Raw genomic sequence first — 57,671 nt, forward strand, 5'->3', positions numbered from 1 at the left:
CGCCCGCCGAGGAGGGGACGGAGTGAACACGTGCCATAACAGGCTGTTCGGCGAGGCTGCCCGTCTCGCCGATTCGGCACATATCCATCGTGACTGGGAGGTTTTCGCGGGCCTGGAAATGGATACCCGACGTAGGGCGCGTGCTAGGCGTCGGCTGAGCCAAGGGAGGTAGCGGCTTGAAGGGGCAGGGATGGGACGACCGGCGAGACGATGATCGGGGTGCGGTCGAGCCAGCACATTCCGAACCGATGTCGCCGGTGCGCCCCTACGCCATGACAAGGGGACGTACGGCACCGCGTATCGATTTGGCGGTCGAAGCACTGGTGTCTTCGGCTACGGTGCAGAATTCCGATGCCTCCCTCTACACCCCGGAATATCAGGCGATCAGCGTGTTGTGCCGACAGGTCCGGTCGGTGGCGGAGATCTCGGCTCTGCTCCGCATTCCCCTCGGCGTCATCCGGGTCGTGATCGCGGACATGGCCGAGGAGGGGCTTGTCATCCTGCACCAACCGCAACTCAACGCGGGCACACCTGAGCTGGGGCTCTTGGAACGCGTCCTGATCGGGCTCCGCCGGTTGTAACACCTCGTACTCTGGCCACTTCGCTCTCCCCACGCCTCACATGGCGAGGCTCCCACCTGGGGTGGGTGGTGTGGTTTGCTTGATGTGCCTGTTTCCCCCCTCGGTGCCTTCTGAGGCTTGTGCCGTGCTCCTGTGGGCGTTGTGCCTCGCGCTCCCGTCCCCTCGCTGCCTTTGGCCCCGTCCCCTCAGGGCTCCGATGGCCGACCGGAATCCGCGAGAAACCCCGGCGACGCCGTGAGCGGATAGGCTGGGAGGCCAAGTCGCAGACCAACCAGGATCTTTTCGCTTCGAGGACTGGCCAATCACGTGTTCGAGACGCTTTCCGACCGGCTGACATCGGTCTTCTCCTCCCTTCGTGCCAAAGGACGGCTGTCCGACGCCGACATCGACGCCACCTGCCGCGAGATTCGCATCGCCCTGCTTGAGGCCGACGTCGCGCTTCCCGTGGTGAAGGCGTTCGTCGCCCAGGTCAAGGAGCGTGCCCGCGGCGTCGAGGTGTCCCAGGCACTCAACCCCGCGCAGCAAGTCGTCAAGATCGTCAACGAAGAGCTGATCCAGATCCTGGGCGGTGAGACCCGGCGGCTCCGCTACGCCAAGAACCCGCCCTCGGTGATCATGCTCGCAGGTCTGCAGGGTGCCGGTAAGACGACCCTCGCCGGCAAACTCGCCCGCTGGTTGCGCGAGCAGGGCCACGTGCCCCTGCTGGTCGCCTGTGACCTGCAGCGCCCCAACGCGGTCCAGCAGCTTCAGGTCATGGCCGAGCGCGCCGAGGTCGCGGTCTACGCCCCCGAGCCCGGCAACGGCGTCGGCGACCCCATCGCGGTCGCCCGCCAGTCGCTTGAGCACGCCACCCGCCAGCAGCACGACATCGTGGTCATCGACACCGCCGGACGCCTCGGCATCGACCAGGAGATGATGCAGCAGGCCGCAGACATCCGCGCCGCGGTCAACCCCGACGAGGTCCTCTTCGTCGTCGACGCCATGATCGGTCAGGACGCGGTCACCACCGCCCAGGCGTTCATGGACGGCGTGGGCTTCGACGGCGTCGTGCTCACCAAGCTCGACGGCGACGCCCGCGGCGGTGCCGCGCTCTCCGTGCGCCACATCACCGGCAAGCCCATCATGTTCGCCTCCACAGGCGAAAAGCTCGATGATTTTGACGTCTTCCACCCCGACCGGATGGCATCCCGCATCCTGGACATGGGTGACGTCCTCACCCTCATCGAGCAGGCTCAGCGCACGTTCGACGAGCAGGAGGCGGCCAAGGTCGCCGGCAAGCTCGCCTCCGGCGACAACTTCACGCTTGAGGACTTCCTTGAGCAGATGATGATGGTGCGCCGGATGGGCCCCATCAAGAACCTCCTCGGCATGATGCCCGGCATGGGGCAGATGCGCGATCAGCTCAACGAGATCGACGATCGCCACCTCGACCGCATCGCCGCGATCATCCGTTCCATGACCCCCGGCGAGCGGGCCGACCCCAAGATGATCAACGGCTCCCGCCGGGCCCGCATCGCCAAGGGGTCCGGCGTCACCGTGACCGAGGTCGGCAACCTCGTCATCCGCTTCTTCGAGGCCCAGAAGATGATGAAGCGCGTGGCCGGCGGCATCGGCCTCCCCGGCATGCCGGGCGGGCGCAAGGGCAAGGCCGCCGCCCAGCAGAAGAAGGGCAAGAAGGGGCGCAGGGTCAGCGGCGACCCCCGCAAGGCCGCCCTCGGCAAGGCCGGGGCGGGCTCCTCCGCCGACGGCGGCGCCCAGCCCAAGCAGCCGGGCCTCGGCGCGCTGGGCAACCTCGGCGGCAAGCTGCCTCCGGGGCTCGAGCTTCCTCCGGGCTTTGATCCGTCTAAGTTCAAGTTCCCGGGTCAGAAGTAGGCCGGAGAGATCTGATAAGCGTTCGGCCCCGCGGGTGTCGCGGGGCCGAACGCTTTTCTTCGTCATTCAGGGGAGTCCGGCTTGAGGGCGTTAGTCGGCGGCGGCGTTCCATCGCCATCCAGTCAAGATCGCATAAGCGGGTACGGCAGGAGCCCGATGGAGGTGTGCCGAGTGGGGCCGCCTGGGGGCGCTTCTCTCACGCGGCACAGTGCTTGCGGTTCTGACGGCGGGGGCCCTTGTGCACCGCCGGGGCTTCCCCAAGGGCTTTGCGCGGCTTTTCGCCCACCCGTGTCCGGTGTAGCCGGGTCACCTGTCCGGCTCTGATGTGGCCGACGCGCTGGGGTTGGCCGAAGGCGCGGATCTCCGTTTCCTCCGGCTTCCGCCGTACAGTGCCGCTGCCCCCAGGCCGAGGGCGGCCACTCCAAACGCACCCGTGACGCCGATTTGTGCGCCTGTGAAGGGAAGCTCCGGACCGTGCAGGTCATATGGGCCGTAGACCCGGCCGGCACTGTAGGTGTGCACCTTGTCTTCCTCGTCGACGTGTCCGGTGCCGCAGTCGTCGTCGCGATCGTCGCGGCATTCGTGATGTGATGGCCGGTGCTTGCTGGGGATCGGGTTAGGCGTGCGGATATGCGGCGGTTCGGGGGTGGGGGCCGGGGGAGTGGGGGTAGGGCTTGGGCTCGGCTCGGTGCCGCAGGTCGCCCGCGCGTCGCCCAGCGAGACCGAGACGAGTGGGCCGTCGTGGACGACCCTTCCCTCCACGTTCAGCAGCCGGCCCGCGACCGAGATCGTCGTGCGTGCCGAGGCGGTGAGGGGCGTCGCGGCCTCTTGGAACCGGTTCAGCGTGGCGGTCGGCGTGCCGGTGGCGACGCTGGGATAGCCGATTTGAGAGCCGGTGACCGGAATGCTGCTCTCGCCGTCCCCGATGAGGACATTCGCGACCATCGGCACATTGACCGCGGCCTGCACCGTCGAGGCACCCGGCGGAGCGCATCGGGCGGACGTGTGCAGGGACGCGACACTGATCAAATCCGGCCCACCTGGCTTGAGCCGTACGCTCGTCACATTGTGGGTGTTCTCCGCGCTCCATCGGCTCGTCGCCGGGTCGCCCATGGTTGTCGTGTTCGTGGCGGCGATGCTCACCAGGCTTCGCACATTGTCCGGATCGACGGAGAGATCGGCCGTGGTGACGCCCCCGCCGGCACCCGTCGCGACAGCACCCCATGTGCCGTCGAATCCCGGCTGCGGCAGGGCGGGCACACCCTCCATGTGCAGTCGCACGGCAGTGGCGTCCGACGAATCCCCGTCCGCGTGCACCGGCCCAAGGCCGATCAAGGTGGAGAGCACGGCTATCGCCGCGGCCCCCAGCGTGGCACCGGACGCCCAGGTGAACGGGGGTGCGGACGTGCTGCTCATGCGTGATCTCCCATGGTCTTGCATTAAAGGGAGGGAGCGGGGAACGTTATGCGGGGCGACACGCGGTGGGCAGGGGAATTACCGACCTGAGGGAAAACGAGGGGAAAGCCTTTTCGGCGCGGTGTGTTCCGTCCCGCCGGGGGGCAGGGTTCTGATGATCGGCGTGGTGAGTGTACGGTCGCACCCCTGTTCGTCTGGCACAATGGTGCGTTGGAACATCGTGGCCATGCGGGTGCCCTCTCACCCCCGCTGGATCGCGCCTGTCCCTCGGGCGGTCTCGCGTCGTGCCCCACTCGATGAGATGCCGTTCACTCACGCTTAAAGTCCAGGAGAGACCACACCCGTGGCAGTCAAGATCAAGCTCAAGCGGCTCGGCATGATCCGCAACCCGCAGTACCGCATCGTCATCGCCGACAGCCGCACCAAGCGCGACGGTCGGGCGATCGAGGAGATCGGTCTTTACCACCCGAAGGAGACCCCCTCGCGCATCGAGGTCGACTCCGAGCGGGCGCAATACTGGCTGGGTGTCGGCGCGCAGCCGACCGAGCCCGTGCTCAAGATCTTCAAGCTCACCGGCGACTGGCAGAAGTTCAAGGGCCTGCCCGCCCCCGAGCCGCTGAAGGTGGCCGAGCCCAAGGCCGACCGCCACGCGGTTTACGAGGCGGCCGCCAAGGAGGCCCTCGGCGGTGACACCGGTGCGCCGGCCACCACCCCGAAGAAGACCAAGAAGACCGTCAAGGCCGACGAGCCCGCGGCCGAGACCCCGGCCGCTGAGCCGGCGGCAGAGACCAAGCCGGAAGGCGAGGCCTGAGGTGATCGAGGAGGCCCTCGAGCACCTGGTTAAGGGCATCGTCGAGCATTCCGACGACGTCCGGGTCCGCGCACGCCGCATTCGCAGCGGGCGCGTGCTTGAGGTCCGGGTCCACCCTGAGGACCTCGGCAAGGTCATCGGACGTGGCGGTCGCACGGCCAAGGCCCTGCGCACCGTGGTCAACGCGCTGGCGGAGGGCAAATACGTCCGGGTCGACCTGCTCGACCTCCACGAGGTCCGCTAGGTCGTCCGCAAGGCATGTCAGGAGCGGCCCACGACTTCGGTCGTGGGCCGCTCAGCCGTTGCACACCCCTCGCTCGGACCGGACATCCGGCTCGGAGAGGATGGAAACGGCGCCTCTGTTATCCGCTATTGATCGCATAAGGACAGTTTTCACGTGCAGCTTGTCGTGGGCCGCATCGGCCGACCACACGGACTCCGCGGCGAGGTGACCGTCGAGGTGCGCACCGACGACCCCGGCCTGCGCTTCGCCATCGGCACCGCCATCGCCACCCAGCCCGCCGAGACCGGCCCCCTCGTCGTCGAGACCACACGGTGGCACCAGAGCACGCTGCTCGTGCGCTTCGAGGGCGTGGGCGACCGCGACGGCGCCGAGAGCCTCCGCGGCACCATGCTCGTGATCGACTCCGCGGACATCCCGCTCAGCGACGACCCCGACGAGTTCCACGACCACCAGTTGATCGGCCTGGCCGTCGAGACCGTCGAGGGGGAGGCCGTCGGCGAGGTGGCCGATGTGCTCCACCACGGCCAAGATCTCCTCGTGGTGCGCAAGAAGCAGGGCGGCGACGCCTACATCCCCTTTGTGAAGGCCCTGGTGCCCGTCATAGACGTCGAAGCCGGCCGCCTGGTCGTCGACGCCCCGCCCGGCCTTCTGGACGCGAACGAGACCGACTGATCCCGTGCGCATCGACATCATCTCCATCTTCCCCGAATACTTCGCCCCGCTCGACGTCTCCCTGATCGGCAAGGCGCGCGAACGCGGCACTCTGGACGTCCGCCTGCACCAGTTGCGCGACTGGACCCACGACATCCACCGCACTGTGGACGACACCCCCTACGGCGGCGGTCCCGGCATGGTGATGAAACCCGAACCCTGGGGTGAGGCGATCGACGCCGTCCTCGCAGGCGAGGCCGAGGGCCCGCGACTGATCGTGCCGACCCCCAGCGGCCGCCCCTTCACCCAGGGCCTCGCCCTCGACCTCGCCGCCGAACCCTGGCTGCTGTTCGCCTGCGGGCGCTACGAGGGCATCGACTCCCGCGTCATGGCGGAATACGGCTCCCGCCTGCGTGTCGACGAGGTCAGCATCGGCGACTATGTCCTGGCCGGCGGTGAAGTGGCCGTGCTCGTGATGGTCGAGGCGATCGGCCGGCTCCTGCCCGGAGTGCTGGGAAACGCCCAATCGGTCTCGGACGACTCCTTCGCCCCCGGCACCATGGCCAACCTCCTGGAAGGGCCGGTCTTCACCAAACCCCCCGTCTGGCGCGGCCGCGAGGTGCCCCCCATCCTCCTGTCCGGCCACCACGGCAAGATCGCCAGATGGCGGCGGGACGAGGCGCTGCGCCGCACCGCCGCCAACCGCCCCGAGCTGCTGGCCGGGCTCGGCCCGGAAACCCTCGACAAACACGACCGAGCGGTGCTCGCGGAGCTTGACTTCCCGGGCTGATTTCAGGTCTGGGTGGAAAATATGGCAGACTGAAGCGCTGCTGTCGGCCTTGGTGCCGACGTGGCATGGCCGGCCGGTTTCAGGTTCGGCCCGATGACTTAATCGCCCAGCGCGTGTGTCCCCTTCGTCGCGGTGCTCCGCACAGCCGAGTGGACCTCCGCGCGCTCACGTAATGAGGGACCGCTGTCATGCACACGCAGATCCAGGAGATCGAGAAGGCCTCGATGCGCAGCGACATTCCGGCCTTTCGCCCGGGTGACACGCTGGAGGTCCACGTTCGAGTCGTCGAGGGCAACCGGTCGCGCATCCAGGTTTTCAAGGGCTTCGTGCTGCGCCGCCAGGGCGGCGGCATCCGTGAGACCTTCACCGTGCGCAAGGTGAGCTACGGCGTCGGCGTCGAGCGGACCTTCCCGGTGCACAGCCCCGTCATCGAGAAGATCGACCTCGTGACCCGCGGTGACGTCCGCCGCGCCAAGCTTTACTACATGCGCGACCTGCGCGGCAAGGCCGCCCGCATCCGCGAGAAGCGGGACGCGGTGCCTGCCAAGTAAGGCATCTCACCTTCCGGTCGACTCGGCCCGCCTGCCCTTGGGGCGCGGGCCGTTTCGCGTTCCCTCTTCACGGACCTTTCGGGGGCCTTACGGGGGTCTGGTGGGGCATGCTCGCTGGGGTTCCTGCTTCGCCCTGCCCGTTACCTTTCTGATCCTCCCCGTGGACCGCTGATCCTCCCCGTGGACCGCTGACCGTCCCCGTGGACCGCTGTCGCCGCGGGGCGTCAGGCGTGCCCGCCGACCGTCACTTCGCCGACAGCCGGCGCCGGCACACCCTCCAGTACCTCGCCGACCCGCTCGGCCGCCCGCCGCAATCCGGTCGACCGCGAGGCGTCCAGCCGTACCAGGGGCTCCACCGTGACGGCGATCCTCCGGCCCCGGCCGGCACGCTCTCAGCACCTCGGCCACCCGCTCAATTGCCCACAGCGGTAATGCGGAGGATGTGAAATCTGAGCCCTGTGAGGCTTATCGCGTGGTTTCGCAAAGCCTGCGGGTTATGCCAGGCCGCATGGCGGGGGAGCGTGCGACTGGGCTTCGCCGTACCGGCTCTTAAAGTCGGAGGGACAATCCTCACTAAGCGGAGAACCTTTCCGACATTCGTGATGGATGCCGTACGGCACGGCCGTGAGGACGGCACTCGGCACCATATCGAGTTGGTCATCATCTAGGCTCGTCAGAGATGGCAGCAGGATCCGGGGTGCACCGCGGCAGCGGGTGGCCCTGCCGAGGACGAGGTGGACGTGGTCGCCGAAGACACCCAGAAGCCGGCTAAGCGTGGCGGCAAGGCGAAGAAGGGCTCGTTCTGGAGAGAACTGCCGGTTCTTGTCGTCGTCGCACTTGTGCTCGCTCTGTTGATCAAGACGTTTGTGGTTCAGGCGTTCTACATCCCGTCCGAGTCGATGGAGAACACCCTCCTCACCAACGACCGGGTGCTGGTCAACAAGCTCGTCTACCACACCCGCGACATCGAGCGCGGAGACGTGGTCGTCTTCTCCGGAGTGGACTCCTGGGACAGCGAGGTCAAGCTTGAGGAGCCGTCCAACCCCTTCGCGGCATTCTTCCGGTGGGTCGGCACGGCCTTCGGTGTGGTGCCCGGGGAGAAGGACTACATCAAGCGAGTCATCGGCGTCGGCGGTGACACCGTCAAATGTTGCGACGACAAGCGACGTGTGACGGTCAACGGCGTCCCGCTCGACGAGCAGAGCTACCTCTATCCCGGCGATGTTCCGTCCACCACCCCCTTCGAGGTGAAGGTCGAGAAGGGGCGCCTCTGGGTGATGGGCGACCACCGGTCGGTGTCGCTCGACTCCCGCACGCACATCGGTGACCCCGGCGGCGGCACCATCCCCGTGGACAAGGTCGTCGGCCGCGCCTTCGTGATCGTCTGGCCGTTCTCGCGGGCTGCGGTCCTGCCGATCCCCGAGACCTTCGCCCAGCCCGCCCTCAACGCCGCGGCGGGCGCGGCCCCGCTACTCGTAGGGTTCGCGGGTGCGGTCCCTCTGATGCTCCTGCGCCGGCGCCGGCTGCTTAAGCGCTGACAGCTTCCCGCAGCGGCCGAATCATCCCCTCGTCGACCGGTAGCCTCAATGCCATGACCGCCACTGAGAACATCGGACCGGATGAACCCGCCTCACCCCAGCGGGGCGCCGGATCCGCTGAGACCCCGGAGTCGGCCGAGAAGGCCGACTCCGACGCACAGGAGAGCGCGGAGCCGCCGAAGAAGAAGCGCGGCAAACGTGGCGCCGTGGTGGAGTTGCTGGCCTTGGTCGTCGTCGGCGTCGTTACAGCGATGCTCCTCCAGGCCTTTGTGGTCAAGCCCTTCTGGATCCCCTCAGAGTCGATGGAGAACACCCTGCTCGTGAGCGACCGCGTGCTGGTCAACCGGCTCGACGGCACCACTGAGCGCGGGGACATCGTGGTGTTCAAGGGGTGGGACGGTCTCGACACCATCAAACGTGTGATCGGCGTCGGCGGCGACACCATCAAGTGTTGTGATGACAAACAGCGGATCACGGTGAACGGTCACCCTCTGGAGGAGAAGTCCTACATCCACCCCGATGACTTCCCAAGTGACCCCTTCGAGGTGAAGGTGCCGCAGGGGCGGTTGTGGCTGATGGGTGATCATCGTTCCCGGTCGGTCGACTCCCGCAGCCATCAGGAGGCCAAGGGAGACGGCACGATCTCCGAGGACGACGTGATCGGCCACGCCTTCGCGATCTACTGGCCGCTGTCCCGTGCCAAGTTCCTCTCAACGCCCGACAGTTTTAGCAAGCTGCCATAAGTGTCGATTCAGGCGTACCCTGTCTTCATGCTCGTGGTGCTCATGGTCTTGCTCGCATGGGTCCACATCGGCCGGGCCACTCGTGCCGCCGATGCCCTCCACGTGAGGGGTCTCCCCAGGGAGGTCCGTCGCGCCGGAGGGTTCTGGGCGGCGGTCCCGTGCGCAAGTCCCCTTCCACACCGCGTGGTGCCATGAGCGTGACCTTCCGCCCCCGCCCCAGCGTCGTCAGGCGCGACGCGGGCCTCTACGGCTATGAGCGGGCCCTGGCCCGGCGAGGACTGGGCCCCATCGCCGGCGTGGACGAAGCAGGCCGGGGTGCGTGCGCCGGCCCCCTCGTGGTCGCCGCCGTGGTGCTGGGCCGCCCGATCGACGGCCTCGGCGACTCCAAACTGCTCACCGCCGCCACGCGGGAGCGCCTCTTCGACCGGATCACCGCGACCGCCAAGGACATCGGCGTCGTGGTCGTGCCCCCCGGCGAGATCGACGCCCGCGGCCTCCACAAGTGCAACGTCGAAGGCATGAGGCGAGCCGTGGCCAGGCTATCCTGTGACCTTGGCTATGTGCTTACCGACGGGTTCCCGGTGCCCGGCATGCCGGCGCCCTCCCTGGCGGTCTGGAAGGGCGACCAGGTCGCGGCTTGCGTGGCGGCCGCCTCGATCGTGGCCAAGGTCACCAGGGACCGGATGATGTCCGACCTGGACCAGCGTTATCCCCAATACGGCTTTGCCGTACACAAGGGTTATGTCACCCCCGGTCATCGCCGCGCACTCAGCGCCCACGGCCCCTGCCAGGACCACCGCTTCTCCTTCGTAACGGTGGCGCGAGCAGGGCGGGGCGGTGAGATGGGTGAGAATGAAGTGGGGGCTGGTGTCGCCTGATTCGGGTGGCACTGAGCGAGGTGCGACAGGAGGATCCGCATGAGCGCAGAGGATCTCGAAAAATACGAGACCGAGATGGAGCTGCAGCTCTACCGCGAATATCGCGATGTCGTCAGCCTGTTTACCTATGTCGTCGAGACTGAACGGCGCTTTTACCTGACCAATTCCGTGGATCTCGACGTGCGTACGGCCGAGAACGGCGACGTGTTCTTCGACGTGAAGATGCACGATGCGTGGGTATGGGATATGTACCGCCCAGCCCGCTTCGTCAAGAACGTCCGCGTCGTCACGTTCAAGGACGTCAACGTGGAAGAACTCGCCAAGCCCGACCTGGAGATGCCTAAGGAAGGCTTCTCAGGCTGACCCTCGCCGGGCTGGCCCTGCACCGGTTCTGGCGAACGCACCTCCGCGTTCGCCTCGGTGTGCTTCAGCCATCCCTCGTGGCTATAGTCGGCTATCCGGCCTGGTTTTAGGACGATCTTCTCGGGGCCTGTTTGGTCTGTTTTGCCTCTCATGGCCGCCGGATTCGGTTTTGCGGTCGTCTATGGGCTGTAGGGGCCTGGCGTCGCAGGGCGTACTCGGCCGATCATGATGGCCTTCATCCACGCCGCCGCCCTCCTCCTCAACTGGCCGGCCTCCTTGGCTACCTCTGTCCTCCTCGTAACTCTGGACAAACCGGTGACTCTGGTGGGTGGAACCTCCTGATCACCTAAGTCGCGATGTAGTGCGGACTTGTCATGAACCCACAGGTGGAGGCGCCTGGTTCAGGCGAGTTATCCACAGGAAACCCCTCCCAAATCGACCCCCGAAAAGGTTGTCCCCAGAATGCGGCTGGACGGCCCGGCGATCTCTGGTTTTAGGCCAAGCTCTGTGGCCGAGGGGGTGGTCCCATGGTCGCCAAGCACGAGCTGGGACGCAGTGGAGAACAGATGGCCGTCGACTATCTGGTGGCCCGGGGCATGCAGATACTCGACCGCAACTGGCGGTGTCGTTACGGCGAGCTCGACGTGGTCGCGCGTGACCGCAGCGAGCTGGTCGTGATCGAGGTCAAGACAAGATCTGGGCGCAGACACGGCTCGGCCTTCGAGTCCGTGACGACCGACAAGCTGCGACGAATCCGGGCGCTGGCGGCCCGCTGGGCACAGGCACAACGGCTGGCGGCAGGTCCAGGAAACTGCATCGCCTTTAGCGCGATCCGCGTGGATGTCGTCGCCCTTGAACGCATCGGTGCCACTTACACCATTCGGCATGACCGGGGGGTGGCCTAAATGGCAGTCGCGCGCACCCATTGCGTGGCGATCGTCGGAGTCGGCGGGCACACCGTCGAGGTCGAGGCCGACATCGGCAACGGACTGGCCGGCATGCACCTCATCGGCCTGCCCGACACCGCTCTCAGCGAAGCCCGCGACCGCGTCAGGTCGGCCTTGGTCAACAGCCGTTTCCCATGGCCCGACACCCGCATCACCGTAAGCCTGTTCCCCGCGACCCTGCCCAAGCGGGGCAGCCAATTCGACCTCGCGGTAGCCGTGGCCATACTGGGCGCGGCCGGCGTCGTGCCCGTCGACCGCGTGGCCGAGCACTACTTCCTCGGCGAGCTTGGCCTCGACGGCCGGCTGAGGCCCGTCCGCGGCCTGCTCCCGGCAGTGCTAGCGGCGGCCGAAGCCGGCTGCCCCACGGTCGTGGTGCCCGCGGCCAACGCGGCTGAGGCGTCCTTGGTGCCCGACATCACGATCGTCCCCATGAACGACCTGCGCTCCCTCGTGGACTGGCTCCAGAAGGACGATCCCATTTCCGATATGCCGGTGGTGATCCGTCAACCAGGGGAGTCCAGCGACGGAGACACCACCGCGGACCTCTGCGAAGTGGTCGGTCAACCTATAGGACGTCGAGCCCTTGAAGTCTGCGCCGCCGGAGGCCACAACCTTTGGATGCTGGGCCCACCCGGCACCGGCAAGACCATGCTCGCCGAACGCATGCCCACACTGCTCCCACCCCTGGAGCGCGATCACGCCCTGGAGGTCACAGCCATCCACTCCGTCGCCGGAGTGCTTCCTCCCGACTGCCCTTTGCTCACCCGCGCGCCCTTCATCAGTCCCCACCACACCGCGACCGTGGCCTCCGTGGTCGGCGGAGGCACCGGCATGATCAGGCCAGGAGCCGTCTCCCTCGCCCACAGAGGAATCCTGTTCCTAGACGAGGCCCCCGAGTTCCCAAGAAGCGTCCTAGATTCCCTACGCCAACCCCTGGAGTCCGGCTTCGTCACAGTGTCGAGAGCCTCCGGCACCGTGACCTTCCCCGCCCGCTTCACCCTGATCCTCGCCGCCAACCCCTGCCCATGCACCCAGGCATCCGAACAGGGCGAGGCCTGCCGCTGCACCCCAACCGTCCGCCGCCGATACCTAGGCCGCCTATCCGGCCCCCTCCTAGACCGCATCGACGTCAAGATCACAGTAGCCCGCTCCTCCCGCAGCGAACTCCTGGCCGATCGAAGCTTCGTAGAGTCCAGCAAAACCGTGGCAGAACGCGTCCTCCTGGCCCGCAGGAGAAGTGCCCGCCGCCTAGCCTCCACCCCGTGGAGAACCAACGCCGAGATCCCCTCCAGCGCCCTCCACTCCGACTTCCGCCCCCCAGACGAAGCCATGAAGCCCCTAACCGCCTGCCTGGACAACGGCTCCCTCAGCGCCCGAGGCCTAGACCGAGTAGTACGCGTCGCGTGGAGCATGAGCGACCTGTCCGGAAAGCGTTGCCCAGGCCCGGAGGAGACCGCCGGCGCCCTTGCACTTTGGCTGGGGATGGACCTGTGACCGCGATCGTGTGCCGGACCAAGCACCGGACGTGGCTGAAGCGGACCTCTGACCGGCCGATTACGTGCCGGTCTCTGGTGGATGGAGCGGATCAACGGTGACCTCGCCAATGCTTCGAGAAACAGCCCACGCCTTCGACGGTGTGGGCGGTCGGCCCAACCAGGAGGAAGGGGAAGCCGCAGTCCATCACAGGGCAACCGCACGGACACTCCACCGCCTCGGCGACCTCACTTATGGCGAGCGGACACTACATGGCGATAGCCGAGAGAGAACACCATGCGTTCTGGTGTCCCACCAACACAAGGGACCAGACCACAGAAAGGTCGAGCCAGATGACTTTGCCATGGAGAAGGCCGCCCCTGTCACCGCGGAAAGCGGGCCAGCGAGAGGAGAGCACTACTGGGGTCATCCAGGCGATGAGGGCTGGTTCGAGATAGAGAAGGCTCCTCAGCTGGGGCTGGACGACCCATATGTCTGGGGGATTCATGGTGGAGAGAAGTCGGATGTGTCGGGGGTTGCTCATCGATGGGATTCGAGCGACGCATTCCCCTGGAGCACTCCCGGTGAAGAGGGGCAGCCAGGAGTGGAAGGTCTTGCTCCATCAGGTCCAGTGACTTCTTCCCCCGCGGGAGTTCCTGAAAGCGAAAGTCGAGTCGGACCAGAGAGCGCCCCTCAGGTGGGCTCAGGTGGCATGCAACACCAGAGCAATCACGGTGCAGAGAGCCAGCCGGAAGAAGTTCGTCATCTGGGTACGGGTAAAGATGAGTCTGTCCTAGTCATGGGCGCGGGTTTCGCCTCCCCGCCGGTCGATAGACCAGTGTCCGATTCGGCCGTAGGCCATGACCCCCTGCCGGCCTCAGATCCATGCGTCGAGCCGGGAGGCTCAAGCGCCGACCGTGCCTCGCCTTCCAATACGGATCCCGTTTCCGGCGGCTTCTTGCCGACTTCCGATCCCAGGGCCGACTTCAAACCGATTGGTGCCTTGGGTACCGGTTGCACGTCGGGTGCTGATCCCGGGCAGGTGTCAGGTCCCGGTTTCACGACGGACTCTGGTGCGGATGCTAGCTCTGTGCCCGTTTCGGTGTTGGGCTCTGGCTGTGCGGCGGATTCTCCTTGTCTGTCGGCGTTCGATCCAGACACTGGGGATTCCAGCTGTGCCTCGGGTTCGGGTTCACGTTCGGACTCTGGCTGTGCTCAGGTTTCTAGTTCGGAAACTGACGTGGGTGTCGCCTCAGGCGTTGGTTCCGCATCAGTCTCCGAACTGAACCCTGGCCGTGACCGTGCCTCGGGTTCCGACTTTCGGCAACTCTCCGTTCAGGGCTCTAGCCGTCCCCAACCTTCACATCTGGGCCTTGCCTCGGGGAACATCGCGAATCTGGAGGATGCCTTGGCTATCCCGGACGTCGATTGCTCACATCCGGGCCTTGCTTTGGGGGAAGTCGCGGATGGTGGCGGCGATGGCCATGCCTGCCCAACCAGCACGTCCACTGCGAGCCCTCGTCCCCAATCGGCTCGCGGTGATGCTGGTGCCGTACCGAACTCCGATTCGGCTTTCGAGTGTGATCAGAGCCTTGACCACGTATCGGGATCTGATTCTGCATCGGGTTCTGAGCTTGAGCTCATACGGGGTTCTGAGCCTGAGATTGAGGCTGGGAGTGGGATCGGTCCCGAAGTCGGCGGTCTGCAGTCGGCCGGCGATCAGTCCCGTGAGCTAGGGGATCGAACTGACAGGGCGGCTTCTGAAAGGAGCGCCGATCCCATGCCTTCGGCTGCTCCTGGTGGAGGAAAGAGCAGTCACCGGCGGGAGGCGGTCGCTCGGGCCGCGCTCATGAGGATGTGTGAAGCGGGCGATCAGGTGATGGGGCGACTGGTTGAAGCCCAAGGCGCGGTCGATGCCTTCGATCGCATTCGTCTGCATGAACTGCCGTCTGAGTTCGTCGATGAGGAGATGGCACGGGCGCGAAAGCAGAGACGTACGTTCGACGCGGCCAAGCTGATCAGTGCGTGGACGAATCGGCTCGACAGTGCTGACCCGCTCACGGATCTTCGGATAGGGGAGGAACAGGGAGGAAGGCTTGTCGTGCCTGGGGATGTCGAATGGCCGACACAGCTCGATGATCTTGAGACTGGCCAACCCTTGGGACTGTGGCTTCACGGTTCTGCGGATCTGCGATTCTCCTGTCTACGTTCGGTGGGGGTCGTAGGGGCGCGGGCAGCGACGCCCTACGGAACCCACGTCGCCACCGAGATCGCCGCCGGTCTGAGCAGTGCGGGGTGGGGAGTTGTCTCGGGTGGCGCATATGGGATCGACGGGGCAGCACATCGTGGGGCGCTGGCCGGAGCGACCCCGACGGTGGCTGTGCTCGCCTGCGGGGCTGACGTCTGCTACCCAAGCGGACACCAGGACCTGTTCGCAGCGATCCGAAAATCCGGCCTGATCGTGAGTGAATGCCCTCCAGGAGTTCGCCCGACGAGAGCACGTTTCCTAGTGCGCAACCGTCTGATCGCCGCCCTCTCACGAGGCACACTCGTTGTGGAGGCCGCCCTGCGCAGTGGAGCTCTCAACACCGCCGCACATGCGTTGGCACTCAAGCGCCACCTCGGTGCCGTGCCGGGTCCAATCACCTCTCTCAACTCAGCCGGCTGCCACCGACTGATTCGAGATGCGAAAGCCACATGTGTCACCTCATGCGAGGAGATGATCGACCTGGTAGGAGTGCTTGGCGAGGAGGCCGCAGTCGAACAGGGCGGCCCAGTGGTGCCCCATGACGTTCTGTCTCCCAACACGCGCCTGGTCTTGGACGCCGTCCCAGCCCGTAGGGGCGCAGGCCCGGCAACTATCGCCACTACCGCCGGAGTCGACCTACCTACCGCGCTGAGTTCTCTCGGCAGCCTGGCCGCTGCAGGATATGTCGAGCGCGTGCCACAGGGGTGGCGCCTACGCCACACCCGGAACACACGGCATTCGCCAAGCTCGTCTGCGTCGGGTTGAGTGGTGGTTGCGTGGGTCTGGCTCTGCGCACTTCCTGGGGCGCCTGGTTTGCGCTGGTTACTCCGCCGTGATGGTAGTTGTGATCAATCTGTCTACCAGGGGCTTTTCTCTGCTCGGGGATTTGCGGGCTTGCTCTGTTCGGTTATCTGTTGGCCTTGGGGAAAGTGCTCGCGGGGGAAATAGTGGCTTGTTGTTCTGGGGATTGACTTATATGGCTAGTTTCATTGGGTTGTTGTGGAATTACGCAATCTAAACGTGGGGTATATGTCTGGAGGCTTGTACGTGGGGGTGGGGGGCGATATGGCACATTGTCGATCTTGTTGGCTTGCTGGTGGGTATGTGTTCGTTGGTGTTGGGGTGTTGGGGTGTTGGGTTTGGGTAAGGCGGCCCTGAATCTAGTGGGACCTGTATTTCTGGTCGTGTATCGGTGACGCTTGGCTGCACCTGGGGGGTTACGGAGAGGGCGCTGTCCTTGACGGAACGCCGTGGTGGGTGGTGGTTTGGGGTGGGTTGGGGTTCCTGCTGGGCTTGTCGGTCGTGGAGGCTGGGGGTGGCGGGTTCCGGTGGGATGTCGAGGGTTTTCTCGTATATTGCCGTGTATTGCGTGGAAAAACGCCGAAAGTTGGAGAGGGGCGTTAGGTCTGTTTGAGTAGCATGGCGATCATCGCAACCACCGGTGTGAGGTGCTTGTGAGAGTGTGCTAGTCGAACAGAGTCGCGTGGAGGGAAAATGGCTGCTGAGGGGAGGTTTAGGGGCGGGACTCAAATGGATGGGAGTAGTGAGTCTCCGGGATTCGAGCAGGTCGCGGGGGAGTTTCGGCGACACCTAGAGCTCGAGCGGAATCTCTCGTTTAACACCATTCGGGGCTATATGTCGGATCTAGCGGGATTTGTGGCCCACATTCGTTCCGAGGGTGAGGTGACGCTCCCCTCTATCGACGTTCACGTGATGCGTGAGTGGCTGGCCCTGCAGCACGATGCCGGCAGGTCGCGTGCGACCCTTGCGCGGCGGACCGCATTCCTGCGCACCTTCACCGCTTTTGCTCACCGCCGCGGCTGGCTGCGTCGGGATCCTGGGCTTCTCCTCGGTACGGCGAAGGCCACCAGGGCGTTGCCCGAAGTCCTCAACCGGTACGAGGCGAAGGCTGTGCTCGATCGTGGGCTTGTCGGGGTCGCCAAGGACGTGAAGGCGCTCAGGGATCAGGCGATCATGGAAGTGCTTTATGCCACCGGGCTGCGAGTTGGGGAGCTCTGCGGGCTTGATGTGGATGACGTCGATCGCGAGCGGTATGTCGTGCGCGTGGTTGGCAAGGGAGGTAAGGAGCGTTCCGTTCCCTTTGGTCGGCCGGCTCTTCGAGCTCTCGACGCGTGGACTGTGCGGGGGCGTGCACTCTGGGTGCGAGATTGCAGCGGGCCTGCCTTGTTGCTGGGCGTGCGAGGTGGGCGGATAGATCCCACGGCGGTGCGCCGGGTCGTTCATGCACGGCTGGGGCAGGTCGACGGTGTGCCTGACATGGGGCCGCATGGACTTCGTCACTCGGCTGCCACCCACCTTCTGGAGGGGGGAGCGGATCTGCGCAGTGTTCAGGAGTTGCTTGGGCACACTTCGCTCAACACCACACAGATCTACACGCACATCTCGATTGACCGCCTACACGCCGCCTACCGTCAGGCTCATCCACGAGCCTAGGGCGCCGTCCAATCTCCCCTATTTCCGAGTGCCCTTTCCACCTCCAGGTAGGTGGCCCCATTCCTATGTGCGCAGTCCCATCCGTCCAGCTGACGGCTCCCGGGTCCAGGCGAGGCTGGTTCGGCATATCTTCCTGAGGGCGGCCAGGCCTTCGTGTTGCGCGGGGCGTCGTGCTTGTAGGAAACGACGTCGTCGGCTACGTGCACCATCAGGCCGTCGAGGTCCTCGGCCGGGGTTCACGAACATGGTTTCTCGCCTCCGCTCTCTGCCGTGCGGCTGCTCTCAGCGCTTCTGTCTAACGGCGCGTCGTCAGGCGTGGGGTGGCCCAGGTTGGGGGAAGGCGACCGGGGCCGGCGGAGATTGAGGCTGCTCCTCTGGGAGCTGTTGGCATGCGTTGCTTCTGGTCTGGTGTCGGGATCAGCCGGCCCACATGGCTCCGCCGCAATTGGGTGGCGGGGCGGGGTGGGGGTGTTTGGCGCTGGCTTCTGTTTTCACGTGGTGTCGGCTTGTGGCGTGTTGTGTGTCTCAGCGGAGACGGCGTCGTGGGGAAACGTTCTTTGGAGGCGGTGAGTTTGAGGCTGCTCCTCTGAGAGCTGCTGGTGGTGTCTTGGTTCCTCAGAACGCGTCTGATCAGGCTTCGATTGACCTCAGTCGAGGCTCTGGTGTCCATTTCGGGGTTGAATAGACGGGGTGGGGGTTGAATGGATGAGGTGGGGGCTTGAATGGATGGGGTGGGGGCTTGAGTAGACGGGGTGGGCCCGGCTTTGGCGTCTTCTCGTGGGGTCAGCTCGTGGTGGGTTGTGGGTCCCAGCGCGGCAGTAGTCGTACCTGGGGTGGTCTGACAAGCAGGAGTGGGTTGAGATAGGTGCCGTCCCTGAGGAGACCCCAGTGAAGGCATGCCCTGGTGCAGTGACCGGCCGACTCCGTCACCACGCCTATGGGGTCGCCTGGTGAAACGGCTTGGCCTCGCCGTACCGACGCTCTTGCGGGGAGGTAGGTCGTGCGCAGGCCGTTGGGGTGCATTAGGGAGATCACTGCTCGTCCGCCGGCCTGGCCGGCGAAGTGCACGGTGCCCGTGCCTGCGGCTAGGACGGTCTGGCCTTCAGCCGCAGTCAGGTCCACTCCTCGGTGGCCGGCGAGCCAGGGGGCGGCGGGCGGTTGGAAGGCGCGGAGCACTTGAGGGCTGCCTTCCAAAGGCCATCGCCACTCGGGGCGTGCGTTGGTGCGGGGTGACGCTTCGTCAGGGTTGGGCGGGTGATGTCGGGGGATGCGACTTGCTTGGGGCCTGACGGGGGAGGGGGTGATCTGGGGTTTGGGGGGAGGTTGGCGCTGCTGCCAGGATGCAGTGATCTTGGGAGTAGTGGCTCTATTGGTCAATTTTGAGGGCTGGGGGTGCTGTGTGGGGATGGCGAGGGTTGCGTAGAGCAATCCGGTGGTGAGGAGAGCGGGCAGGACGGGCCTGGTGGGCGGACGGTGCCTCCTTGTGGCGGCGGCATCGCTGTTTCCACTGGTTGTCGTCGGGTGGGGAGGGAGGGTGCGGGTGGGATCCATGCCAGCACGATGACGGATCGCGAGGCTGTCTGTCGGGGGCGGCGGGGAATCTGTGGACAACGGTGACTGCGCAGGTTGAGCTGTGGATAACGGCGCGTCGATGAATGGCGGAGCGCCTGGGGCAACGCAAGGTAGGGGCGTTGAAACGGGGACGAGGGGTTCCTTGGGAGCCTGGTCTGCCGTTAATGGGGACCGGTGTGCCGCCAATTCGGAATGGCGCAGGCCCGGGGGGCCCAGTTCGTGGATCTGGAGGAGCCGGTCTGAGCGACCAGGGTTGGTTGAGCCGGCCTGGTTGAGCCGATCTGGGCAGTCGGGACTGGTTGAGTGGGGTTGGTCGAGGCAGTCTGGTTGAGTGGAGCTGCTTGAGCGGGTCCGGAAAGGCCGGTCCGATCAAGCCGGTCTGGATAAGCCAGTCCGATCAAGCCAGTCTGATCAAGCCAGTCTGATCAAGCCGGTCTGGATAAGCGCGTCTCGATGAAGTAGCCCACCACTCCCAGCCAACCGCAACCGGAAGAGAAGGCCGGGACGCCTGATGCCTACGTGGCCTTCGATACAGGTGTGACGAGCCAGTTCCGAACGCGGTTCGACGAAGAGACCCCGAGGTTCGGATTGGCGTGTGGGGTGAGGGGGCGTCGGGTGAGCGGTAGACTTTGCGATGGCCTGTCTTAGGCAGGCCGACTTCGCACGCCCGAAGGCGATGTTGCTCCCTCGGTCCGGATGTCGATTCGGCTGGAGTGACTCAGGGCGTCAGGCGCGGCGGCTCATGCGGTCGCCGCGGATAACCGAGAAACGCGCCCAGGCATGGGCGCCCCGATCAGGAGGACCATCACTATGGCCCCCGTCGTCACCATGCGACAGCTCCTTGAGAGCGGCGTGCACTTCGGCCACCAGACCCGCCGGTGGAACCCGAAGATGAAGCGTTTCATTTTCACGGAGCGCAACGGCATTTACATCATCGACCTGCAGAAGTCGCTGTCGTTCATCGACCGCGCCTATGACTTCGTCAAGGAGACGGTCGCGCACGGCGGTTCGATCCTGTTCATCGGCACGAAGAAGCAGGCTCAGGAGGCCATCGCCGAGCAGGCGACGCGGGTCGGCATGCCCTACGTCAACCAGCGTTGGCTGGGCGGCATGCTCACGAACTTCTCCACCGTGCACAAGCGGCTTCAGCGTCTGAAGGAGCTCGAGGAGCTCGACTTCGACAACGTGGCGGGTTCGGGGCTCACGAAGAAGGAGCTCCTCATGCGCCGCCGCGAGAAGGAGAAGCTGGAGCGCACCCTCGGCGGCATCCGGGACATGGCCCGTGTGCCGAGCGCGGTGTGGGTCGTGGACACCAAGAAGGAGCACATCGGCGTCAACGAGGCCCGCAAGCTCAACATCCCGGTTGTCGCGATCCTCGACACCAACTGCGACCCGGACGAGGTCGACTACCCGATTCCGGGCAACGACGACGCGATTCGTTCGGTCAGCCTGCTGACCCGCGTGATCGCGGACGCGGTGGCCGACGGTCTGATGGCGCGGGCCGGTGTGTCGCGTGGGGATGACAAGCCGGCGGCCGCCGCCGACGTCGAGCCCTTGGCCGAGTGGGAGCGCGAGCTGCTTGAGCGCACCGAGGCTGAGGCCCCGGCCGCCGCGGAGCCGCAGGCTGCCGCTCCCGAGGCCGCGGAGGCCGGCGAGGCCGCTGCTGAGGCCCCCGAGGCCACCGAGGCGGCTCCCGAGGCTCCTGAGGCGAAGGACACCGAGCAGGCGTGAGGTTCCGTACGGCGCAAGCCGTACTCCCGAGCTTCTCCGCACGGAGAGGTTCACCGGCTTTCCCCCGGGTGGGTGTGCGATGTCGCTCCGAGCCCTGGGCGGCCCGCTCGATGATCGGGCGGGTGGCCTGGGGCGGGGCCGTGGGCGCCCGCCCGGTCCACGACGACTTCCACGAGGAAATGACAATGGCTTCTGTGAACATGGCCGATGTCAAGCGGCTGCGTGAGCTGACCGCCGCGGGCATGATGGACTGCAAGAAGGCGCTGGAGGAGGCCGAGGGCGACTTCGACCGCGCCGTCGAGATCCTGCGCATCAAGGGTGCCAAGGACGTCGGCAAGCGTGAGGCGCGCACCGCCTCCAACGGCCTGGTGGCCGTCAAGCACGAGGGCGACGCCCTGGCGGGTCTGCTTGAGCTGGCCTGCGAGACCGACTTCGTGGCCAAGGGCGACCGGTTCCAGGAGTTGGCCGCGACGATCGTCGACCACATCGTGGCCACCAAGCCGGGCGACGTGCCGACCCTGCTGGAGTCGCAGATCGCCGGGCGTCCGGTCAAGGAGCTGCTCGACGAGGCCAACGCCGCTCTCGGTGAGAAGATCGAGGTGCGCAGGTTCTCGGTGCTGGAGGGTGGCTACGTCACCTCCTACATGCACAAGTCCGACCCGCAGCTTCCGCCGACCGTGGGCGTGCTGATCCAGCTCGACGTGCCCAACGCCGAGGTGGGCCGCTTCTTCGCGCAGCACACCGCCGCGATGGCGCCGAAGTACCTCAGCCCGGAGACCGTGCCGGCCGATGTGCTCGACAAGGAGCGTGCGGTCTTCGAGCAGATGACCCGCGAGGAGGGCAAGCCCGAGGGCGCCATCCCCAAGATCGTCGAGGGTCGCGTCAGCGCGTGGTACAAGGACTTCACGCTGGTTCAGCAGGCCTCGGTCCGCGACAACAAGACGCCGATCGCGAAGGTCGCGGAGGAGGCCGGGGTCAAGATCCTGGACTTCGTCCGCTTCAAGGTCGGCCAGGCCTAAGTCCCACCCGTGGAGCTCGCCGTGGATCGCTCTAGGAGCGGATCTCACGGAGGGCTCCTCTGGCTGTGTGGGGTCTTGTGCGAAGGGGTGTGTGGCCCTGAGTTTCCCCAAGGGGAGGCTAAGGGCCCTCGCAGGCGCATCGGTCGTGATCGAGGCGGGTGGTGGTCGCCCGGTTGGGCCGATCTCGGCTCTTGGCCGGTGATCGCCGGCGGAGCCGATCCGGCTCCGCGGGCCGTCGCCGGTCTTGAGCGGCTGGTCGTGTCAAACCGGCTCGGCCAGGGCTTGGGCGGCTGGTCGAGTCAAACTGGCTCGGCCAGGGCTTGAGTGGCTGGTCGTGTCAAACCGGCTCGGCCAGGGCTTGGGCGGCCGGCCGGGGCGAACCCGGCTCGGCCGGTCTTGAGTGACCGGCGGTGCGCCAGTGCACAGACCAAGGCGTGTGACATGAGTGCCGGCCCGGCACCGAGAGGCACGCGCCACGGCTCCACGACAGCCCGTGAGCCGCGTTATCCTCCCGGATGCACCGCCCGGGATGTACGAACCACCCCGCACGTCGGACAATCGAACATACGGCGCGGTGGCCGGCCGGCCCGGTCACCCGAGTCGAGCTCCCGGTCCGACCTGGGCCGGGGACGCCGCCGGACGGCTCGCCGCCCCCTGGGGGCGGACTCGCCAACGGAGGGTGGCATGCTCAAAGATCTAAGGGACTCAAAGGATAAGACCGGCAAGGTCCTGTCCCGGGCCAAGCACAGGATTGCCACATCCTAAGCTTGGACCAGCTCTTCTCTTATGACGACCACACGAGGAGGCCGCCTACGTGCAGGAGAATCACGACCCAGCTGCGTCGGCGGATTCGCCCATTTCGGGTCCGCTTCGCTGGAAACGGGTCATGCTCAAGTTGTCCGGTGAGGCGTTCGCCGGCGGGGAGCCGCTCGGCATCGACGCCGGCGTGGTCGGCCACCTGGCCGATTCCATAGCCGAGGCCGTGCGTGTCGGCGTGCAGGTCTCCGTGGTCGTCGGCGGCGGAAACATGTTCCGCGGCGCCGTGTTGTCCGAGCGGGGCATCGACCGGGCTCGGGCCGACTACATGGGGATGCTGGGCACGGTGATCAACTGCCTTGCGCTGCAGGACTTCCTGGAGAAGCGGGGCATCGACACCCGTGTCCAGACGGCCATCACCATGCAGCAGGTGGCAGAGCCGTTCCTGCCCCGTCGCGCCATCCGCCACCTGGAGAAGGGGCGCGTGGTGATCTTCGGGGCCGGTCTCGGATCGCCGTTCTTCTCGACCGATACCTGCGCCGCTCAGCGGGCGTTGGAGATCGGTGCCGAGGCGTTGCTGAAGGGCACGCAGGTGGACGGGGTTTACGACTCCGACCCGCGTAAGAACCCCGATGCCGTACGGTTCGACCATCTCGACTATGGCGAGGTGCTCACTCGCGGACTCGGCGTCATGGACGCCACCGCGATCAGCCTCTGCATGGACAACGGCCTGCCGATCGTGGTCTTCGACCTGATGGGTGAGGGCAACATCCTGCGGGCGGTGCGTGGTGAGAAGATCGGCACGCTTGTGAGCCCGGCCAAGTAGTCGGAGGGGTGTGCGGGGGCCTGTCCCCCCGCGCGGGTAGGGAGAAAGGGAGCCACACTGTGATCGAGGAAACTCTCTTCGAAGCCGAAGAGAAAATGGACAAGGCCGTCATGGTCGCCAAGGACGACTTCGCGGGCATCCGTACCGGCCGTGTCACACCCGCCATGTTCAACAAGATCAGCGCTGAATACTACGGCTCTCAGACGCCGATTCAGCAACTCGCCTCGTTCCACGTGCCCGAGGCCCGCATGGTGATCGTGCAGCCGTTCGACCGCGGGTCGATGAGCGCGATCGAGCGCGCCATTCGCGACAGCGACCTCGGTGTCAACCCGTCCAACGACGGCCAGGTCATCCGTGTGGTGTTCCCCGAGCTGTCGGAGGAGCGCCGCAAGGAATACATCAAGGTCGCGCGTTCCAAGGCCGAGGACGGCAAGATCTCCGTGCGCAACATCCGCCGCCGCTCCAAGGAGACCCTCGACAAGTTCATGAAGGACGGCGAGGTCGGCGAGGACGAGGTGCGCCGAGCGGAGAAGGAGCTCGATGAGCTCACCCAGAAGCACGTTGCCAAGATCGACGAGCTGCTCAAGCACAAGGAAGCCGAGCTGCTTGAGGTCTGAGTCCCCGCCCGAGGGGGCAAGTCAATCGTGATCCTTGTGTTCCCCGCCCTTAAGCGGCGGGGGCGCAAGGATCACGCGCGTGAGAGTGAGACCGTAGTGGAAGGTTCGGCTGCCGAAGGCAATCCCGATTCCACAAAGGGCGCACCGGGTGACGGTCGTGCCGGACGCAACCTTCCCGCGGCGATTGCGGTGGGCGTCGTGTTGGGCGCGGTCATCATCGGCTCGCTCTATTTCGTGGAAGAGCTCTTCCTTGCCGTGGTCGCCGTGGCGGTCGGGGCCGGGGTGAACGAGTTGGTCAAGGCGTTCGCCGCCTCGGACATCCGGGTGCCGCTGATCCCGGTTCTGGCGGGCTCGGCGGGCATGCTCGCCGCCGCCTATTGGGGTGGCACCACCTGGCTGCTGGGGCTGTTCGCACTCCTTGCCTTCGGCCTTATGGCGTGGCGCATGTTTCTGGGCGCGGAAAACTATGTCCGTGAGACGGCGGCCACCGTCTTGACGCTTGTCTACCCCTCTCTGCTGGCGGCCGTGGTGGCGCTCATGCTCGCCCAGCCGCACGGTCCCGACCGGGTGATCGTCTTCATCGCCACCACGGCGGCCAGCGATATCGGGGGTTACGCCGCCGGCGTTCTGTTCGGCAAACACCCCATGTCACCGACGATCAGCCCGAAGAAGACCTGGGAGGGATTCGCCGGATCGTCGCTCATGTGCATGGCGGTGGGGGCCTGGCTAATGGTGTGGCTGCTCGACGGTGAGATCTGGCAGGGAGTTCTGTTCGGCGCGGTCATGGTGGTCTTCGCCACCGTCGGTGATCTCGTCGAGTCGGTCATCAAGCGTGATGTGGGCATGAAGGACATGGGCAAGGCCCTGCCCGGCCACGGCGGCTGGATGGACAGGCTGGACTCGCTCGTCGCGGCTTCGATCCCGGCCTGGATCCTGTTGTCGATCTTCGTGCACTGATCACGCGAAGAACACCGATCAGTGCACTGATCTCACACAGAACCGCTGATCAGGCGAAGAAGCGGTGGTGTGACAGCCCGTTCAGCACCGATTGCGCCCCTTCACCCGCCGACGAGGACAACTCTCCCTCGGTCAACGGCACAAGCCAGAGCCACCGTACGGCGTCGCCCCCAAACGTGAACCCCGACAACGGCGGCAACCCCGGCGGATCGGCGACCAGCATCACTCCGGCGAACCCTGCGCCCAACGGGAATGTGGCCGGGTCGTGATACCACTTGGCGGTGTGGCAGTGCCCCAGCCAGGTGACGGAGTGCCACGGATATTGGCCCAGCCAGAGGAACAACCGGGCCGCTTCCCGCGGGTCGCCCCTGGTGGCGACCGCGAGTTCGATGCGGGCGAAGGCATCGGGCCGGTCGATATAGCGTTCGACGGTCGGCATGCGCTGGCAGCTCATGCCGACCGTTGACAAGATGGTGAAACTGCGCTGATCGTGCGGGGGCCGCTCGGTGATCCCCATCGTCGGCAGCCGGTCGCCTCCCGCGTCCCAATAGCGTCCGGCCGGGCCCGTCATGACGTCCAGGTGCCCCATCACGAACTGCTGGAACGACGCCCAGGACGCCTCAGCCCGCCGCCACTGCCAGTAGGAGTGGGCCTTGGCCAGGCGGGGCCCGAGCCCTTCGTAGGCGTCGGCCAGCGACCACGCGAAGGGAGATTCGCCGAGGGCGTCACGGGCATATCCCGGCATACCCCGGCTGACGTCGGCCCACCCCGGGATGACGGCGAGCAACTCGGTGCCCTCGTACAGGGCCACGCCGTCCCCCTCCTCGAACCAGAGGGCCGACAAACGCCCCAGGCGGTCCCTGCCGGTCGGGTTGCGGGTGTTCGCGCGGGGCATGAGCGGCGGCAGGCCCGCGCTGATGCGGCCCGCGTCGATCTCCTCAGGGGCCTCGACGTGGTTGGCCAGCCACGACGCCCCGTGAACCGTGCCGTCCCTGGCGCACAGGTAGGCCACGGAGGACACCTCGTCGCACTCGACGACCAGAGTCCTGCTGCGGTAGGGATTGTCGTCGTTCAGGACGACCTCGGTGTCCACGCTCGCCGATCTTCCACCCTCGTCGCCCGGCTCGGATTCCGCGGGCATACGGTGACGTGGCCCGGCCCGCCGGGCCCCCGCGCCCGCTGCGCGGGCGGAGTCGCCGCCCGTCTCCTGGTCACCCGAACTCTGATCGAAACCACGATCGGGTCTGTACGCCGGGTCGCGGTCCGGTTCGCGCATCGGACCGCTGGTGGACGACTCGTACGCCGAAGGCTCTGAGGGGTTGGACGGTTCAGACGGCGAAGCCGACCAAAATGTCGCCATACAAATGGACTTTAGATCACGCGAGAACTCGGATCAGGGCCCCCGGCAGAAGTCATCGAATCTCCTTGAGGTCAGACAGGCCGGACCTCCGCGGCGAACCGCCGGTCCGGCGGCGTGAGACACGATTTGGTAAGGTACTGCGCGGCCGTATTCGCCTGGCCGGCCGTGTGGTCAGCGGCGTCCTCGCCGCCTGCGTGATGAAGAGCCTGTGGGAAGTCGATCGGGCCCGTGCGATCGGCGGGATCCGTGTGACAGGTGAGACGGATGGTCCAAGACGGGCGCCGGCCTCGTCGCTCCGCTGTTCCGCCGCCCGGCAGTGACTTCATCGGCAAGTGCCGCTTCGACAGGTGTGGGCTCCTCAGGTTTCGGTCTGGGGGAGAAGCTTGAGTGGGAGAGTCTATGAGTGCCCCGAGCACGGAGAGCGGCCGTCCGCTGCTCACCTTCGCCGCGCCCCGCAGGGCCAAGCCCGCCCGCCACCTCGCCGACATGAGCGCGGCGGAAAGGCGCGCCGCGGTCGCCGAGCTGGGCGAGAAGGCGTTCCGCGCCGACCAGCTCTCCCGTCACTACTTCGAGCGGCTCACCACCGACCCGGAGGCGATGACCGATCTTCCGGCGGCCACGCGCGCCAAACTCGTCGAGGCCCTGTTCCCCACCCTGCTGACCCCCGTCAAGGAGATCACCTGCGACGGCGGCACCACGCGCAAGACGCTCTGGCGCCTGTTCGACGGCGCGCTCGTGGAGTCGGTCCTCATGCGCTATCCCGGGCGGGCCACGATCTGTGTGTCGTCCCAGGCGGGCTGCGGCATGAACTGCCCCTTCTGCGCCACCGGCCAGGCCGGTCTCACCCGCAACATGTCCACCGCCGAGATCGTCGAGCAGGTGGTCGCCGGGGCCAGGGCGATGGCGGCCGGTGAGGTGCCGGGCGGTCCCGGCCGCATCAGCAACATCGTGTTCATGGGCATGGGGGAGCCCCTGGCCAACTACAAGGCCGTCATCGGGGCCGTGCGCCGCCTGGTCGACCCGGCCCCCGCCGGGCTCGGCATCTCCGCCCGGGGCGTCACCGTGTCGACCGTCGGCCTGGTGCCCGCCATCGCCAAACTCGCGGCCGAAGGGCTGCCGGTGACGCTGGCCCTGTCGCTGCACGCGCCCGACGACGAGCTACGCGACACGCTGGTCCCGGTCAACACGCGCTGGAAGGTCTCCGAGGTGCTCTCCGCCGCCTGGGACTACGCCGCCACCACCGGCCGTCGTGTTTCCATCGAATACGCCCTGATCAAGGACATCAACGATCAGGAGTGGCGGGCCGACCTCCTGGGCCGCCTGATCAAGGGCAAACTCGCCCACGTCAACCTGATCCCCCTCAACCCCACACCCGGCTCCAAATGGACCGCGTCGCGCCCGGAGGACGAGGCGGCGTTCGTCCGGCGGTTGGAGTCCCACGGTGTGCCCGTCACCGTTCGCGACACCAGAGGCCGTGAGATCGACGGAGCCTGCGGTCAACTCGCCGCGGCACCTTGATCCCGGAGGGACTTGAGTGGCTGGCCGCCGAGGCCGACCGCGTCGAGCAGGCACGTTTCGGCTCGGCCCGCCTCGGCGCCGGCTACCGGGAGGATGAGGTCGATGCCTTCCTGGACCGCGTCGTCGGCGCCCTGCGCGGCGAGTCCGCCGACCCGGTGACCCCCTCGGAGGCCCGCTCGGTGCGATTCACCACCGTGGTCCTGCGCCCCGGCTACGTGATCGCCGAGGTCGAGCAGATGCTCGACAAGGTCGCCGACCTGCTTGAGCTTCTGGAAGAACACCAATAGTCCGTGCAGCATAAGCCTGCTGCGCCGTGCGCTCAGAAGAGCCGGCGCGGCCCGGCCGCCGGTGGGCCGCTGTGCTGTCGTTCATTTCGTGCTTTCTCCCGATCTGGTCTGCGGAATGCTCGTGGATGACCAAGGAGACCGCGACGCACCGCCGTACGCACCCTCGAACGGCATGGCCGGCACGCCGCTCCCGCCGCTTGGAAACGCCAAGGAAACATCCCGTGTCGTATGTATGACCTGCCGGAGTATCGAATCCCCGGCCGCGTCCGAAGGAGACGACACGATGCGAATGCGAACCGGCCTTGTGCTTGCGACCTTGGGGCGCACGACCTAAAGGCACGGCCGCCATCTCGCGCCGGCACTCGTGCGCGTCCACGACGTCCCCTCCGCCCTTCTCCCGGCCAGACGGTCATATGCCGCACCAGGCCACCGCCACAAGCAGCCGCAAGCCAGACAGCGCCGCACCAGCCCACCCCCACCGCCGAACAGCGCCGCGCTTCAAGACGACAGACAGCGCCAGTAAAGCGCCACACGGCCAAGCAGCACCGCCGGAAGGTCAGTCGATCAGACCCAGCTGTTCCGCCGCCCTGATGGCCAGCCACACCTCCGCGAAGGCCCCTGTGGAGGACAGGTCGCGCCCGCTGAGGGCGGCGAAGCGGCGGAGGCGGTAGGCCAGGGTGTTGGGGTGGATGTGGAGGGCACCCGCGGCGCCCTCGGTGTGGCGGTCGCGTTCCATCCAGGTGCGCACCGACAGCAGCAACTCCGCACCGTGATCGGCGTCGTAGCGGAGGACATCCCCGAGGACGTGGTCCACGAGCGCCTGGAGGGTGGCCGGGTCGTCGGGCAACCAGCGGCCGGTCGTGTCGTCGCCGTATTTCACGATCGCCTGGCCGGATTCGACGGCCCGCGAGGCGGCCCAGGCGGCCTCGCGGGCGGCCACCTTGATGGGGTCGCCGACGGGGAAGGCCCGGCTGATTCCGGCGGAGACGCCGGGGAGCGAGGCGACAGCCGTACTCAAGCCGGGGGAGGCGGTGGCGAGGACGTAGAGCTCGCCGCGGCGGCGGAGCATCAGGTGGGGGTGGTCGGCCAAGGCGCCGACGAGTGCCTGGTCGCTCACGCCGCGTACGGCGAGCAGCACGTTGTCGCCGTCGGCCGGCAGGCCCATGCGGACGAGGCGGCGGCGGGCCATCGCGGGGTCGAGGGAGTCCTGGAGGAGCTCGGCGAGGGTTTCCGCGCCCTCGCGGCGCAGGGTCTCGCGTTCGTGGCGCGCCATGGCGACCTGGAAGGCGGCCACGGTGGCGAGGTGCTGGACGACGGCGAGGCCGGAGGGCCGGGCGCCCTCGCGTTCGAAGGCGAGCAGATAGCCCGCGGGGCCGCCGGGGGCCGGCACGGGCACCACGAAGCCCCCGGGCATCGTGGGCGGCGCGTCGGGGCCGCTGGGCAGCGGTGTGGGCTCGGGCGGGGCGGGCACCCCGGGCAGCAGCGGGCGGCCCTGCGGGGTGCACAGGTAAAGGTCGTAGCCGGAGAGCCGCTCCAGCCGCTGGAACAGCGTCGCGCTGTCGAGGTCCTCGGAGGCGAGCCAGCGCAGCGCGCCGAACACCTGGAGCTGGGCGCCGAGGCGTTCGCCCGCGTCTTCCCGCACGGCAGCCGCGACCTCCTGGGAGATCGCGATGAACGGCACCGACAGCGGCACCTCAAGCACCGGTATGCCGCGTTCCTCGGCGGTGTCGTAGAACGCCTTGTGCAAGGGCGGCACGCTCAACTGCGTGGAGAGGGCGAGGGCGGCCACACCGGCGCCGTCGAGCCGTTCGAGGTAGGCGCGCTGGCGCGCGGCCGACCGGGGGACGGCGAGGCCGGTCGTCATGATCATCTCAGAGCCGAGCAGCCACGGCGTGGGGTCCTCCAGCTCGCTCACGTGAGCCCACGAGAGGGAGCGTTGCAGGCCGGCCTCTCCGGCGATCACCCGCAGTTGCAGTGCGGGGAACCGGACCAGTTCCTCGACCCTGATCCTGTTGACGGGCACCCTTCCAGCGTAGGTATGGCTTGTGGGAGGCAACAAGGCGCACCGGTTCAGTCTGTGGTCGCGACAATTGAATCGGTTGGCAAAACCCGTCCACACTGGAGGCAACCCCGAGGGCACGACCTGCTCCCTCCGCAGGTCGTGCTTCAAAGCCCGGCTCACACCCCCCGCCGGTAGCGGTCACTTCCTCCCGATCGCTACCTCGACGGTCGGCGGCACGAAGTCGGGCGGTGCCGCTGACGAGATCCCGGCGCAGGCGGTGTCGACTACCCCCAATGCGTTCCCGCCCCAACCTCCCGCCGGGGATCCTCCGCGCACCGATGAAGAGCGAGTGATGAGAGGAACCCCGACGTATGTCTGAACCCCGTGGGCCCGTTGACTCATCGAAGGTGCCGCGTTTCGCGGGGCCCGCCACCTTCGCCCGGCTTCCCCGGCTGGACGAGGTGGAACGGTGTGATGTGGCGGTCGTGGGCGTACCGTTCGACAGCGGGGTCTCCTACCGGCCGGGCGCGAGGTTCGGCCCGTCGGCGGTGCGGGAGGCGAGCAGGCTGCTCAGGCCCTACCACCCGGGGCTCGCCGTCTCCCCGTTCGCGGCGCTTCAGGTCGCCGACGCCGGCGACATCGTGTGCAACCCCTTCGACATCGGCCAGGCCGTCGAGATGATCGAGGACGCCGCCACGAGCCTCATGGCCGGGGGCACCCGCCTGGTCACGATCGGCGGCGATCACACCGTCGCTCTACCGCTGCTGCGTTCGGTGGCCAAGCGGCACGGGCCGGTCGCGCTGCTGCACTTCGACGCCCACCTGGACACCTGGGACACCTATTTCGGCGCGGAATACACCCACGGAACGCCGTTCCGCCGTGCCGTCGAGGAGGGGGTGCTCGACACCGAGGCGCTCAGCCACGTCGGCACCCGAGGCCCGCTTTACTCAAGCCGGGACCTCGACGAGGACAGGAGGCTCGGCTTCGGCATCGTCACCAGCGCCGACGTGATGCGCCGCGGCCTCGACGAGACGATCGGCGCGCTCAGGCAGCGCATCGGCGACCGCCCTCTTTACGTTTCCATCGACATCGATGTGCTTGACCCGGCCCACGCCCCGGGTACGGGCACTCCGGAGGCGGGTGGGCTGACCAGCCGCGAACTCCTGGAGATCCTCCGCGGCCTGGCCGGCGCCAACCTCGTCGGCGCCGACGTCGTGGAGGTCTCACCGCCCTACGACCACGCGGAGATCACCTCGGTCGCCGCGGCACACGTCGCCTACGACCTGGTGAGCCTGTTCGCGATCAAGGAGGGTTCATGACGGCGGCGCCCGCCGAGTCTCCGAAGATCACAGAGATCGAGACCTACGGCGTCGACCGCATTCCCGACCGCGACCGTACGGCACGCCCCATCGACCTTTTCCGCGTCTCCTTCGGCGGCGCGAACACCTTCGCCACCTGCGTGCTCGGCGCCTTCCCCATCCTTTTCGGGCTGTCCTTCCGGCAGGGCCTGGCCGCGACGCTGACGGGCCTTGTGGCCGGGGCGCTCATCCTGGCCCCCCTCTCGCTCTTCGGCCCCCGGAACGGCACCAACAATGCCGTCTCCTCGTCGGCGCACCTCGGCGTGCACGGCCGGATCGTGGGCTCCTACCTGGCGCTGCTCACCGCCGTCGCCTTCTTCTCGATCTCGGTGTGGTCTTCAGGGGACGCGCTCGTGGGCGGCGCCGCCCGGCTCGTGGGCGTCCCGCAGAACGACCTGACGCACGCCGTGGCATATGCGATCTTCGCGAGCCTGGTGCTGACCGTCTGCATCTACGGCTTCCGCTTCATGCTCCTCGTGAACAAGATCGCGGTGGCCGCGGCGTCGCTGATGTTCGTGCTCGGCCTCGTCGCCTTCGCCGGGGACTTCGACCCCTCCTACCCGGGTGTGTTCGCCTCGACGGCCGATCCGCTGTTCTGGCCGGCTTTCATCGGCGCCGCACTGATCGTGCTGTCCAACCCGGTCTCCTTCGGGGCGTTCCTGGGGGACTGGTCGAGGTATATCCCCGCCGACACCCCTCGCAGGAAGGTCATGGGCGCCGCGTTCCTCGCTCAGATCGCAACGATCCTCCCGTTCTTCTTCGGCCTGGCCACCGCCTCGATCATCGCCGCCAAGGCTCCGCAGTACATGGATCCGGCTGCCCCCAACTATGTCGGCGGCCTGCTGGCGGTCTCCCCGGGGTGGTATTTCCTTCCCGTCTGCCTCATCGCCCTGATCGGCGGCATGTCCACGGGCACCACCTCGCTGTACGGCACGGGCCTCGACTTCTCCAGCGTCTTCACGAGGTTCAGCCGGGTCCAGGCGACCGTGTTCATCGGTGTGCTGTCCATCGGGTTCATTTTCGCGGGGCGGTTCTGGATGAACCTGACCCAGAGCATCTCGACCTTCGCCACGCTGATCATCACCTGCACCGCCCCCTGGATGGTGATCATGATGCTGGGCTACGTGGTGCGGCGCGGGTGGTACGACCCCGAGGCCCTGCAGGTCTTCAACCGGCGCCAGCGCGGCGGGCGCTATTGGTTCAGCCACGGTTGGAACTGGCGCGGCCTGTCCGCGTGGTTCGTCTCCGCGGCCGTCGCCATCACCTTCACCAACATCCCCGGCCAGTTCGTCGGGCCCTTCGGCCATCTCGCCGGTGGGGTGGACATCGCCCTGCCGCTCGGGCTCGCCGTGGCCGGGCTGCTCTACCTGCTGTTGCTTCTGGTGTTTCCCGAGCCTCGTGGGGTCTTCGGCCCGAAGGGGCCACGGCTCGTGCGTGCCGCGGACGCGCCGACGCCGCCTATCATCGGGCCTGACAACGGAGTTGCAGGGGAGCCCGTCCATACATGATCGTCGACCTGTCGGTGCCGCTGACCACGGGGATGCCCGTCTATCCTGGCGATCCGTCGGTCGAGATCGCCCCGGCGCTGACAACCGCCGCCCACGGGGTCAACGTCCTCGGCCTGCACCTCGGGTCGCAGTCGGGCACCCACGTGGACGCGCCGTTCCACATCGACGACTCGTTGCCGAGGCTCGACGAACTGCCTCTGGAGCGCTTCACAGGCCCCGCCGCCGTGGCCGACGCGCGGGGCCTCGCCCCGCGTTCCCCGATCGGCCCGGAGCGGCTTGAGGCCGTCGCCACCGAGGGCGTCATCGTGCTAGTCGCGACGGGCTGGGCAGGTCACTTCGGCACTTATCACTACCTCGATCACCCTTACCTCACCGAGGAGGCCGCCGAGCTGCTCGTCGCCGCGGGCGTGCGCACGGTCGGAATCGACGCGCTGAGCGTCGACCCCACCCCCGCCGACGACTTCCCGGCCCACCGGGTGCTCTGCGGCGCCCACGCGGTGATCGCGGAGAACCTCCGGGGGCTCGACGTCCTCCTGGAGGCACAGGCCGCCGGGCGGGCGATCGAGGTCTCGATGTTCCCCCTCCACCTGCCCGGCGCGGACGGGTCGCCGGTGCGGGCCGTGGCGAGGGTCACATGACGGGCTTCCGCCGTATCTCCCGTGAGGGGCGCCTAGCGGGTGCCCCACGAGTAGGTCTGCTTTTTGAGCTTCAGGTAGATGAACGACTCTGTCGCCCGCACGGTGGGGATCGCGCGGATTTTGCCGAGAATCTCCAGAAGGTGGGTGTCGCCCTCGCAGACGACCTCCACGATCAAGTCGAACGATCCGGCGGTCAGCACGACGTATTCGATCTCGTCGATGGCCGACAACTCGTTCGCGACGCTCTCCAGGTCGCCCTCGCACTTGATGCCGATGAGCGCCTGACGGGGGAATCCGAGGGTCAGCGGGTCGGTGACCGCGACGATCTGCATGACGCCCGCGTCGAGCAGCCGCTGCACCCGCTGCCGCACGGCGGCCTCCGAGAGACCCACCGCCTTGCCGATCGCGGCATACGGCTTGCGCCCGTCCTCCTGGAGTTGCTCGATGATCTGCTTGGAGATGTCGTCGAGCACCACAGGGCCGGCCGACCTTGCCTCACTGCTTTCCCTGCGCACCTTGGGCGGGGTGGTCATCAGCTCTCCTTCAAGCGGGCGAAAAAGTTCGGCGCGTGCCGCCCTCCACTGATCCGGCCCCTCGCGGGGGCGAAGGCCGACGTGACAGGGCGGTGTACCCGTCATGTTGCCGTCCCGGACCGCCATCGTGTCAGCTCTCGAAGGTCTGTCAAGCGATTCCGTAGCAATTTGATATCTTCACCACGAAATCCCTTGTCGCTGCGTCCTTACTCTGTCAGTCTGCTCTCTCAGCACGCCTGTCAGGCTTCTGTCAGGGTTGGGTTGCCCGTCGCGGCATCAGCACTCCACCGAGGAGGTCAACGGTGACCACCCGTCTGCAGAACTACATCAATGGTGGGTTCGTGGACGCCAAGAGCGGCCGGTTCTCCGAGATCATCGACCCCTGCACGGGTGAGCCTTACCTTGAGGCACCCATCTCCGGCCAGGAGGACGTCGACGCGGCATACGCCGCCGCGGCGGCCGCCTTTGAGAGCTGGGGCCGCACCACCCCCGCCGAGCGCGCCAACCTGCTGCTCAAGGTGGCCGACGCGATCGAGGCGCGGGCGGACGAGATCAACGAGGCCGAGTGCCGCAACACCGGCAAGCCACGCGCCCGCATGGCCGAGGACGAGACCCCGGTCGCGGCCGACCACTTCCGCTTCTTCGCGGGTGCGGCGCGCACCCTGGAGGGGCCGACCGCGGGTGAGTTCCTCGCCGACCACACCTCTGTGATCCGGCACGAGCCGGTCGGGGTCGTCGGCCAGGTCACCCCCTGGAACTACCCGATGATGATGGCGGTCTGGAAGATCGCCCCCGCGCTGGCGGCCGGCAACACGATCGTGCTCAAGCCGTCCGACACCACCCCCGTCTCCACGGTCAAGCTGGCCGAGATCCTGGGTGAGGTCCTGCCCGCCGGCGTGTTCAACGTCGTCGTCGGCGACCGTGACACCGGCGCGCTGGTCGTCGGGCACCCGGCCGCTCAGATGGTCGCCATCACCGGCTCGGTCGGCGCGGGCATGGCGGTCGCCAGGTCCGCCGCCGACGACCTCAAGCGGGTCCACCTGGAGCTCGGCGGCAAGGCGCCGGTCGTCGTCTTCGAGGACGTCAAGGACCTCAAGGCGGCGGCCGAGGCCATCGCGGGCGCCGGGCTCTACAACGCCGGGCAGGACTGCACCGCGGCCTGCCGGGTGATCGTCCACGAGAGCATCCACGCGGAGTTCGCCGAGGCGCTGGCGCAGGCCGCGGCGGCGACCGTGACGGGCGACCTCGATAACGAGGAGGCGCTCTACGGCCCGCTCAACAACGCCGGCCAGCTCGCCCGCGTCGAGGGCTTCATCGAGCGCGCGCCGGACCACGCCAAGGTGCTGACCGGCGGCAAGCGGGTCGGCGACCGGGGCTACTTCTACGCCCCGACCGTCGTCGACGGGCTCCAGCAGGACGACGAGATGGTGCAGACCGAGGTGTTCGGCCCGGTCATCACCGTGCAGACCTTCAGCGACGAGGCCGACGCCCTGGCCAAGGCCAACGGTGTGAAATACGGCCTGTCCAGCTCGGTCTGGACGTCCGACCACGGACGTGCGATGCGGATGTCGAAGAACCTGGACTTCGGGGTTGTCTGGGTGAACACCCACATCCCGTTTGTTTCGGAAATGCCCCACGGTGGGTTCAAGCACTCCGGGTACGGCAAGGACCTTTCCGTGTTCGGTCTGCATGACTACATGAGAGTCAAGCACGTTATGCACTACATCGGCTGAGGCCGACTGAGAAGAGAGACAAGCCTGGTATGACCACTAACCAGGCGGGCGTGGGGGCGGCCGATGCGGCTGCCCCCGTCGTTTCCGCAGTGCCCGCCATTGAACTCGACGGTGTCGTCAAGGAATACCCCTCCCATGGTGAGGTCGTCCAGGCTGTCAAGGGCGTCTCTCTGACGATCGCGGAAGGGGAGTTCTTCTCCCTGCTCGGCCCGTCGGGATGCGGCAAGACCACCACCATGCGGATGATCGCCGGGTTCGAGGATCCCTCGCGCGGCACGGTCAAGCTGCACGGCAAGGACGTCACGGACGTCCCTCCCAACAAGCGCGACGTCAACATGGTGTTCCAGTCGTACGCTCTGTTCCCCCACATGAACGTCTGGGAGAACGTCGCCTTCGGGCTGAGGCGCAGGAAGACGCCCGAAGCCGAGATCAAACGGCGGGTCGGCGAGATGCTGGAGATCGTCGACCTCACCGGCAAGGAGAAACGCCGGCCGCGTGAGATGTCCGGCGGGCAGCAGCAGCGGGTGGCACTCGCCAGGGCGCTGGTCAACCGCCCGCGCGCCCTCCTGCTGGACGAGCCGCTCGGCGCACTCGACCTCAAACTCCGCCAGGCCATGCAGACCGAGCTCAAGCGCATCCAGCGCGAGGTCGGCATCACCTTCGTCTACGTCACCCACGACCAGAGCGAGGCGCTCACCATGAGCGACCGCATCGCCGTCATGAACCACGGCCTGGTCGAGCAGCTCGCCGGGCCTCGTGAGATCTACGAGCGCCCGGCGACGGCGTTCGTGGCCGGGTTCATCGGCACGAGCAACCTGCTCAGCGGTCAGGTGGAGCGGGTCGACGACGGCTTCGCCGTACTCGACCTCGGGGAGTGCGGGCAGGTGCTCGTGGCCGGCGCGCCGCAGAAGGCGGGCGAAAGGATCGAGGTCACCGTCCGGCCCGAGAAGATCACCATCTCCACGGACAGGCCGAACGGCAGAGCCAGCGCGATCTGCGGCCAGGTGACGGATGTGGCCTACCTCGGGACCTACAACAGCTATGCCGTCAGCCTCTCCACGGGGGTGGAGGTCACGGTCTTCCAGCAGAACGCGCTAGACAGCAGCACCACGGCGGAGCGGGGCGACTCCGTCTGGTTGTCGTGGCAGCCGCAGCACTCGTACGCGATAGGAAGTTGAGAGCGCCCATGGACCCCCGTATCGATCCCCCCTTTCTGCGTGGCATGACGCAGCGCCGGGCGATCAGCCGGCGCTCCGCCCTCAAGATGGCCGGTCTGGCCGCCGCCGGCGCCGCCCTCAGCGGGTGCAGCATCCCCGGCCGAGGCGTGACGGGCACGGTGGCGAAGGCCGACGCGGTCGCCGACTTCTGGAAGGGCAAGCAGAAGAACGGCTCGCTGCGCTTCGCCAACTGGCCGCTCTACATCGACAAGGAAGGCAGCCGGTACCCCTCGCTGGAGCTGTTCAAGGAGGAGACCGGGATCTCGGTTACCTACCAGGAGGCGGTGCAGGACAACTCCACCTGGTTCGGCAAGATCCAGCCCCAGCTCGCCGCGGGGCAGGACATCGGGTTCGACCTCATGGTCATGACCAACAGCATCCAGCTCAACCGGGCCATCCAGCTCGGCTACCTGGTGCCGCTCGACCACAAGCAACTGCCCAACTTCGGCGGCAATGCCGCGGGCCGGGTCAAGAGCCCGCTGTGGGACCAGGGGAACGCCTACACGGTGCCGTGGGCCGTCGGCGTCACCGGCATCGCCTACAACCCGAAATATGTCGACGGGGAGATCACCAGCGTCCAGGAGTTGTGGAACCCGAAATACAAGGGCAAGGTCGGCATGATGCTCGACTCGCAGGAGGTGGCCAACTTCGGCCTCTTCGCGACCGGCGTCGACCCCGACAAGTCCGCTCAGGCCGACTGGGAGAAGGCCGCAGCGAAGCTCAAGGAGCAGCGCGACCAGGGGATCGTCCGGAAATACTACGAGAACGACTACGTCGACGCGCTGGTGCGCGGCGACGTGTGGGTCACCATGGCCTGGTCGGGTGACGTCTTCCAGCAGATCGCCGAGGGGCAGGACCTCAAGTTCGTCGTGCCCGCCGAGGGCGGCACCATCTGGACCGACAACATGTGCATCCCGAAGACCGCGCGGAACCCGGTCGACGCGCTCATGCTGATGGACTTCGTCTACCGGCCCGACGTGGCGCAGATGCTGGTCGAATACATCAACTACATCGCCCCGGTGCCCGCCACCAAGGAGCTCATCCTCGCCGACGCCGCCAAGGCCAAGGGAGAGGACAAGGAGAGCCTTGAGCAAATCGCGAACAGCCCGCTGATCTTCCCCTCCAGCGCCGACCAGGCCAAGCTGCGTAACTACGTGACGCTGACCAGCGAGCAGGAGAAGGTCTTCGAGGGCATCTTCCAACCGATCACGCAGGGCTAGTCATGAGACGCCTCACCCCCTATCTGCTGATCCTGCCCGGCGGGCTGTGGCTCCTGGTCTTCCTCATCGTGCCGCTGGTCTACATGGCCTCGGTGTCCACGATGGAAGGCGACGTGGTCAACGGGTTCGCCCAGACTTTCAACTTCGCCGGCTATCTCGACGCGTTCGGCGCCTACCAGACGCAGTTCCTGCGGTCCGCGGTCTACGGCCTGGCCGGCACGGCGATCGCCATTGCGCTGGCCTATCCGATGGCCTACTGGATCGCCTTCAAGGGCGGGTCGCGCAAGTCGACCTACCTGCTGCTGGTGCTTCTGCCGTTCTTCGTGTCGTTCGTGCTGCGCACGGTGTCGTGGAAGTTCCTGCTCGCCGACGACGGCATCCTCTTCGAGCCGCTCAAGTCGATCGGAGTGCTGCCCGAGGACTTCCGGGTGCTCCAGACCACGGTCGCGGTGGTCGGCGGGCTGGTCTACAACTATCTGCCGTTCATGGTGCTCCCGATCTACGTCGCCCTGGAGCGGGTCGACTACCGGGTCGTGGAGGCCGCCTACGACCTCTACGCCTCACGGGTCGGCGCGTTCACCCGGATCGTGCTGCCGCTGTCGCTCCCCGGGTTGTTCGCCGGGGTGCTGATGACCTTCGTGCCGATGACGGCGGACTACGTCAACGCGGCCATCCTCGGCGGGCCGGACAACACGATGATCGGCAACATCATCCAGCAGCAATATCTGGTCAACAACGACTATCCGGTGGGCGCGGCCCTGTCGTTCACGCTGATGGCGGTCATGCTGATCGGCATCTTCGCCTACGCAAAGGCGCTCGGCACCCAGAACGTGCTGGAGGCGGCGGCCCGATGACGACACAGACTCTTCCCGGGAGGACGCGTAAGCCCAGGACAAGACTGGGCGACCGGCTCCTGCACATCTACGTCTGGCTCGTGCTCGCCTGGCTGCTCGCGCCGATCGCCGTCATGATCGCGTTCGGTTTCAACGACACCCAGAGCAAGTCCAACGTCAACTGGCAGGGCTTCACCTTCAAGTGGTGGGGACACCTCGGCGACTATCCCGACCTGACCGGCGCCGTGATCAACTCGATCACGATCGCGCTGGCCGCCACCGCGATCACCACCGCCCTCGGCACACTCATCGGACTCGCGCTCGGACGCTACCGGTTCAAGGGCGCCGGCCCGATGAACCTCGTCATGTTCGCCGCGATCTCCTCGCCCGAACTGGTCATGGGCGCCTCGCTGCTCTCGCTGTTCGTCAGCGCCGGAGTGCAGACGGGCTACGTGACCGTGGTGATCGCCCACGTCCTGTTCTCGCTGTCGTTCGTCGCGGTCACCGTACGCGCCAGGGTCGTCGGGCTCGACCCGTCGCTCGAGGAGGCCGCCCGCGACCTCGGCGCCTCGACCTGGACGACGTTCTGGCGGGTCACCTTCCCGATGATCGCGCCGGGCGTGATCTCCGGCGCGCTGCTCGCCTTCGCCTTGTCCATCGACGACTTCGTCATCACGCAGTTCACCAGCGGGGCCACGACCACGTTCCCGCTGTGGATCTACGGCGCGGTGCGGCAGGGAGTGCCGCCGCAGGTCAACATCCTCGGTACGCTGATCTTCGCCGTCGGCGTCGTCATCGCCATCACCAACTCGGTGCTGGCCCGCCGCCGCGTAACCTAGAGCCACCGATGCCCCGCGCCGTCCGCGGCGCGGGGCATCGGCATACCCACACCCAAGACTCCGGCAGTGAACAGGGAGGCGAGATCGGAATCAGGCGGGGGGAACCCGTGCGCGGCCGACCGGCGGCCACGCGATAGCGAAGAACAAGAGCTACACCAAGCATCAGTTGGGAAGTGAAATTGTGGATCCGCTGAAGGCGCTTGCTGACGCGGAGCGCAAGCCGTTCTGGCTGGACAGTCCGGCCAGTCCCGAGCCGCTGCGGCGGCTTTTCGACAACACACGCGCCGACCTGGTCGTCGTCGGCGGAGGCTTCTCAGGGCTCTGGACCGCCCTGATGGCCAAGGAGCGAGACCCGTCCCTCGACGTGGTCCTGCTGGAAGGACGCAGGATCGGCTGGGCCGCCTCCGGGCGCAACGGCGGATTCTGCATGGCGACCCTCACCCATGGGCTGGCCAACGGTCTCGACCGCTGGCCCGAGGAGATCGCGACGCTCGAACGGCTCGGCCGTGAGAACCTCGACGAGATCGAGGCGAGCCTCGCCCGCCATGACATCCGGTGCGGCTTCGAGCGCACCGGCGAGCTCCACGTCGCCACCGAGGAGTGGCAGCTCGACTCCATGGCCGAGCACGAGGACCTCGCCCGCGAGCTCGGGCAGGACCTCGTCGTGCTCGACGCGGCGCAGGTGCGCGCGGAGGTCGACTCACCCACCTATGTCGGCGGGCACTGGGACCGCAGCGGCGGGGCGATGCTCGACCCGGCCGGACTCGCCTGGGGCCTGCGTGAGGCGTGCCTCTCGCTCGGCGTGCGCATCTACGAGCGCACCCCCGTGAGATCCCTCCGCGACGACGGCGAGCAGATCGAGCTGCGCACCCCGCACGGATCGGTCCGCGCCGCGAGAGTGGCCCTCGGCACCGGGGTCTTCCCGCCCCTGCTACGCAGGCTCAAGCATTTTCTCGTGCCGGTCTACGACTATGCGCTGATGACCGAGCCGCTGTCCGCCGCTCAACTCGACCGGGTGGGCTGGCACAACCGGCAGGGCATCGGCGACTCCGCCAATCAGTTCCACTATTACCGGCTTACCGAGGACAACCGCATTCTCTGGGGCGGTTATGACGCCGTTTACTACAACGGCGGTGCGATCCGCCCTGAATATGATCAGAGAGACGAGACCTTCGTCACGCTGGCCCGTCATTTCTACACCACGTTCCCGCAACTCGACGACGTGCGCTTCACCCACCGGTGGGGCGGGGTCATCGACACGTGCAGCCGCTTCAGCGCGTTTTACGGCACCGCCCACGAAGGCCGCCTCGCCTACGCGGTCGGTTACACCGGGATGGGTGTCGGCGCGACGCGCTTCGGGGCCAACGTGATGCTGGACATGCTGTCGGGGGAGTCCACCGAGCGCACCCGGCTGCAAATGGTGAAGGACAAGCCCGTGCCCTTCCCGCCTGAGCCCGTCAGGTCGGGAGTGATCCAGTTCACCCGGTGGTCGATCGCTCAGGCCGACGCCCACCAGGGCAAACGCAATCTCTGGTTGCGCACCCTCGACCGGTTCGGCCTCGGGTTCGACTCCTAAGATCATCGTACGGCATACGCCGGATTTGTTGGCGTATGCCGTACGAGATGTAGTCGCTCGTCGGGTGCGGACTCCTACTAAAGGATTATCCGGGGTCCTCGAAATGTGTACATCGATTTGGGTCCCGGCGGTGAGGCCCGCCCCCGATCCGTGGCCGATCGTGGATAGGTGACCACAGCCACCAAACGCATCGACGCGCTCGACGTGCTCCGGGGTGTCGCCATCCTGGGCACTCTCGGCACCAATATCTGGATTTTCACCATGCCGTTCGGGGGTGGGGGGGAAGCGTCGGCGTTCGACGTCGAGTCGGTCCTGAGGTTCCTCGCCAACGGCAAATTCCTCGGCATGCTCACGCTGATGTTCGGCATCGGCCTGGAGTTGCAATATCGCTCGGCGCTGCGGCGCGGCATGCGCTGGCCCGGGTGGTATCTGTGGCGCTCCGCCCTGCTCCTGGTCGAGGGGCTCCTGCACTACATCCTGATCTTCGAATATGACGTGCTCATGGGTTATGCCGTGACGTCGGTCATCGTGGCCTACCTGGTCGGCCGCAGCGACCGCGCCGTGCGCGCCTGGATGACCACTATGGCCGCCCTGCACCTGCTCATGATCGGCGCGGCGACCGCCGCCGCCTTCGCCGGAGGGACCGCGGCGCCCGACCTCGGCACCATCGGCACCATCCAGGGCACCTGGTTCGACCAGGTCATGACCCGGATCAAGGAGCCCTTCACCTATCGGATCGAGTCGGTGTTCATCATCCCGATGAGCATCGTGATGTTCCTCGCCGGATCCCGCCTCTACCGCGCCGGCATCCTGGAGAACTCCACCCGCGGTGCCGCCCTCCGCACCCGCGTCATGGTTGTCGGCCTCGGTGCAGGCCTTCCGCTCAACGTGGCCACGAGCTTCACCCACCCCGCACTGTTCCTCGCCGACCGCTACCTTGCCGCTCCGCTCGTCGCCGCCGGCCTCATCGCCCTCGTCACGGCGGTAGTCTTCCGCCTGGGCGAACACCCCGGCGTCCTCCGCACGGCCCTCACCAACGTGGGCCGCACCGCCCTGACGTCCTACATGCTGCAGAACCTCGTGGCCGGCCTGCTCTGCTACTCCTGGGGCCTCAACCTGGCCGAGTCCCTGGCCTCCGCCCGCCCCTGGTGGGTGATAGGCGCCTGGACCGCCATCTGCGCCTTCCTCATGGTGTCCGCCACCCTCTGGCTACGCCGCTTCCCCCGAGGCCCCATGGAAGCCGCCTGGCAATGGGCCTACCTGAAGCCCCAGCCCAAACGCCAGTCCCCCCGAGAGAAGATCCCGGCCTGACCCTGGTGCTTTTCGAGCTCCACGGTGCGGCGAGGAGCGAGGTCGATTCCCTGTCTCACCAGGGCATTCTGATGCTTGGCCTTTCGGTCTGCCGCGGGGTTGACTTTCGATCTGCCGACAGGTTGGCTTTCGGTCTGCCGTGGGGTTGGCTTTCGATCTGCCGCCGCCGGACGCCCGGTCGTCCGGCGGGGCGGGAGGTCGGGAAGGTCAGGATTTGACCTCGCGGAGGTGGCCGGTGGTGACGTCGTAGACGAAGCCGCGGATCTGGTCCGTGTGGGGGATGAAGGGGTCGGCGACGATGCGGGCCACGGATTGGCGGACGTCCTCGTCAAGGTCGGTGAAGGCTTCGCCCGCCCAGTCGGGCTTGATGCCGACCTCGTCCTGGATGGCACGTTTGAAGTCGTCGTCGGTGAAGGTGAGCATGCCACAGTCGGTGTGGTGGATCAGGATGATCTCGCGTGTGCCGAGGAGGCGCTGGCTGATGGCGAGGCTGCGGCGCTCGTCCGCTGTGATGACGCCGCCCGCGTTGCGGATCACGTGGGCGTCGCCCTCGGAGAGCCCGAGGATCGCATACACGTTGATGCGGGCGTCCATGCAGGCGACGATCGCCAGGCCCTTGGCGGGGGGGAGGGGCAGCGAACCTTTGTCGAAAGCGGAGGCATAGCTTTCGGCGTGGGAGAGGAGCGCGTCGGTGACACTCATGCAAAACTCCGTTCGGTGGGATGCGCCCCCCATCGTTTCCCCTAATTACCTATAGGGTCAATGGGGAAACTCTCTGGGAATCCCCAAAAGATCCACACCTCAGACGTGCAGGTCGCCCGACCAGACCGTCACCGCGCGCCCGCCCAGCTCGACCCGGTCGCCGCGCAGCGTCGTGCGCACCACGCCGCCCCGCGCCGAGAGTTGCGCTCCCGTCAGCTCCGCCCGCCCGAGCTTCTCGGTCCAATATGGCGAAAGCACACAGTGGGCCGATCCCGTGACGGGATCCTCCGCCACGCCCGCTCGCGGCGCGAAGAACCGCGAGACGTAGTCCGCCTCGCCCGTCGCCGAGCGCGCCGTCACGATGACACCCCGGGCGTCGACCGAGAGCAGCCGCTCGACATCGGGGGCCGCCGAACGCACGACCTCCTCCGACTCCACCTCGACCAGCAGGTCGAACTGGCTGCGCCCCACCCACACGGCCCGCACTCCGAGCGCGTCGAGCAGCCCCCCGGGCGGCGCCGTCTCCACGGCGGGCTTGGCGGGGAAGTCCATGGTGATGAGCCCGTCCTCAGCCTGACGCGTGGACAGCCGGCCGCTCTTGGTGTCGAAGTCGAGCCGCCCATCAGCCCCGAGCGAGTAGAGCACATGAGCGCTGGCCAGCGTGGCGTGCCCGCAGAGCGCCACCTCGACGGCCGGCGTGAACCACCGCAGCCCGTAGGGCGAGCCGCCCCCGACGAGGAAGGAGGTCTCCGAGTGCCGCATCTCGGCGGCGACCTCCTGCATCCACCCCTCACCCGCGGGCTCGTCGAGCAGACAGACGGCCGCGGGATTGCCCCGGAACGGCACATCGGTGAAAGCGTCCACGGTGAATATGCGCATGCGGTCAATCCTAAAAGCCGGTCGCCGGCCCTTATTGCTGATCGAACCCGTGCAGTGAAGGGCGGGCCAGGGAGTTCAGGGGGCGGGTGTCGTGGTGGTTCTCTGGGGCCGGCTGGGCAGGGGGGCGGAAGACCGCGAAGGCCATGAGGGGCACCAGCACGAGTTCCACCACGACCAGGGCCCGCTCCAGCAGGTCCATCGGCGCCGTGCCGACCAGCAGGTCGGACAGCACCGAGCCGGGGCGGGCGGCCAGCATGACGGCCAGGAGCAGCACCGCCGACACGCTCGCGGCGCGCAGCACCCACCACAGCATGTGGGGGGCGCGCCCGCGGGCGAGCATCCAGGCGGCGCACGGCAGGCCGGTGACGACCAGCGCGGTGGCCCACGGGTGGATCTCCGTGCCGGGGCCGGGGCCCTCGGGGAAGATGACGGCGAGCACCAGGCCGGCCGCGACCGCCACGAGCAGCACCCGGCTGGCGGCGCCGCGCACGGGTTCCGACAGCGCGAGGCGGTAGGCGACGGCCAGGCAGCCCCCCGCAAGCACCAGACTGCCGACCGCATAGGCCAGGTCGATCACCGATCCACCTCCGCGTAGATCTCTTCGAAACGGCTCAATGTCACGTGTTCCCCGTAACCGGCCGCCAATTCGAAACTACGTTGTCCTAGGGCCTCGAGCGCGTCCGGCGCGTCAAGCAGATTCGCCAGATGACGCCCCAGCACCCGCACGTCGCCGGGGGCATAGAGGTGGCCGTTCTCCCCGTCGTGCACCAGATGCGACAGAGCGGGCAAGTCGGCGGCCACGACGGGCAGGCCAGACGCCATCGCCTCCAGGGTCGCGCTGGTGCGCAAGCCCGACGACCCGGGCATGGCGAACACGTTGGCCGTCGCGTAGACCTGCGGCATCGACCGCTCGGGCACGAACCCAAGGAGATGCACCCGGTCGCCGAGCCCGAGCCGCTCCGCCAGCCGCTCCAGCGCCCCCCTGCGCCTGCCGGAGCCGACGATCGCGAGCTGCGCGTCGGTCTCCTTCAGGAGGTACGGCAAAGCCCGGATGAGCTCGTCCACCCGCTTGTCCTCATGCAGCCGCCCCACGAACAGCACGGTGTCGCGGTCGGGCAGGCCGAAGCGGTTCCGCGCCCACGCGCGGGGTTCGAGGCGCGGGCGGAACCTCATCAGGTCGACCCCCGGTGAGACCGTCTCGACCCACCGCCCGAACGCGCGCCCCGGCAGCACCCCCTGCACGCCGGAGGCGGGGGTGGTGATGACGTCGGCCCGGTCGAAGACCCGCGCGAGGTCCTGCCACATCAGGCTGCGCAGGCGTGTGCGCAGCCCGCCCGCCGGGAGCGCGGTGTGCAGCACGGGGTCGGGGATGACGTGGTTGGTGGCCACCACCGGCACGTTGCGCCGGCGCGCGGCGGCGATGGCGGCCCTGCCCACGACGAGGTGCCCGTGCACGTGGACGACGTCCGGCGCGAGGCCGGCGACGAGACGGTCGAGGCGCACCGGCAGCGCGACGCGCTTCCCGACGGGGGCGGGTGCCGACTTGAGGCGGTAGACGACGACGCCGTCCATCATCTCGACGCGGCTGCGCCCGTCGGCCGACTGGCAGACGACGTGGACCTCGTTGCCGCGGGCGGACAGCCCGGCGGCGAGGCGGTGGACGACGTGGGCGGTGCCGTTCTCGTCCGGCGGGTAGGTGTCGGCGGCGATCAGGACGCGCCGCCGCCGTGTCGTCACGACCGGGTCCGCCAGGGGCGATCCCTGCGGGGGGATGAACGTGATGGCGGCGGGCGCGGGGGCGAGTGCGCCCCGCGCGCTCGCGGCGGCGGTGGGTGTGCCGGCGGTGTCGAGCGTGGGATCGGCCTGCCCGTCACGGGGCCCGTCGCGGTCGATCGCGGGAGCTTCGGCGAGAGAGATGACCATACGGTGCTCCGTTGCTCTGCTGACGATCACAGGTCCAGCGTCTCCCCCGGCGGCCGGAAGGGCCATAGGGGATTTCACTGAGATCCACCGGAGTTCGACGCGACAGGCTCCGGGGATTCGACGGAGGGGGCGAGGGCGGCGGCGCGCTTCTTGCGGTAGTGGCGCACGACCTCGGTCACCACCGCGACGGTCACCGCGATGCCGAGGCCCAGCAGCAGTCCCTTGATCGGGTCGCTCTTGAAGGCCATGCCGCCGAAGAAGCCGATGAGGCCCGAGTAGACGCCCCAGCTCACCGCGGCGATCGCGTCGTAGAACGCGAAGGCGCGGCGCGGGTAGCCGCAGGCGCCCATGGTCAGCGTGGTGGCGGTGCGGCCGCCGGGGATGTATCGCGCGATGACCAGTACGGTGCCGCCACGTTCGGCGAGGGCCTGTTCGGCCCAGGTGAACGCGGCGGCGGCCTTGCCCTTGGCTCTGGCGCGCAGGCGTGTGCCGGAGGTGCGGCCGAGGAAGTAGGAGAAGTGGTCACCGCAGAAGGCGCCGAGCGAGGCGACGGCGATGACCAGGAAGAGGTTGGGGGTCCCGGTCGCGGCGAACACACCGGCCGTGATGACCGCGGTCTCGCCGGGGACCACCGGGAAGAAGCCGTCGATGAAGGCGACCGCGAACAGCGCGACGTAGACCCACGGTGAGGTCATGACCTCACGCAGCAGGTCGATGATGGCATCGGACATGATCGGCGAACTCCGGTCGTCGAGGCTTCTGGGACGGATCCGGTGGTGCCGTCCAGGCGAACGCCCAGTAGCCTGCCGCCCGGAGCCGAGCGGGGACATCCGGGAAGTCCCCGGAAAAGGCCCCGGGGGACTCCCCCAGGGCCTTTTCCGGGTTGATCCCCGTTCCCCCGAAATAACGGTATGGCTGTAGAAGCAGGCGACACATCGCACCTATGGCCGATCTACCCCCAACCTTAGTTAGAGGGTGACGCCCTACCAGAGGCGGAGAGAGAAGGTCCGGAACTCCCGGTTCGGGGCGCCCTGATCCCGTGGATCAGGCGGTCAGCTCCGCGGGGCGGGTGCGGCTCTCGGCGTGGAGGCGGCGCAGCACCCGGCGGAACGCGTAGATCGAGAAGGTTATCGCCAGTCCGCTGATGACCGCGACCGCGCCGGTGCGCACCAGCAGGTAGGACGAGCCCAGCGAGGCCTCGAGCAGGAGCCAGATGCTCACGGCGGAGTTGGCGAGCAGCACGAACCCCCAGAGCAGCGTGATGCGCGCGAAGAAGCGGCGCATCCGCTCGTTCCTCAGCACCGCGGCGGGCAGGTGGATGTAGTCGAGCGTGAGCTTCTCGACAAGCGGGCGGCGCAGCCGTACCGAAGCCAGGAAGGCGAAGCTGATCACAACGGTGCCGAGCTCGGACGGCAGGAAGAAGCCCACGCCGCTGCCCGTCCACAGGCCGAGGACCGCGCGGGCGGTGATCGCCAGCGCGGCGAGGAACATCGTGGCGGGCACGGGCTGCCGCCGGATCCACCGGTAGACGATGCCGCCGTAGACCCAGGTGACCGCAGCCATGATCGCCCCCGTCTCGCCGAGCAGCGTCAATGCGGCGTAGAACACCGCAAGGGGGGCGACCACTGCCTCAAGGATGCGGGGTGCCGCGGTTTTCGCGAGCACGGTCAGCCTGGGCAGGGTGATGGGGGCGTTGGTCATGGCTCTCCGTAAGGGGGTCGGCCGCTTCGGCCCGGCAAGGCGCCAGCTAACGCTACCTGACCCCGAGATCCAACTGTGACATAACGACTAGATGATCTACCTGCTTATATGCCTATATATACGTACTCCTCGTTATCCCAGCGTTGCTGTAGCGAGCTTCGCGCCGAAGCCCACGAACAACGCTCCGGCCCCGCTGCTGAGGCCCGCCGACAGCTTGCGCCGCCGCCTGAACTGCGCCGCGAGGTAGGTGCCGCTGAAGATCAGCATGGTCAGGTAAAGCACGCTGAACACCTGGAGGATCACGCCGAGGATGAGGAAGGACAGCGCCGGCGCGGTGTAGGCGGGGTCGACGAACTGGCTGAAGACCGCCACGAAGAACAGGATGGCCTTCGGGTTGACCAGGCTGATCACCATGGCCCGGCGGAACGGGTTCGTGACCACGTCTTCTGCCCGAGGCGCAGTCTCCGCCTGAGGCGAGCTCCCGGTCGCGGCGGGCGAGCGCCACGCCTTCCAGGCCGAGCGGATGAGCTGCACCCCGATCCAGATCAAGTAGCCGCCTCCGGCGTACTTCAGGATGGTGAACAGCGCCGGGTTGGCCTTGAGCACCGACGCGAGCCCGGCGGCCGACAGGAACATCAGCACTATGTCGCCGATGAACACCCCGGCGGCGGCGCGGTAACCCGCGGCGACCCCGCGCTGGGCGGCGGTGGCGAGAACGAGCAGGGAGTTCGGGCCGGGAAGCAGGATGATGAAGAAGGCGGCGAGGACGTAGGCCCAGATGTCGGTGATACCGAAGAACATGGGGGTGTTGCTCCAGCTAGGAAAGGTAGTGACATAACGCTACCTGCCTGGAGCAACACCTTCATCAACGTTTCCCGCGATATATCGCCTGATGGTGGGGTTTGGCGGCGAAACGTCCCTCCGTACGCCTGCTGATAGCCGAGCGCCCGTTCACGGCAAAGGTCCATATGCATAAGCGGCATGATCGCGACACGCGCTCTTTCCTATTGACTGGCTAGGAAATAGCGGAAGATGCTGGAACCCATGAGCCTGTGGAAGCCCGATCCCACGTTCTATCCCACGCCCCGCGATGCCGCGGCGGCCCCTGCCGAGAAGCTCGCCTACGTCGCGGCCTTCGATCGGTCGGCCAGCCGGCCCGATGCGATAGCCGTACTCGACACCGATCCCGACTCGCCCGCCTACGGCACGGTGGTGGGATGGACGGACCTGCCCTTCGTGGGCGATGAACTCCATCACTTCGGGTGGAACGCGTGCAGCAGCGCGCTCTGCCCCAACGCCCCGCACCCGCACGTCGAGCGGCGCTACCTCATCGTGCCCGGCCTGCGCTCCTCGCGCATCTACGTGCTCGACACCAAGGACGTCGTCAGCCCGCAGGTGGTCAAGGTCATCGAGGGGGAGGAGCTGGCCAAACGGGCGGGCTACTCACGACCGCACACCGTGCACTGCGGTCCCGAGGGCCTTTACGTCTCGGCGCTCGGCGGCGCCAACGGCGAGGACGGGCCCGGCGGGATCGCCCTGCTCGACCACACCACCTTCGAGGTGCTCGGTCAGTGGGAGCACGACCGCGGGTCGCAATATCTCGCCTACGACTTCTGGTGGCACATCAACCACGACGTGCTCGTGACCTCCGAGTGGGGCACCCCGTCCATGGTCGAGGACGGTGTGGTCGGTGAGCTGCTGCTCGGTAGGAAGTACGGTCACCGGCTGCATTTCTGGGACCTAAGAAAGCGGCGTCACGTGCAGGAGGTCGACCTCGGCGATCAATATCAGATGCCGCTGGAGCTGCGTCCCGCCCACGATCCCACCAAGACCTACGGGTTCGTCGGCGTGGTCACCAGCGTCGAGGACCTTTCGGCCTCGATCTGGGTGTGGCACAAGGACGGCAAGCAGTGGGCCGTGCGCAAGGTCGTGGACATCCCGGCCGAACCCGCCCCGGCCGAGAAGCTGCCGCCGATCCTGCAGCCGTTCGGCGCGGTGCCGCCGCTGGTGACCGACATCGACCTGTCGGTCGACGACTCCACCCTTTACGTTTCCTGCTGGGGCACCGGCGAGCTGAAGCGCTTCGACGTGACCGACCCCTTCAATCCGGTGGAGACCGGGTCACTGCGCATCGGCGGCATCGTCGGCCGGGCCGAGCACCCCGCCGCCCCCGGTGTGCCGCTGGCCGGGGGACCGCAGATGGTCGAGGTGAGCCGGGACGGCAGGCGCGTCTACGTCAGCAACTCGCTCTACGGGTCGTGGGACGATCAGTTCTACCCCGACGGGGTGGGCGCCTGGCTGGCGAAGATCGACAGTGACCCGGCGGGTGGAACGTTCTCCTTTGACGAGCGTTTCTTCCCGAACGGGGATGACTTCCGGGGGTTGCGCCCGCACCAGACCCGTTTGCAGGGCGGGGACGCCTCCTCCGACTCCTACTGCTTCCCGTGACGCTCACGGCTGTGCTCCTGCTCGGGGCATTCCACGGCCTCAACCCCGCGATGGGGTGGTTGTTCGCCGTCGCCAGGGGGCTGCAGGAGCGCAGCCGTGACCGGCTCCTGCAGTCGCTTCCGGTCATCGCCGCCGGCCACCTCGGCTCGGTGGCCCTCGTCGCGCTCGTCGTCGGGGCAACCGGGTCGCTGATCACCGGTCGCGCGTTGCCCATCGTGGCCGGGGTGGTGCTGGTCGGGTTCGGCCTGTGGCGGTTGTTGTCGTCCCGGCACTTCCGCTGGGTCGGCATGAACCTGTCGCTTCCGCAACTCGCCGCGTGGTCCTTCCTCATGTCCTCGGCACATGGGGCGGGGCTCATGCTGCTGCCGGTCTTCACCGCCGCCCACACGGGTCACGCCGGGCACGCGATGTCCGGCGGGCTCGGGGTCGCCGCCCTGCACACGCTCGCGATGTTCGTGGTCGCTGGGGTCATAGCGGTGATCGTGTACGAGGTCGCGGGTGTGACGATCCTGCGGCGGGCGTGGTTCAACCTGGACCGCATGTGGGCGGTGGCGCTGGTCGCGGCGGGGGTGTTCACTCTGGTTCAGACGTAATCCGCCGCAGGGCTTTACCGGTAATCCCTACTTGTTTACTATGAATTCGCGTCCGGTCCGGTAAGGGGTGGTGTGATGGGCGACAACCGTGCACGTGCCTTCCGGATCAGTGAGGACTGGGTCGCGACCGTCGTCGGACTCGTCCTGCTGGTCCTGGTCATCCTGGGTGTGATCCCGCCAGGGATCATCCCGTGACGACCGCCGACCGGAACACCGGACGCGATCCTGCGGCTGGCGCCGTGGCCCACACGGGCTCCGACCTCGGCTCCGAAGCAGGTGCCCGCTCCGACACCGGCGTCGGGGCCGAGGAGCGGAGTGGTGGGGGAGCGGTCTTCACGACGCTCGGCGTCGTGGTGGTGCTGCTCCTCGCCGCCGCGACCCGATCCCTCGAACAGACCGTCCCGGAGGTCTTCGAGGGCACCGCCCTCGAAGACCTCGCCGCCGCCGTCGAATATCCCGTCTACGCCATCGTTCTCGGCCTGCTCGGCAACGCGCTGCTCACCGCGACGGGGCTGAGGGAGCGGCTCGCGGGCGGCTTCCGCACCGAGTTCTTCATCAAGACCGGCCTCGTGCTGCTTGGCGCCTCCATCAATCTGAGCGTCATCGCCACCGCCGCGGGTCCCGCCGTCCTCCAGGGCGCCGTGCTGATCAGCTCGGTCTTCCTGTTCACCTGGTGGCTGGGCGGGAGATTCGGGCTCCCCGACAAACTGCGCGCCCTGCTGTCGGCCGCCGTCGCGGTCTGCGGGGTCAGCGCGGCCATCGCGGCGGCGGGAGCCGTACAGGCCAAACGCGAGCAGCTCGCCTACAGCGCGAGCCTGGTGATCGTCTTCGCGCTGCCGTCCATCTTCCTGCTGCCGTGGCTCGCCACCGCGTTCGGGCTCAGCCCGGAGGTCGCGGGGGCGTGGATCGGCGGCAACATCGACACGACGGCCGCCGTCACCGCGGCCGGGGCGCTCGTCGGCGAGGACAGCCTGCAGGTCGCGAGCATCGTGAAGGTCACCCAGAACGCCCTGATGGGTGTGGTGGCCATCGCGCTCACCGCCTACTTCGCCTTCCGCATCGAGCGCGACCCGGCGGCGGGCCGTCCCCGCCTCGCCGACTTGTGGCACAGGTTCCCCAAGTTCGTGCTGGGCTTCGTCGCCGCGTCGATCATCGCGACCTGGTATCTCTCCACGGTCGCCGCCGCCGAGGGCAAGGCGGTCATCGGCGTGGCCAACGACCTGCGGGTCTGGTTCTTCATCCTGGCCTTCGTGAGCATCGGCCTTGAGTTCCGGGTCTCGTCGCTGCGTGAGGCGGGGTGGCGGCCCGTCGTGGTGTTCGCCGCGGCCACGGTGGTCAACCTGGTGCTCGCGCTGGGGCTGGCGCTTCTGCTCTTCAGCGGCTTCTCGGTCGCCTGACACCGGTTCCGGGTACGGCTCGCGCGCCTTGTGCGCGGTGCGCGAGCCGTACCCGGTTTGTCGTGTCGGCGGGTTGTCGTCTCGGCCGGGTGTTGTGTCGGCGGGTTGTGTCGGCGGGTGTGCCGGCATGTACGTCTTCTGAGGCGGCACCTTTCTCCTTCTGCGGGGCATGGTGCGCGTACGGCGCAGCCCGCGCTTGGCGAGGGCCGGGGCGACCGATCATGCGGGCTTCGCCGTACGGCGTGGCGGGTCGTGGCCCGACGCCTTGGGCGCAGTGGCGGTGGCCCGTGTGGAAGGGGTTCTTACCCCCGGAAACAGCCGTCCCGGACCTCCGGTTCGGGACGGCTGTTTCTATTCCTAAGGCGTGGTTAATCCTGACTTAATGTCTACTCGGCCCTATGCCCGTTTTGGGCCTTGTGGTGCAGCTTTGTCAAAGCTACGATCGCCACAACTCTTAGGAAACTTTCCTAAAAGTTGAGGAAAGCAGGAGTGCCGATGGCCCGGTCTCCTCCCTGAAAGCACATATCCACCTGCGGAAACACCTGTTGTTCTCCGCCTGACCAATGCGCCTGATCCTCCGTGTCAACGTACGACACGTTCACCCCCCGTGAGCCTTCTTCCTCCGGTCACGAGCCGGAACACGAGGCCGCCCCCGGCCGAGTAAGGCCGCTGTCAGCCTCCGCCGGCCGTCAGCGCGCGAAGAGCGCTCAATGATTCCCCCCCCAGCCGGGAGTGATCATGCGACGCAAATGGCCGTTACTTGTCCTCACCACAGCAGCCAGCCTCCTCCTCACCCTCCTCGTCCCCGGCGCCGCCTTCGCAGCCGCCCCGACCGCCACGTTCACCAAGCAGGGTGACTGGGGCAGCGGCTGGCAAGGCAGCTACACGATCCGCAACAACGGCACCGCGCCGATGACGAGCTGGAAGGTCGAGTTCGACCTCCCGGCCCCCATCGCGGTCGGCTCCTTCTGGGACGCGAGCCTCACCCGGGCGGGTCAGCACTTCACCTTCTCCAATCTGAGCTGGAACGGCACAATCGCTCCCGGGGGGAGCGTGAGCTTCGGCTTCCTCGGTCAGCCGGGCGGGACGGCTGCCGAACCGCAGAACTGCAAGCTCAACGGGGCGCCCTGCGGCGGCGACATCACCCCGCCGAGTGCGCCGAGCGGACTGCGATCCATCTCCCAGACCTCCACCTCGCTCCAGCTGGCCTGGAACCCCTCCGCCGACGACGTCGCGGTGAAGGACTACCGCGTCTTCCGGAGCGGCGTCCTGGTGGCGACGATTTCCGCGCCCACCACCACGGCGACGGTCACCGGCCTCAACGCGTCGACGAGCTACACCTTCACCGTCTCGGCCCGGGACACCAGCGACAACGAGTCGGCCCAGTCGTCGGCGCTCACCACGAGGACCGAACCGCCGGACATCGTGGTGCCGAGCACACCGGCGAATCTCCGCGTCACCGGCACCTCCGGCAGCACCATCAGCCTGGCCTGGAACGCGTCGACCGACAACAGCGGTCAGATCAAGGACTACCGGGTCTACGAGGGCACGACCATCGTCGCGACGGTGGCTGGCACCTCGACCATCACCACGATCACCGGGCTTCAGCCGAACAGCCCGCACACGTATACGGTGACGGCACGCGACGACGCGAACAACGAGTCGGCCAAGAGCTCTCCGGTCACCGGTACCACCGGGCCTCCCGACCCCATCCCCGCCGTCAAGGTCGGATATTTCGTGCAGTGGGGTATTTATGGTCGCGGCTACACCATCAAGAACCTCGACACCACCGGCGCGGCGGCCAAACTCACCCACGTCAACTACGCCTTCGGCAACCTGCACCCCACTCAGCACACCTGCCTGCAAGGCGTCACGCGCGGCACCTCACCCAACCCCAACGACCCGAACCAGGGCGACGGCGCGGGTGACGCGGAAGCCGACTACCAGCGTGTCTTCGGCGCCGAGACCTCCGTGGACGGCGTCGGCGACACCTGGAACCAGCCGCTCGCCGGCAACTTCAACCAGATCAAGAAACTGAAGGCCAAGCACCCGCACCTGAAGTTCCTGATCTCCCTCGGCGGCTGGACCTACTCCAAGTACTTCTCCGACGCGGCCTCCACCCCCGCCAAACGCCAGGCGCTCGTGCGCTCCTGCCTCGACATCTACATCAAGGGCAACCTGCCCGTGGTGAACGGCCGAGGCGGCGCCGGCGCGGCGGCCGGGGTGTTCGACGGCATCGACATGGACTGGGAGTGGCCCAACGCCGAAGGGCACCCGGGCAACCACATCAGCCCGGCCGACAAGAACAACCTCACCCTGCTTCTGCAGGAGTTCCGCACCCAGCTCGACGCGCTTGGCGCCGCCAACGGCAAGGACTACCTGCTGACGGCGTTCACCCCCGCCGACCCGGTCAAGATCGACGCCGGATGGGACATCTCCCGGATCTTCGACTACCTGGACTTCGCCAACATCCAGGGCTACGACTTCCACGGCTCGGGCAGCGACAACAGCTGGGAGCCGAACCGCACGGGCCACCAGGCCAACCTCTACCTGGACCCCGACAGCCCCTACACCACCGATTTCAGTGTCGACAAGGCGGTCATGCACTACCTCAACGCCGGGGTCAACCCGAAGAAACTCACCATCGGGCTCGCCTTCTACGGCAGAGGCTGGCAACAGGTGGCCGCGGGCGGCAGGAACGGCGAATGGCAGACGGCGGGCGGCGCCGCACCCGGCGACTTCCCCGAGGAGGCCGGCATCCGGGGCTACAAGAACATCGCCACCGCCGTGCCGGGCTGCACCGTACAGCACGACACCGTCGCCATTGCGACGTACTGCTATACGGGCAACGGGGGGCAGTGGTGGTCGTTCGACGACGCCTGGTCGATCCAGAAGAAGACCGAATACATCAAGGCGAAAGGCCTGCTCGGCGGCATGATCTGGGAGATGACCGGAGACACCGGCGTCCTCATGACGGCCCTCGACAACGGCCTTCGCTGATCTGAGCCAGGGCCGGCGCGGAACCTCTCGCCGCGCCCGCCCCGCCGTACGGCCGGCCAAGCCCCGCCGAGGTCACGGGCCTCGGCGCGCATCCCCCGGCCGGCCGTACGGCACCCCTCCACGCGCTCATGCCAGGTCCGCGTGGTCTGCCGCACATGTTCAAATTCCGTACTCAGATGAGGTACGCATGAGATTTGTTCGGTTCGTCGTTGCCGCGATCTTCGCGGCGGCGTCCCTCGTCGTCATGACGGCGCCCGCCCAGGCCGCCTCCGTCACGGCGACCTTCACCAAGCCCTCCGACTGGGGTTCCGGCTTCGAGGGCAGATACACGATCAAGAACGGCACAGCCGCCGCCATCACCTCCTGGAAGGTGGAGTTCGACCTCCCGGCGGGCCACTCGGTGACCTCGCACTGGGACGCCACCGTCACCAGGACCGGCCAGCACGTCACCTTCACCAACCTCGGCTGGAACGGCAACATCCCGGCCGGCGGCACCCTGACCTTCGGATTCCTCGGCACGCCCGGCGGAGCCGGCGCCGTGCCGCAGAACTGCAAGATCAACGGCGCCGACTGCGGCGGCGTGAACGAGCAGGTGCCCGGCAAGCCCGGCACCCCGACCTTCCAGCCGGCGGGGACCACCCCCGTGGACTTCATCCTCAACTGGACGGCCTCCAGCGGCACCGTCACCGGCTACAAGGTCTACGAAGGCACCGGCACCACCCCCATCGCCACCGTGAACGGCACCGCCACCACCGCCAGGATCTCGCTGCAGGCCTGCGGCACCTACGAGATCAGGGTGAAGGGCTTCAACTCCGCCGGCGAGTCGGTCGCGAGCGACCCCGTGACCATCCAGACCATCGGCTGCCTCGGCCCGCCCAAGATGCCGACGGACCTCACCTCCACGTCGACGAGCAACAGCATCACCCTGAACTGGAAGCACGCCAACAGCAACGGCCCGCTGACCGGCTACAAGGTCTACGAGGGCAACGTCGTCAAGGCGACCGTCGGGCGGACGGCCACCACCGCGACGATCTCCGGCCTCGGCACCTGCGAGTCCCACGACTACGTCCTCAAGGCGTACAACGAAGTCGGCGAGTCCGGTCCGGTCACCATCACCGCCAAGACCGCCGGCTGCCCGGACAACCCGCTTCCGCGTAACTTCATCACCGGCTACTGGCAGAACTTCACCAACCCGACCACGCCGCTGAAGCTCAGCCAGGTGCCCGACGACTACGACCTCATCGCCATCGCGTTCGCCGACGCCACGCCCACCCCCGGGCGCGTCGAGTTCAAGCTCGACCCGGCGCTGTCCACCGCGCTCGGCGGATATACCGACGCTCAGTTCCGGGCCGACGTGAAGGCCCAGCAGGCCAAGGGCAACAAGGTCATCATCTCGGTCGGCGGCGAGCTCGGCCGGGTCCGCGTCGCCAGCGCCGGTGAGGCGACCGCCTTCACCGACAGCGTGTGGGCGATCATGCAGGACTACGGCTTCGACGGCATCGACATCGACCTGGAGAACGGCCTCAACGCGACCTACATGGGCCAGGCCCTGAAGGCGCTGCGGACCAAGGCCGGACCGAGCCTGATCATCACGATGGCGCCGCAGACCATCGACATGCAGAGCACCGGCATGGAGTACTTCAAGCTCGCGCTCGACATCAAGGACATCCTCACCGTCGTCCACATGCAGTTCTACAACTCGGGCGGCATGCTCGGCTGCGACCAGGCTCAGGCCTACAGCCAGGGCACGCTCAACTTCCTCACCGCCCTGGCCTGCATCCAGCTTGAGAACGGACTCCGGCCCGACCAGGTCGCCCTCGGCGTCCCGGCCGGACCCGGCGCGGCGGGCGGCGGCGTCATCAACCCGTCCATGGTCAACAACGCTCTCGACTGTCTCGCCAAGCGCACCAATTGCGGAACCTTCGTGCCGCCGCGCGCCTACCCGGGCATCCGTGGCGCCATGACCTGGTCCATCAACTGGGACGCACAGCACAACTGGCAGTTCTCGCGCACCGTCAAACCGCACCTCGCAACACTCCCTTAGTGAGTTGGTGAGC

Annotated in this window: 52 protein-coding genes (1 of these 52 only partly in view); 38 read left to right on the plus strand and 14 right to left on the minus strand. The window is 67.3% G+C overall.

What is annotated here, in order from left to right:
- From Ssi02_RS08110 to ffh, 3 genes are all read left to right on the plus strand, one after another.
- Positions 1-26, plus strand: the end of a protein-coding gene (locus Ssi02_RS08110; RefSeq protein ID WP_204022792.1) for a sensor histidine kinase. 2,962 nt of this gene lie to the left of the window's left edge; only the last 26 of its 2,988 coding nucleotides appear in the window; its start codon lies beyond the left edge, outside the window; the stop codon is at positions 24-26.
- A 222-nt stretch (positions 27-248) separates the two neighbouring features.
- A complete protein-coding gene (locus Ssi02_RS08115; RefSeq protein ID WP_204023011.1) occupies positions 249-581 on the plus strand; it encodes a DUF742 domain-containing protein in 333 nt (110 codons plus the stop codon).
- 306 nt (positions 582-887) lie between these two features.
- Positions 888-2,453: a signal recognition particle protein gene (ffh, locus tag Ssi02_RS08120; RefSeq protein WP_204022795.1), complete on the plus strand. Its 1,566-nt coding sequence runs from the start codon at positions 888-890 to the stop codon at positions 2,451-2,453.
- A gap of 306 nt (positions 2,454-2,759) precedes the next feature.
- Here the strand turns inward: ffh and Ssi02_RS08125 are convergent, their stop codons facing one another.
- Positions 2,760-3,869 (minus strand): hypothetical protein, encoded by a 1,110-nt coding sequence (locus Ssi02_RS08125; RefSeq protein WP_204022798.1) that lies wholly within the window; start codon positions 3,867-3,869, stop codon positions 2,760-2,762.
- Between the two features lie 343 nt (positions 3,870-4,212).
- Here Ssi02_RS08125 and rpsP point away from each other — a divergent pair, with 343 nt between their 5' ends.
- From rpsP to rplS, 5 genes are all read left to right on the plus strand, one after another.
- Entirely contained in the window at positions 4,213-4,680 is a 468-nt protein-coding gene (gene rpsP / locus Ssi02_RS08130) for a 30S ribosomal protein S16 (protein ID WP_204022800.1), read from the plus strand.
- Position 4,681: 1 nt separating this feature from the next.
- Complete coding sequence (locus Ssi02_RS08135; protein WP_204022802.1) at positions 4,682-4,924, plus strand: RNA-binding protein; 243 nt, start codon at positions 4,682-4,684, stop codon at positions 4,922-4,924.
- Between the two features lie 153 nt (positions 4,925-5,077).
- Positions 5,078-5,596: a ribosome maturation factor RimM gene (gene rimM / locus Ssi02_RS08140; protein WP_204022810.1), complete on the plus strand. Its 519-nt coding sequence runs from the start codon at positions 5,078-5,080 to the stop codon at positions 5,594-5,596.
- A gap of 4 nt (positions 5,597-5,600) precedes the next feature.
- Complete coding sequence (gene trmD / locus Ssi02_RS08145) at positions 5,601-6,365, plus strand: tRNA (guanosine(37)-N1)-methyltransferase TrmD (RefSeq protein WP_204022812.1); 765 nt, start codon at positions 5,601-5,603, stop codon at positions 6,363-6,365.
- A 188-nt stretch (positions 6,366-6,553) separates the two neighbouring features.
- Positions 6,554-6,916 carry a 50S ribosomal protein L19 gene (gene rplS / locus Ssi02_RS08150; protein ID WP_204022814.1) on the plus strand — a complete coding sequence of 121 codons (363 nt, stop codon included), beginning with the start codon at positions 6,554-6,556 and terminating at the stop codon, positions 6,914-6,916.
- A gap of 224 nt (positions 6,917-7,140) precedes the next feature.
- Here the strand turns inward: rplS and Ssi02_RS39245 are convergent, their stop codons facing one another.
- Positions 7,141-7,272, minus strand: coding sequence for a hypothetical protein (locus tag Ssi02_RS39245; RefSeq protein WP_275410624.1), 132 nt, complete (start codon positions 7,270-7,272; stop codon positions 7,141-7,143).
- A 378-nt stretch (positions 7,273-7,650) separates the two neighbouring features.
- Between Ssi02_RS39245 and lepB (Ssi02_RS08155) the strand changes: the two genes are divergently transcribed.
- From lepB (Ssi02_RS08155) to Ssi02_RS08180, 6 genes are all read left to right on the plus strand, one after another.
- Positions 7,651-8,454: a signal peptidase I gene (gene lepB / locus Ssi02_RS08155; RefSeq protein WP_204022816.1), complete on the plus strand. Its 804-nt coding sequence runs from the start codon at positions 7,651-7,653 to the stop codon at positions 8,452-8,454.
- Between the two features lie 53 nt (positions 8,455-8,507).
- Positions 8,508-9,197 carry a signal peptidase I gene (lepB, locus tag Ssi02_RS08160; RefSeq protein WP_204022818.1) on the plus strand — a complete coding sequence of 230 codons (690 nt, stop codon included), beginning with the start codon at positions 8,508-8,510 and terminating at the stop codon, positions 9,195-9,197.
- Between the two features lie 191 nt (positions 9,198-9,388).
- Positions 9,389-10,075 carry a ribonuclease HII gene (locus Ssi02_RS08165; protein ID WP_204022822.1) on the plus strand — a complete coding sequence of 229 codons (687 nt, stop codon included), beginning with the start codon at positions 9,389-9,391 and terminating at the stop codon, positions 10,073-10,075.
- Positions 10,076-10,114: 39 nt separating this feature from the next.
- The gene (locus tag Ssi02_RS08170) at positions 10,115-10,438 is read left to right on the plus strand and encodes a DUF2469 domain-containing protein (RefSeq protein ID WP_204022825.1); all 324 of its coding nucleotides are present in this window, start codon (positions 10,115-10,117) and stop codon (positions 10,436-10,438) included.
- Between the two features lie 527 nt (positions 10,439-10,965).
- Positions 10,966-11,343, plus strand: coding sequence for a YraN family protein (locus Ssi02_RS08175; RefSeq protein ID WP_204022828.1), 378 nt, complete (start codon positions 10,966-10,968; stop codon positions 11,341-11,343).
- Positions 11,344-12,879, plus strand: a complete 1,536-nt coding sequence (locus tag Ssi02_RS08180; protein WP_204022831.1) for a YifB family Mg chelatase-like AAA ATPase — start codon at positions 11,344-11,346, stop codon at positions 12,877-12,879.
- Positions 12,880-14,590: 1,711 nt separating this feature from the next.
- Here the strand turns inward: Ssi02_RS08180 and Ssi02_RS39580 are convergent.
- Entirely contained in the window at positions 14,591-15,013 is a 423-nt protein-coding gene (locus Ssi02_RS39580) for a hypothetical protein (RefSeq protein WP_307825604.1), read from the minus strand.
- Here Ssi02_RS39580 and dprA point away from each other — a divergent pair.
- Positions 14,960-15,871, plus strand: coding sequence for a DNA-processing protein DprA (gene dprA / locus Ssi02_RS08185; RefSeq protein WP_307825603.1), 912 nt, complete (start codon positions 14,960-14,962; stop codon positions 15,869-15,871). The genes Ssi02_RS39580 and dprA overlap by 54 nt on opposite strands.
- A gap of 765 nt (positions 15,872-16,636) precedes the next feature.
- On the plus strand, positions 16,637-17,560 hold the full coding sequence (locus tag Ssi02_RS08190) for a tyrosine recombinase XerC (RefSeq protein WP_239128699.1): 924 nt from the start codon (positions 16,637-16,639) through the stop codon (positions 17,558-17,560).
- Between the two features lie 783 nt (positions 17,561-18,343).
- Here Ssi02_RS08190 and Ssi02_RS08195 read toward each other — a convergent pair.
- Positions 18,344-18,736: a M23 family metallopeptidase gene (locus Ssi02_RS08195; protein WP_204022844.1), complete on the minus strand. Its 393-nt coding sequence runs from the start codon at positions 18,734-18,736 to the stop codon at positions 18,344-18,346.
- Positions 18,737-19,942: 1,206 nt separating this feature from the next.
- Between Ssi02_RS08195 and rpsB the strand changes: the two genes are divergently transcribed.
- The 5 genes from rpsB to Ssi02_RS08220 all read left to right on the plus strand — a co-directional run bounded on the left by rpsB (position 19,943) and on the right by Ssi02_RS08220 (position 25,038).
- Positions 19,943-20,863 (plus strand): 30S ribosomal protein S2, encoded by a 921-nt coding sequence (rpsB, locus tag Ssi02_RS08200; protein WP_204022847.1) that lies wholly within the window; start codon positions 19,943-19,945, stop codon positions 20,861-20,863.
- Between the two features lie 185 nt (positions 20,864-21,048).
- Positions 21,049-21,882 carry a translation elongation factor Ts gene (tsf, locus tag Ssi02_RS08205; RefSeq protein ID WP_204022849.1) on the plus strand — a complete coding sequence of 278 codons (834 nt, stop codon included), beginning with the start codon at positions 21,049-21,051 and terminating at the stop codon, positions 21,880-21,882.
- Positions 21,883-22,696: 814 nt separating this feature from the next.
- Positions 22,697-23,464: a UMP kinase gene (gene pyrH, locus Ssi02_RS08210; protein WP_307825601.1), complete on the plus strand. Its 768-nt coding sequence runs from the start codon at positions 22,697-22,699 to the stop codon at positions 23,462-23,464.
- A gap of 59 nt (positions 23,465-23,523) precedes the next feature.
- Complete coding sequence (frr, locus tag Ssi02_RS08215) at positions 23,524-24,081, plus strand: ribosome recycling factor (RefSeq protein ID WP_204022851.1); 558 nt, start codon at positions 23,524-23,526, stop codon at positions 24,079-24,081.
- A 96-nt stretch (positions 24,082-24,177) separates the two neighbouring features.
- Positions 24,178-25,038 (plus strand): phosphatidate cytidylyltransferase, encoded by an 861-nt coding sequence (locus Ssi02_RS08220; protein WP_275410625.1) that lies wholly within the window; start codon positions 24,178-24,180, stop codon positions 25,036-25,038.
- A gap of 49 nt (positions 25,039-25,087) precedes the next feature.
- Here the strand turns inward: Ssi02_RS08220 and Ssi02_RS08225 are convergent, their stop codons facing one another.
- Positions 25,088-26,314: a suppressor of fused domain protein gene (locus Ssi02_RS08225; RefSeq protein WP_239128702.1), complete on the minus strand. Its 1,227-nt coding sequence runs from the start codon at positions 26,312-26,314 to the stop codon at positions 25,088-25,090.
- Positions 26,315-26,797: 483 nt separating this feature from the next.
- Here Ssi02_RS08225 and rlmN point away from each other — a divergent pair, with 483 nt between their 5' ends.
- Together rlmN and Ssi02_RS08235 are read left to right on the plus strand one after the other, a co-directional pair.
- Complete coding sequence (rlmN, locus tag Ssi02_RS08230) at positions 26,798-27,916, plus strand: dual-specificity RNA methyltransferase RlmN (RefSeq protein ID WP_204022855.1); 1,119 nt, start codon at positions 26,798-26,800, stop codon at positions 27,914-27,916.
- Positions 27,913-28,203, plus strand: coding sequence for a DivIVA domain-containing protein (locus Ssi02_RS08235; RefSeq protein WP_204022859.1), 291 nt, complete (start codon positions 27,913-27,915; stop codon positions 28,201-28,203). Before rlmN ends, Ssi02_RS08235 begins: the two co-directional genes overlap by 4 nt.
- A 556-nt stretch (positions 28,204-28,759) precedes the next feature.
- Here the strand turns inward: Ssi02_RS08235 and Ssi02_RS08240 are convergent.
- Entirely contained in the window at positions 28,760-30,226 is a 1,467-nt protein-coding gene (locus Ssi02_RS08240; RefSeq protein ID WP_204022860.1) for a PucR family transcriptional regulator, read from the minus strand.
- A gap of 350 nt (positions 30,227-30,576) precedes the next feature.
- Here Ssi02_RS08240 and speB point away from each other — a divergent pair, with 350 nt between their 5' ends.
- Genes speB through Ssi02_RS08255 form a run of 3 tightly spaced genes read left to right on the plus strand, consistent with a single transcriptional unit; the run spans position 30,577 to position 33,709 of the window.
- The gene (gene speB, locus Ssi02_RS08245; protein ID WP_204022862.1) at positions 30,577-31,524 is read left to right on the plus strand and encodes an agmatinase; all 948 of its coding nucleotides are present in this window, start codon (positions 30,577-30,579) and stop codon (positions 31,522-31,524) included.
- Positions 31,521-33,071 (plus strand): purine-cytosine permease family protein, encoded by a 1,551-nt coding sequence (locus Ssi02_RS08250; RefSeq protein ID WP_204022864.1) that lies wholly within the window; start codon positions 31,521-31,523, stop codon positions 33,069-33,071. Before speB ends, Ssi02_RS08250 begins: the two co-directional genes overlap by 4 nt.
- Complete coding sequence (locus Ssi02_RS08255; RefSeq protein WP_204022866.1) at positions 33,068-33,709, plus strand: cyclase family protein; 642 nt, start codon at positions 33,068-33,070, stop codon at positions 33,707-33,709. The genes Ssi02_RS08250 and Ssi02_RS08255 overlap by 4 nt, the downstream gene beginning before the upstream one ends.
- Before the next feature lie 32 nt (positions 33,710-33,741).
- Here Ssi02_RS08255 and Ssi02_RS08260 read toward each other — a convergent pair whose 3' ends face one another.
- Positions 33,742-34,242, minus strand: coding sequence for an Lrp/AsnC family transcriptional regulator (locus Ssi02_RS08260; RefSeq protein ID WP_204022868.1), 501 nt, complete (start codon positions 34,240-34,242; stop codon positions 33,742-33,744).
- A gap of 302 nt (positions 34,243-34,544) precedes the next feature.
- Here Ssi02_RS08260 and Ssi02_RS08265 point away from each other — a divergent pair, with 302 nt between their 5' ends.
- The 7 genes from Ssi02_RS08265 (at position 34,545) to Ssi02_RS08295 (ending at position 42,971) form a co-directional block, all read left to right on the plus strand.
- Complete coding sequence (locus Ssi02_RS08265; protein ID WP_204022871.1) at positions 34,545-35,975, plus strand: gamma-aminobutyraldehyde dehydrogenase; 1,431 nt, start codon at positions 34,545-34,547, stop codon at positions 35,973-35,975.
- A gap of 29 nt (positions 35,976-36,004) precedes the next feature.
- Positions 36,005-37,153 (plus strand): ABC transporter ATP-binding protein, encoded by a 1,149-nt coding sequence (locus Ssi02_RS08270; protein WP_204022873.1) that lies wholly within the window; start codon positions 36,005-36,007, stop codon positions 37,151-37,153.
- A gap of 8 nt (positions 37,154-37,161) precedes the next feature.
- The gene (locus tag Ssi02_RS08275) at positions 37,162-38,412 is read left to right on the plus strand and encodes an ABC transporter substrate-binding protein (protein WP_204022876.1); all 1,251 of its coding nucleotides are present in this window, start codon (positions 37,162-37,164) and stop codon (positions 38,410-38,412) included.
- Positions 38,413-38,414: 2 nt separating this feature from the next.
- On the plus strand, positions 38,415-39,266 hold the full coding sequence (locus Ssi02_RS08280) for an ABC transporter permease (RefSeq protein ID WP_204022879.1): 852 nt from the start codon (positions 38,415-38,417) through the stop codon (positions 39,264-39,266).
- Positions 39,263-40,084 (plus strand): ABC transporter permease, encoded by an 822-nt coding sequence (locus Ssi02_RS08285; protein ID WP_204022882.1) that lies wholly within the window; start codon positions 39,263-39,265, stop codon positions 40,082-40,084. Before Ssi02_RS08280 ends, Ssi02_RS08285 begins: the two co-directional genes overlap by 4 nt.
- A 181-nt stretch (positions 40,085-40,265) precedes the next feature.
- A complete protein-coding gene (locus Ssi02_RS08290; RefSeq protein ID WP_204022884.1) occupies positions 40,266-41,660 on the plus strand; it encodes an NAD(P)/FAD-dependent oxidoreductase in 1,395 nt (464 codons plus the stop codon).
- 168 nt (positions 41,661-41,828) lie between these two features.
- Positions 41,829-42,971 carry a DUF418 domain-containing protein gene (locus tag Ssi02_RS08295; protein ID WP_239128703.1) on the plus strand — a complete coding sequence of 381 codons (1,143 nt, stop codon included), beginning with the start codon at positions 41,829-41,831 and terminating at the stop codon, positions 42,969-42,971.
- A gap of 207 nt (positions 42,972-43,178) precedes the next feature.
- Here Ssi02_RS08295 and Ssi02_RS08300 read toward each other — a convergent pair whose 3' ends face one another.
- From Ssi02_RS08300 to leuE, 7 genes are all read right to left on the minus strand, one after another.
- Positions 43,179-43,673 (minus strand): beta-class carbonic anhydrase, encoded by a 495-nt coding sequence (locus Ssi02_RS08300; RefSeq protein WP_204022886.1) that lies wholly within the window; start codon positions 43,671-43,673, stop codon positions 43,179-43,181.
- A gap of 99 nt (positions 43,674-43,772) precedes the next feature.
- Positions 43,773-44,552, minus strand: a complete 780-nt coding sequence (locus tag Ssi02_RS08305; RefSeq protein ID WP_204022888.1) for a PhzF family phenazine biosynthesis protein — start codon at positions 44,550-44,552, stop codon at positions 43,773-43,775.
- Positions 44,553-44,583: 31 nt separating this feature from the next.
- A complete protein-coding gene (locus tag Ssi02_RS08310; protein ID WP_204022890.1) occupies positions 44,584-45,129 on the minus strand; it encodes a DUF998 domain-containing protein in 546 nt (181 codons plus the stop codon).
- Complete coding sequence (locus tag Ssi02_RS08315; RefSeq protein ID WP_204022892.1) at positions 45,126-46,475, minus strand: glycosyltransferase; 1,350 nt, start codon at positions 46,473-46,475, stop codon at positions 45,126-45,128. Before Ssi02_RS08315 ends, Ssi02_RS08310 begins: the two co-directional genes overlap by 4 nt.
- A 74-nt stretch (positions 46,476-46,549) precedes the next feature.
- Positions 46,550-47,206 (minus strand): DedA family protein, encoded by a 657-nt coding sequence (locus Ssi02_RS08320; protein WP_204022893.1) that lies wholly within the window; start codon positions 47,204-47,206, stop codon positions 46,550-46,552.
- 313 nt (positions 47,207-47,519) lie between these two features.
- Positions 47,520-48,176 carry a VC0807 family protein gene (locus Ssi02_RS08325; protein ID WP_204022894.1) on the minus strand — a complete coding sequence of 219 codons (657 nt, stop codon included), beginning with the start codon at positions 48,174-48,176 and terminating at the stop codon, positions 47,520-47,522.
- A gap of 132 nt (positions 48,177-48,308) precedes the next feature.
- The gene (gene leuE, locus Ssi02_RS08330) at positions 48,309-48,977 is read right to left on the minus strand and encodes a leucine efflux protein LeuE (protein ID WP_204022895.1); all 669 of its coding nucleotides are present in this window, start codon (positions 48,975-48,977) and stop codon (positions 48,309-48,311) included.
- A 243-nt stretch (positions 48,978-49,220) separates the two neighbouring features.
- Here leuE and Ssi02_RS08335 point away from each other — a divergent pair, with 243 nt between their 5' ends.
- The 5 genes from Ssi02_RS08335 to Ssi02_RS08355 all read left to right on the plus strand — a co-directional run bounded on the left by Ssi02_RS08335 (position 49,221) and on the right by Ssi02_RS08355 (position 57,658).
- Positions 49,221-50,624, plus strand: coding sequence for a selenium-binding protein SBP56-related protein (locus tag Ssi02_RS08335; RefSeq protein ID WP_204022897.1), 1,404 nt, complete (start codon positions 49,221-49,223; stop codon positions 50,622-50,624).
- The gene (locus tag Ssi02_RS08340; protein ID WP_373870100.1) at positions 50,621-51,217 is read left to right on the plus strand and encodes a hypothetical protein; all 597 of its coding nucleotides are present in this window, start codon (positions 50,621-50,623) and stop codon (positions 51,215-51,217) included. Before Ssi02_RS08335 ends, Ssi02_RS08340 begins: the two co-directional genes overlap by 4 nt.
- 191 nt (positions 51,218-51,408) lie before the next feature.
- Positions 51,409-52,614: a YeiH family protein gene (locus tag Ssi02_RS08345; RefSeq protein ID WP_239128704.1), complete on the plus strand. Its 1,206-nt coding sequence runs from the start codon at positions 51,409-51,411 to the stop codon at positions 52,612-52,614.
- Between the two features lie 738 nt (positions 52,615-53,352).
- A complete protein-coding gene (locus Ssi02_RS08350) occupies positions 53,353-55,614 on the plus strand; it encodes a glycosyl hydrolase family 18 protein (RefSeq protein ID WP_204022899.1) in 2,262 nt (753 codons plus the stop codon).
- Between the two features lie 187 nt (positions 55,615-55,801).
- Entirely contained in the window at positions 55,802-57,658 is a 1,857-nt protein-coding gene (locus tag Ssi02_RS08355; RefSeq protein WP_204022901.1) for a cellulose binding domain-containing protein, read from the plus strand.
- The last annotated feature ends 13 nt before the right edge of the window (positions 57,659-57,671 follow it).

It is taken from the genome of Sinosporangium siamense (assembly GCF_016863435.1).
GTDB lineage: Bacteria > Actinomycetota > Actinomycetes > Streptosporangiales > Streptosporangiaceae > Sinosporangium > Sinosporangium siamense.

What these genes read in the sequence shown, in the direction of transcription:
- Ssi02_RS08115 (WP_204023011.1), top strand. Translation starts at nt 249, where the DNA reads ATGTCGCCGGTGCGCCCCTACGCCATGACAAGGGGACGTACGGCACCG.
- Ssi02_RS08125 (WP_204022798.1), bottom strand. Translation starts at nt 3,869, where the DNA reads ATGAGCAGCACGTCCGCACCCCCGTTCACCTGGGCGTCCGGTGCCACG.
- rplS (WP_204022814.1), top strand. Translation starts at nt 6,554, where the DNA reads ATGCACACGCAGATCCAGGAGATCGAGAAGGCCTCGATGCGCAGCGAC.
- lepB (WP_204022818.1), top strand. Translation starts at nt 8,508, where the DNA reads ATGACCGCCACTGAGAACATCGGACCGGATGAACCCGCCTCACCCCAG.
- Ssi02_RS08165 (WP_204022822.1), top strand. Translation starts at nt 9,389, where the DNA reads ATGAGCGTGACCTTCCGCCCCCGCCCCAGCGTCGTCAGGCGCGACGCG.
- Ssi02_RS08170 (WP_204022825.1), top strand. Translation starts at nt 10,115, where the DNA reads ATGAGCGCAGAGGATCTCGAAAAATACGAGACCGAGATGGAGCTGCAG.
- Ssi02_RS08175 (WP_204022828.1), top strand. Translation starts at nt 10,966, where the DNA reads ATGGTCGCCAAGCACGAGCTGGGACGCAGTGGAGAACAGATGGCCGTC.
- Ssi02_RS08180 (WP_204022831.1), top strand. Translation starts at nt 11,344, where the DNA reads ATGGCAGTCGCGCGCACCCATTGCGTGGCGATCGTCGGAGTCGGCGGG.
- Ssi02_RS08190 (WP_239128699.1), top strand. Translation starts at nt 16,637, where the DNA reads ATGGATGGGAGTAGTGAGTCTCCGGGATTCGAGCAGGTCGCGGGGGAG.
- rpsB (WP_204022847.1), top strand. Translation starts at nt 19,943, where the DNA reads ATGGCCCCCGTCGTCACCATGCGACAGCTCCTTGAGAGCGGCGTGCAC.
- tsf (WP_204022849.1), top strand. Translation starts at nt 21,049, where the DNA reads ATGGCTTCTGTGAACATGGCCGATGTCAAGCGGCTGCGTGAGCTGACC.
- Ssi02_RS08225 (WP_239128702.1), bottom strand. Translation starts at nt 26,314, where the DNA reads ATGCGCGAACCGGACCGCGACCCGGCGTACAGACCCGATCGTGGTTTC.
- rlmN (WP_204022855.1), top strand. Translation starts at nt 26,798, where the DNA reads ATGAGTGCCCCGAGCACGGAGAGCGGCCGTCCGCTGCTCACCTTCGCC.
- speB (WP_204022862.1), top strand. Translation starts at nt 30,577, where the DNA reads ATGTCTGAACCCCGTGGGCCCGTTGACTCATCGAAGGTGCCGCGTTTC.
- Ssi02_RS08250 (WP_204022864.1), top strand. Translation starts at nt 31,521, where the DNA reads ATGACGGCGGCGCCCGCCGAGTCTCCGAAGATCACAGAGATCGAGACC.
- Ssi02_RS08255 (WP_204022866.1), top strand. Translation starts at nt 33,068, where the DNA reads ATGATCGTCGACCTGTCGGTGCCGCTGACCACGGGGATGCCCGTCTAT.
- Ssi02_RS08260 (WP_204022868.1), bottom strand. Translation starts at nt 34,242, where the DNA reads ATGACCACCCCGCCCAAGGTGCGCAGGGAAAGCAGTGAGGCAAGGTCG.
- Ssi02_RS08270 (WP_204022873.1), top strand. Translation starts at nt 36,005, where the DNA reads ATGACCACTAACCAGGCGGGCGTGGGGGCGGCCGATGCGGCTGCCCCC.
- Ssi02_RS08275 (WP_204022876.1), top strand. Translation starts at nt 37,162, where the DNA reads ATGGACCCCCGTATCGATCCCCCCTTTCTGCGTGGCATGACGCAGCGC.
- Ssi02_RS08280 (WP_204022879.1), top strand. Translation starts at nt 38,415, where the DNA reads ATGAGACGCCTCACCCCCTATCTGCTGATCCTGCCCGGCGGGCTGTGG.
- Ssi02_RS08285 (WP_204022882.1), top strand. Translation starts at nt 39,263, where the DNA reads ATGACGACACAGACTCTTCCCGGGAGGACGCGTAAGCCCAGGACAAGA.
- Ssi02_RS08300 (WP_204022886.1), bottom strand. Translation starts at nt 43,673, where the DNA reads ATGAGTGTCACCGACGCGCTCCTCTCCCACGCCGAAAGCTATGCCTCC.
- Ssi02_RS08305 (WP_204022888.1), bottom strand. Translation starts at nt 44,552, where the DNA reads ATGCGCATATTCACCGTGGACGCTTTCACCGATGTGCCGTTCCGGGGC.
- Ssi02_RS08315 (WP_204022892.1), bottom strand. Translation starts at nt 46,475, where the DNA reads ATGGTCATCTCTCTCGCCGAAGCTCCCGCGATCGACCGCGACGGGCCC.
- Ssi02_RS08320 (WP_204022893.1), bottom strand. Translation starts at nt 47,206, where the DNA reads ATGTCCGATGCCATCATCGACCTGCTGCGTGAGGTCATGACCTCACCG.
- Ssi02_RS08325 (WP_204022894.1), bottom strand. Translation starts at nt 48,176, where the DNA reads ATGACCAACGCCCCCATCACCCTGCCCAGGCTGACCGTGCTCGCGAAA.
- leuE (WP_204022895.1), bottom strand. Translation starts at nt 48,977, where the DNA reads ATGTTCTTCGGTATCACCGACATCTGGGCCTACGTCCTCGCCGCCTTC.
- Ssi02_RS08335 (WP_204022897.1), top strand. Translation starts at nt 49,221, where the DNA reads ATGAGCCTGTGGAAGCCCGATCCCACGTTCTATCCCACGCCCCGCGAT.
- Ssi02_RS08350 (WP_204022899.1), top strand. Translation starts at nt 53,353, where the DNA reads ATGCGACGCAAATGGCCGTTACTTGTCCTCACCACAGCAGCCAGCCTC.
- Ssi02_RS08355 (WP_204022901.1), top strand. Translation starts at nt 55,802, where the DNA reads ATGAGATTTGTTCGGTTCGTCGTTGCCGCGATCTTCGCGGCGGCGTCC.